We start from the raw sequence: 57,671 nt of genomic DNA, 5'->3' as shown, positions 1-57,671 counted from the left end.
AGGGGTTGATGCTGGACACCGGCCAGTCGGTGCCCATCACCGCCACACCGCCGTGCTCCAGTACGCCCTTGAAGTTGTAGGCGCGCTGCATGCGGTCCTCGCCGAAGACGGCGCGGGCATAGGCGAAGGACGACGGGAACCAGCCCACCGGGGAGAATTCGGCGGTGACGTTCAGTTCGGCGAAGCGCGGCAGGTTGCCATCCAGCAGCGTGGTGCTGTGGGCGCACTGGTGGCGCACGCCGCTGTAGCCGTTGCGACGGCGGGCCTCGGCCACGGCATCGAGGAACAGGTCGGAGGCGCCATCGCCGGTGCAATGGGCGATCACACGGATGCCCCTGCGGTCCATGTCCACCACCATGTCGGTGATGTGCTCGGGAGTCAGGTTGAGGTGACCGCGCCAGCTGGCCTCACCCGGCCAGGCGCTGGACAGGTAGGACGAACGGGATTCGTGGGTTCCGTCGAAGTGGAACTTCACCGCGTTGGCGTTGAGGCGGGCGCTGCGGTAGTAGTGCCGCTCGCCGGCCAGCAGTTCCCAGCGGCGCTTCACCGGGAAGATGTCGTCCTGCCAACTGATGGCGGCTTCCACCCGTACCGAGAGTTCGCCGGCCTGGTCGATGGACTTCAGTGCGTTCAGGCGGTGTTCGCAGACGTGCACGTACTTGGTGCCCACCACGCCGTGGCCGCTCTGGAACCACACGCCCTCGCGGTAGGCGCGCTTCAGCGCGTGCTGCGGGGTCGGCGGCATGGCCGCGTGCATCAGCGCATAGGCGCCGTCCACCAGGATGCCGGTGGGCTCGCCGGTGACGCTGTCGCGTTCGATGTAGCCGTGGCGCGGGTCCATGGTGTCGGCATCGATGCCAGCCAGCTCCAGCGCACGGGAGTTGACCATCATGCAGCCCCAGGAGCGGTCGAGGATGGCCACCGGACGGTCCGGCAGGACGCTGTCCAGCCAGTAGCGGTCCGGTACCAGGCCAGCCTGCTTGAAGGTGTAGCGCACGAAGTACTGGCCGTAGACCCAGCCATCGCCGGGATGGGCGGCGGCATAGTCGAGGATGGCCTGCCGGACCTGCTCCGGCGTCGGGTCTTCCACGCCCACCTCCAGGTAGCCCGCGTAGCCAGGGGCCAGCTTCAGGTCCGGGTGCGTGTGCATGTCGTAGAGGCCCGGCATGGCGAAGCGCCCCTTCAGGTCCAGCACGCGGGTACGGGGACCGATCAGGCCCTCCACTGCTCCGTTGCCACCGACTGCAACAAAGCGCCCGCCGCGAATGGCCACGGCTTCGGCCCAGGGGTTGGCAGCATCCACGGTGTAGATGCGGCCGTTGGTCAGCACCAGGTCGGCGGCGCCGGACGGGCCGGGGACGTTGCTGGAGCGGTAGTCGGTGGAGTTACCCATGGCAGTGACACCTTCTTCGAATTGATCGCGGGCTTGCCGCCCGTCTTGGCAGAGTCAGTCGTGAATCGCTGGAAAGGTTGGGAAAGCGGGCCGGGCAGCCCGCCTCGGGCTCATTCGTCGTCGCGAGCCGGAATCCACCATTCCTCACCGCGCACGGTGCGGATGTACTCCGGCCAGCGGTAGCGATGAGGTGCCTGGAAGTCCTTCGGCAGCAGCGGCGCCTGCCAGAGGCTGCCACCGATGCCGCCGCCGGTGCGCTCGACGAACTCGGCGCGGGCGGCAGCCAGCAGGTCGGGACGGGTCAGCAGGTCCACCAGGGTCGCGGCGATGGTCTTGGCCGCCACCTGGATCATCGGATCGATGGCTTGGCGAATGCCGCCCAGGGCGTTGGCGACCCAGTCCGGATAGGTGTAGCCAGCCGGCGCCGAGAGCATCGGCCGCGCCACCAGCAGGCGCACGGTCGGGCAGTGCCAGGTGTATTCCGGGTAGTCGTCGGAGGTCAGGTGCTTCTGCCAGGCCGGCATCTGCAGGCGCATCTGGCGTTCGCACTCCTGCGGCTCGATCAGTTCTTCGGTGGCCGGCAGGAAGGGTTTCTCCATCGGCTCCAGGCCCAGGTTGGCCTGGATTTCCTGGGCGATTTCGATGGCCTCAAAGCCCCAGCGCGGCGCGCCGACCAGGGCCAGGTTGTCGTAGGTAGCCTGCGCCATCACGTGGTTGGGCAAGCCACCACGGGACTTGCACACCCAGGTCTTCTTCCATTGGCAGCCGGTGGCCAGGGCGGCGGCCGCGGCGTTGTTGTCCATCACCTGGGCGATGGTCTCGGCCTGCTCGATGGAATCGCAGCGCAACAGGTACTGGATCTGCGAAATGTGCGGCGGCAGGTTGTCGGCAGTCGCCTGGCCGGCAGTGAGGATGGCCTCGTTATAGCTCCACAGGCCGGTGAACGGCAGTGTGGAGCGGCGCAGGCTTTCGTTCAGGGTGTAGAAATGCACCAGCGCATCGTTGGCCCCCGGCGCGCGGGCAGCCAGGTGGTTCTGCGGGATCGGGCTGTATTTGTCCGAGGCGATCCAGTTCTGCGGTTCATCGCAGGTGAAGGTGTAGATGTAGGCGTAGGCGATACCGCAGTGGGTATCCCAGGTGGTGGTGTTGTTCAGCGGCAGCATGTAGGTGGGGTGGAAGCTGATGGCCGCATCGAGGTCGTCGTAATACCCCTTGGCCGCGTGCACCGGCTTGGAGGCGCGCAGCTTCTCCGCCGGCTCGCCGAAGAATTTCAGGGTGCCCTGGATACCGTGTTCGAGCATCGCTGCCTTGGCCGCCAGCAAACCACCGAGGGCGCTGATGCCCAGTGCCGAATGCGGGTCGGTATGACCGGGAGCGAAGCGCGAAAGGCCTTCACGCGGCATCTTGCGGGTCGCCGCCGCCTGGCAGTTGCCGGGCACCGCGTCGTATTCGCCGTAGGTGGCCACGACCGGACCTTCGCCATTCTTGAAAGTGGCGCAGAAGGCCGTGGGCATGCCACCGCTGCCCTCCTCCACGTCGAACCCTTCCTTGCGCAGCAGCTCCACGTACCAGGCACAGGACTTGTACTCACGGAACGCGGGTTCGGCGTAATGCCAGATCACCTGGTGCCAGTCCGACAGGTTCTTGTGCTGCTGCTCCACCCAGTCCAGGGCGAATTGCTTGGGCTCGTGCATGAAAGGGATTCCTTGATGGGGTGACAAGGCCCGTCCGCGCAGGTCGGCCAGCGGCGGGCTGGCCTTAGTATTGTTGAGTGGAGCAATACAACAATCGATTTATTTCGCCACTAATGTTTAGATATTTTCACCTCATACTCGCCGGAGCCCTCCATGCGCTTCCCCTCGATGACCGCGCTGCGCGCCCTGGACGCCGTCGCCCGCCTGGGCAGCGTGTCCGCCGCCGCCCATGAGCTCAACCTGACCCGCAGCGCCATCAGCCACCAGATCAGCAGCCTGGAGGAAAGCCTCGGATTCCCACTGACCGAGCGCATCGGGCGGGGCATCGGCCTCACCTATCGGGGCGAGCGCTATGCCCGCGAAGTGCACCGCATCCTTTCCAACCTGGAAGAAGCTAGCCGGCGCCTGGATGACCAGGAAATCTCCGGACGCCTGAGCGTGAGCTGCAACCCCGGCTTCGCCACCTATTGGTTGTGCCACCACATCGGCGGTTTCCTGCGCGAATACCCGCAGGTGCAACTGCAGCTGATCTCGCCGCGCACGCCGGATGATGTCAGCAACGCCAACGTCGACCTCTTCGTCGCCTATGGCATCGGCGACTGGCCCAACATGGCGGTGGAGCAGATCGTCGCCCTGCGCTTCTTCCCGGTGTGCAGCCCGCGTCTGATCAACGCCATGGGCGGCCTCAAAAACCCGCAGGAATTGGCCGGATTCCCGCTGCTGCACATGAGCGACTACAGCGACTGGCGGGTCTGGCTTGCCGCCGCCGGCGCGTCAGGCGTGGACGCCGGCACCGGCATCATCTTCTCCGATGCCCACTGCGCGCAGTCCGCCTGTATTGCCGCCCAGGGCGTCGGCATGGGCGATAACCTGATCAGTGGCGACGCCCTGGCCCGTGGCCTGCTGGTCCGCCCGTTCGAGATCGCCATAGATTCCCATCGCGGCTACTACCTGGTGGCCGACCCACAGAAGGCCGACCGTCCGGCTGTACAAGCCTTCAGCAACTGGGTGAAGACGCAGCTGCAAGCCTCGACGCAGATCTGGCACGAACACCGCTGAGCCGGTACCTGCGTGGGCTGAAGCCCACCCTACGGGTCACCGGTCACCCCAGCATGCACCTGTGGGAGCGAATTTATTCGCGATTGAAATCGCTCCCACACGACCACCTTGGAACTCGATCTGGCCCTAGGGTGCGCCGCGCGCACCGCCGCTGGGCCACCGGCCAAATCGCGCCCCATTTTCGTCCTGGGAATGTCCAAAAAAACTAAACATTAATGCTCAAATAATTCCATTGATGTAGCGCTCCCTTTGACAATAATGGCCAAAACGCCCAATCCGGGACCCATCCGCGAGTCCCAGCACAACAAGGGGAGTAACCAGCGTGCCCAGCAGTCAGGCCATCCAGCTCAGCGCCCAGGGGATCAGGAAGCAATACGGACATTTCACCGCCCTGGACGGCATCGACCTGGACATCCGCCAGGGTGAGTTCCTCACCCTCCTCGGCCCGTCGGGTTCAGGCAAGACCACCCTCCTGATGATCCTCGCCGGCTTCCTCGAGGCCACCGCCGGCACGCTGATGGAGAACGGCGTCGACATCAGCCGCCGACCAGCGGAAAAGCGCAACTTCGGCATGGTGTTCCAGGGCTACGCCCTGTTCCCCCACATGTCGGTGGAAGACAACGTCGCCTACCCGCTGCGCATCCGCGGCGTAAAGGCCGAGGAACGCCAACGCCGCGTCAAACACATCCTCGAAGTGGTGGGCCTGGGCGCCCACATGAAGAAGAAACCGGCCGAGCTTTCCGGTGGCCAGCAACAACGCGTCGCCATCGCCCGCGCCCTGGTCTTCGAGCCGGACCTGCTGCTGCTCGACGAACCCCTCTCGGCGCTGGACAAGAACCTGCGCGAACAACTCCAGGCCGAGCTGCAACGCATCCACCGCCAGGTCGGTACCAGCTTCGTCTTCGTCACCCATGACCAGGGCGAAGCGCTGGCCCTGTCCACCCGCATCGCCATCTTCAACCAGGGACGCCTGGCCCAGGTCGACAGCCCGGAAGACATCTACGACCGGCCCAACAGCCGCTTCGTCGCCGAATTCCTCGGCAAGATGAACCTCTTCCCCCTGGCCAACGTGACCCGCAACGGCAGCAACGCCAGCGGCCACTGCGGTGACAACCATCTGCATGCCGCCGCACCACAGGCGCTGGGCGACCAGCCGAAGCTGCTGGCGGTTCGCCCCGAGCACATGGACCTGCACATCGAACGCCCTGACCTCTCCGGCCATAACATCGTCGCCGCACACCTCACCGAAAAGGTCTACCAGGGCGCCAGCACTCACCTTGCCCTGAAGCTGGGCCAGGACGCCCCGGCCATCAACCTGGCGGTACCCGGTAACCACCCCGGCGCCCAGTTGGCCAGCGGTACACCGGTATGGCTGAGCTGGCCGGTACAGCGCAGCTTCCTGCTGGATGCCTGAACGCGCGAAACCCATTAATTCGACTGCCTCCCTACAACAACAATCGGCCGCGCCCCATTGGGCGGGCCACGCGAGGAATTGCCCATGAGCCAGGAACATCAGCGCGACTGCATCGAAGTCCTCATCGAGAAAGCCCGTAACGGCCAGATCAACCGCCGTACCTTCATGCAGGCCATGGGCCTGCTGGCGGCCGCACCGCTGGCGATGCGCAGCGGCATCAGCTGGGCGGCCGACAGCAAGCCGCTGGTGGTGGTGAACTGGGGCGGCGACGCCCTCGACGCCTTCCGCCGCGCCTGGACCGACAGTTTCAGCAAGGCCACCGGCATCCAGGTGCGCATCGACGGCGCCGGCCCCACAGAAGGCGCCATCCGCTCGCAGCTGGCCAGCGGCAAGCCGAGCTGGGACGTAGTGGACGTCGACAGCTACAGCGCCATGACCCTCGGCCGCGACAAGATCCTCCAGCCGCTGGACTACAGCGTCATCCAGCGTGGCCAGGTCGCCCCCGGATTGGCCCACGACCACGGCATCGCCGGCTATCTGTTCAGCTACGTCATGGCCTGGGACAGCGAGCAATTCGGCGACCAGGGCCCGACCAGCTGGGCCGATTTCTGGAACGTGGAGAAATTCCCCGGCAAGCGCACCCTCTACAAGTGGATGAACGGCATGCTGGAAGCCGCGCTGCTGGCCGATGGCGTGACCGCCGACCAGCTCTACCCGCTGGACGTGCCGCGCGCCCTGCGCAAGATCGACGAGCTCAAACCCCACGTCCTGTCGTTCTGGAGTTCCGGTGCGGAAAGCCAGCAGTTGATGATCGAAGGCGAAGTCTCGATGGGCGCCATCTGGAGCACCCGCGCCAAGCTGCTCGCCGAAGACAGCGAAGGCCGCATCCGCTGGGGCTACGACAACGCCCTCCTCAACGCCAGCAGCTGGGCAGTGCTCCAGGGCAACCCGGGCGGCAGCCAGGAAGCCATGCGCTTCATCCAGCATGCCCTGCAACCGGAAGGCCAGCTCAAGCTGTTCGAACTGCTGGGCAACGGTCCGTCCAACGGTGCCACCCAGAAGCTGATGACGGCGGAGCAACGCGAGGCGGATTGCGCGTCCGAGGAGAACTTCAAGAAGCAGATCTTCCTCAACGTGGAGTGGTATGCAGATAACTACGCCACCACCCTGGAACAGTACCTGACCCACCTTTCCAAGTGAGCCGCCGCGCATGAGCACAACCCACTCCGCCAACCTGGAGCGCAGCCTGCTGCTGATCCCTCTGCCCCTGTTGCTGGTGGTCTTCTACCTGCTGCCGTTCCTCGGCGTGGTGGGCTGGAGCTTCACCCTGCCGGAGCCCGGCATCGAGCAGTACCAGCGCATCGCCACCGATCCCGCGATCCACGACATGCTCTGGCGCACCCTGCGCCTGTGCCTGACGGTCAGCACCCTGGCGCTGGTCATCGGCTACCTGCTGGCCTACTGCTGGGTGTTCAGCCCGCCGTTCTGGCAACGCATGGTGGAGATCTGCATCTTCATCCCGTTCTGGATCTCGGTGCTGGTACGGGCCTTCGGCTGGCTGATCGCCCTGCGCAGCAATGGTGTGCTGAACGGTGGATTGATGGGCCTCGGTCTCATCGATTCGCCGCTGCAGCTGACCCGCAACGAGACAGGCGTGGTCATCGGCATGCTCCACTTCATGGTGCCGTACGCCCTGTTCCCGCTGCTTTCCAGCATGCGCCAGCTCGACCAGCGCGTGCTGCTGGCCTCCCGCGGGCTCGGCGCCGGCGCAATGCGTACCTTCTGGCAGGTATTGCTGCCGCAGACCGTACCGGGCCTGCTGGGCGCCTTCATCATGGTTTTCGTGTTCTGCCTGGGCTTCTTCATCACGCCGGTGCTGCTGGGCGGCGGCCAGACCGTAATGATCGCCGAGTACGTCTTCCTGCAGATGTTCCAGACCAGCAACTGGGGTCTGGGGGCCGCACTCAGTGTGGTGCTGCTGGCCCTGGTCAGCGCCCTGATCTGGCTGCTGCTGCGCATAACCCGTGTCAACCGACTGGTGGGCTGATCGAACATGAATACTCATAAAACGGGCCTTTCCACTCGCCTGCTGGCCACCGTGGCCATGGCCTTCATGCTGTTCCCGCTGCTGACGGTCATTCCGGTTTCATTCACCAGCAAGCGCTACCTGTCGATGCCCAACGGCAACTGGTCGCTGCGCCACTACGAAGCCCTGCTGGGCAACCCGGAGTGGATGGCGAGCATCATGCAGAGCCTGGGTATCGCCTTCGCCACCAGCATCATCGCCACCGCCCTGGCGGTGAGCTTCAGCCTCGGCATCTGGTACCTGCGCTCGCGCCTGGCCACTGTGCTGATCGGCCTGGTACTACTGCCCATGGCGATTCCGCCGGTGATTTCGGCGCTGGTCCTGTACTTCATGGAAACCAACCTCGGCCGCATCGCCCCCGGTTTCGGCTACGACACCATTCCTGGCGTGATCATCGCCCACGTGGTGATGGTGGTGCCCTACGGTGTGGTGACCATGCTGGTCGCCCTGAGCCAGATCGACCGCCGCATCGAACTGGCCTCGCGCAACCTCGGCGCCAGCCTGATGCAGACCACCTTCCTGGTGGTGATGCCGAACCTCAAGCTCGGCATCGCTTCGACCGCCCTGCTGAGCTTCGCGCTGTCCTGGGAGGAAGTGGCGGTGACCCTGTTCATCACCAGCGTCGACGTCAACACCCTGCCCCGCCGCATCTGGGGCGGACTGCGGGACAACGTCGACCCGAGCGTGGCGGCCATCTCCGTGCTGCTGATCGGGGTGACGCTGCTGGTGCTCTGCGCGCGGTTGCTGTTGCAGTACCTGGCAGAACGCAGGGCCAGGGAGGCCACGACCAGGGCGGCGAGCGCGCCGGCCTGATACGAAAAAGCCCGGACCAATGTCCGGGCTTTTTTGTTGGGGATGAAAGGTTGTAAGTCTGTAGGAACGGATTTGGAAGTCGGCGCCGGCCTGCCGGCCCCCTCACCCCCGGCCCCTCTCCCTGAAGAGGAGAGGGGTGACTCGCGCCGGCGACAGCATGCCACCCTGTGAGGCCGAACCCTGTAGGGGCGATTTCAATCGCCAAGCGAACCGCAGGTTTGCCCTTCACCCCCCGATGGGGCAGCTTCGCCGCCCTTGGCGAATGAATTCGCCCCTACAAGGAATCCAACCGTAGGAGCGAGCTTGCTCGCGAAACTGGCCTGCATCCGAGGGTCGGAGCCGGCCGGCCAGCTTCCTCACCCCCAGCCCCTCTCCTAAAGGGAGAGGGGTGACTCGCGCCGGAAACGCCATGCCATCCGGCGAACTCGAAACCCTGTGGGAGCAAAACCAGCCCTCAGCTGCGGAACGACGAATCAAGCCGATCCAGCCTACGCAACTCCGCCTGCCAGACCAGATCAACGCTCTCCAGGTGATAGCGTTCGTTGTTCAACTGGCGCGCGGTGTATTCGCAGGCATCGTGGTCCGGCACGATCAGCGGCCGGCCCGCTTTCATCGCGTCCAGTTGAATCTCGCAAGCCTGGTTCAGGTAGTACATGAGGAAGTAGGCCTCGGCCACGCTGCGGCCGACGGTGAGCAGGCCGTGGTTGCGCAGGATCATCGCCTTGCTGTCGCCCAGGGCAGCGACGATGCGGGCGCGGACTTCCAGGTCCAGCGGCACGCCTTCGTAGTCGTAGTAGGCCAGCCGGTTATAGAAGGTCATGTTGGTCTGGTTCAGCGGCAGCAACCCTTCCTCCAGCGCCGCCACGGCCATACCGGCCATGGTGTGTGTATGCATCACGCACACCGCGTCGTGGCGATTCATGTGGACGGCACTATGGATGGTGAAACCGGCCGGGTTCACGTCTGGCGAACCGGCTTCGAGCTTGTTGCCGTCGACGTCGATGGCCACCAGGTTGGAGGCGCTGACTTCTTCAGGACGCAGGCCGTACTGATTGATCAGGAAGGCCGGCTCATCCCCCGGCAGACGCACGGAAATGTGGGTGAAGACCTGATCGCTCCAGCCGTTGAGGTCCAGCAGCCGGTACGCAGCGGCAAGGTCTGTGCGCAGTTGTTGTTCTGTCGTGTTCATCGGTTCTCCCGCAGGCAAATGGCGTGGTCGAAAGCAGTCAGCCTATGGCCGCTTGCTGGTCACGGGATATCGATTTATCTTCCGCAAATTCATTCCAAAACGTAATGAACTCCCATGCGCCGACAGCTACCCAGCATGATCTCCCTCACCTGCTTCGCCGCCTTCGCCCGGCACATGAGCGTCACCCGCGCGGCAGAAGAACTGAGCCTCACCCAGGGTGCCGTGAGCCGACAGATCAAGAACCTGGAAGACCTGCTGGGACGCCCCCTGGTGGAGAAGGTGCGCCAGCGCCTGCTGTTGACCGAATACGGCCGTCGCTACGTCGAGGAAATCAGCCCGCTGCTGGACCAGTTGGAAGCCGCCACCCAGCGCATCAGCACCACCAACGCGGGACGTCTGCGGATAGGCGCCGAACCCTCCCTCACCACTCGCTGGCTATTGCCGAAACTGAAGGCCTACGGTCAGTTGCACCCGGAGATCGAGTTGCAGGTGATGAACGACCTGCATCGCCTCTACGGGCTATTGGAAGGCTTCGACCTCGCCATCCTGTTCGGCGACGGCCACTGGCCGGGATTCCAGGCCAGGCGCCTGATGGGCGGCGAGATGGTAGCCGTCTGCACGGCGGAACTGCTCCAGCGTCACGGCCCGGTGATCGAGCGCCGGGACATCCTGCGCTACCCCCTGCTCCACCACAGCGCCCTGGCCGACCAGGGCAAGTCCTCCACCCAGATATGGCTGCAGAGCGCCGGCCTGTCGCCCAGGGAAATCGATGCCCTGCCCGGCCAGCGTCTGGAGCATTTCCAGTTCGTCCTCGACGCCGCCCTGCACGGCCTCGGCATCACCGTACTGCCGCGCTACTTCGTGGCGCCTGAGGTGGAGGCCGGACGGCTGGTGATCGCAAGCCAGGAGCCGCTGGAGTGTGGCGCCTACTACCTGGTGGTGCCGGAGGGATGTCGGGATGCCAAGGTCAGGGCGTTTGCGCAGTGGTTGCTGGCGGAGGACTGACCAGGCTTTTTTGTGGGAGCGAATTTATTCGCGAAAAGGCTCCACAATGGCCACTGACAGGTCTTCGACCTGCTTCGCGATTGAAATCGCTCCCACAGATGGGGACATCAGACCCGCAGCGCTGTCGACTCCCGCGCCACCAGTTCGCTGCCCACGTCCACCAGGGCATCCCATTCGCCTTCGCCGCGAATGCGCTGGCAGAGCAACTCCACGGTGGCATTGGCCACGCGTTCGGCGGGAATCCGCACGCTGGTGAGTGACGGCGTGGCTACGCGGGCGATGGGCAGGTCACCGAAGCCGCAGATGCCGAGTTCGTCCGGAACCCGGATGCCGAGGCGCTGGCAGGTGAAGATCGCGCCGATCGCCGGCATGTCGTTGGTGAAGAAGGCTCCGTCGCAGTCAACTTCGCCACGGGCGAAACGCTGGATCACGTCCACACCGTCATCGATATGCGGCACGGGCGAGGTGTTGAGACGCAGGGGTTCGATGCCCAGGCCATCGACAACGGCCTGGCGGAATCCGGCGAAGCGCAGGTTCTCCCGCTCGTCATCGAAGCCGAAGAACGCCGGCTTGCGATAACCGCATTCCACCAGGTGGCGACCGGCCGCGGCACCCGCTGCCCAGTTGGAGAAGCCCACGACCTGCCCCACGGGCGTGCGCGGCACGTCACCTTCCGGCAGGTCCCAGAGTTCGATCAGCGGAATATCCGTCGATTGCAGCAGCTCCAGGGTTTCCGGGGCGTGGTAGCCATAGGCGAGGATCAGCCCGTCCAGCTGGCGCCCGAGAAAAGCACGCAGCAGCTTGCCTTCCTCTTCCTGGGAGAAGCGGGTTTCACCGATCAGCAGGTGGTAACCGGCTCGTGCCAGTCCTTGCTGGAGGATCTCGATGGTGGCCGCGAGGATGGGGTTGGTGATGGTGGTGATCAGCGCACCGATGATGCCGCTACGTCGCGTGACCAGTTGGCTGGCCGCCAGGTTGGGGACGTAGCCCAGTTCGCGCACCGCCTGCTCGACCTTCTGCCGGGTCCGCTCGGAAACCATGTCCGGCTTGCTCAGCGCCCGCGATACGGTCATGCCGGAAACCCCGGCCAATTGGGCGACGTCGTGCAGGGTGGCGGGTTTGTTCCTGGTCGACATCCTGGCCTCTGGCGCCGTTTTGGGGAGGCGCATTATCCCTGAACAGTCAGTGTGGGAGCGATTTCAATCGCGAGCAGGTCGAAGACCTGCCCTTTCCATGCATGAAGCGGCTGAGCCGCCCTTTCGCGAATGAATTCGCTCCCACAAAGAGCCCCACAAAACCGTGAGGCCCCCTGGGTCAGGCCAGGAACTCTGCGTGCTCCCACACCTCGATCACCGTCGGACGGTCGGCTTTAGCGGCGGTCTTCAGCAGCTCGGCCAGGTGTTCCAGGCTCTCGGCCTTCTCGGCGTTGCAGCCGAAGGCGCGGGCCAGGCCCTGGAAGTCCGGGGTGTAGATGTCCACACCGATGGTGGGGATGTCGCGGTTCTTCATGTAGCGCTTGATCTCGCCGTAACCGCTGTTGTTCCACAGCAGCACGATGATCGGTGCGCCCGCTTCCACCGCCGAAGCCAGTTCCGGCAGGGTGAACTGGATGCCGCCATCGCCGATCAGCGCGATCACTGGACGATCCGGCGCAGCCAGCTTGGCGCCGACAGCGGCCGGCAGGCCGTAGCCGAGGGTGCCGTAGCCGGTGGCGGAGTTGAACCAGCTGCGGGTGCGGGTCGCTTCGAACAGGTGGTTGCCGGAGTACACCGGCTGGGTGGAATCGCCTGCGACGATCAGGTCCGGCAGGGTCTGCTGCAGGGTCTCCAGGACCTTGCGCTGGCCGTTCCAGGTCTCCGGCCACTGGGCATCCAGCTCGGCACGCACGGCGGCGGCGCGCTGCGAGCCCACGCTGTCGGCATTGAAGGCCGCGGTCGCGCCCAGCGCATCAGCCAGGGCAGCCATGGCCTTGCGGGAGTCGCTGAGGATGGCGATGTCCGCCGGGTAGTTACGGTTCAGCTGCTCGGCGTCGATGTCGATGCGGATCAGTTGGCTCTCGATACGGAAGTTGCCGTCGAACACCACGTCGTAGTCGGTCTCGCCCAGTTCGGTGCCGATGGCCAGCACCACGTCCGACTCCAGCACCATCTGGCGCACCGGCACCCAGGCCTGGTTGCAGCCCAGCGCCAACGGGTGACCCTTGGGCAGCACGCCCTTGGCGTTGATGGTGTAGGCGGTGGGCGCGTCCAGGGCTTCCACCAGACGCTGGGCCTCGGCGCCGGCATCGGCACAGCCGCCACCCAGCAGTACCAGCGGACGCTTGGCGCCCTTGAGCATTTCGGCGGCACGCGCGATGGCGTCCGAGCAAGGACCGGGGCGGCTCGGCAACGCGCCCAGCTTGCGGCGTACGTGATCGGCCGGCGCGGTGATCACGTCGATCGGGATCTCGATGTGCACCGGGCGCGGACGGGCGCCGTTGAATACAGCGAAGGCGCGGGTCAGCACATCCGGCAGTTCATCCGGACGCATCAGGGTGTGGCTGAAGGCGGCGACGCCGGACACCAGGTTGCGTTGGGACGGCAGCTCGTGCAGGCGGCCGCCGCCCATGCCCAGTTGTTCGGTGTTGTTGACGCTGGAGATCACCAGCATGGGGATGGAGTCGGCGTAGGCCTGGCCCATGGCGGTGGTGATGTTGGTCATGCCCGGGCCGGTGATGATGAAGCACACGCCCGGCTTGCCGGAAACGCGGGCATAGCCGTCGGCCATGAAGCCCGCGCCCTGCTCGTGGCGCGGCGTTACGTGACGGATAGCGGTATTGGGCAGGCCGCGATACAGCTCTACCGTGTGCACGCCAGGGATACCGAACACGGTATCCACGCCAAAGCCTTCCAGCAGCTCAACCAGCAGTTCTCCGCAGGTCAACATGGGCAGTCCTCCAAAGGATTGATCAACGAATGGAGCGCACTCTAACACCAGATTGTTAGCGTTAACATCGCTTTTGTCGGAATTGTCTGACGGCAACCTATCCTTGGTGGGATTTCACCTGTGGGAGCGATTTCAATCGCGATGGGTTGTGCAGCGGGGCCTCAAAAATGGGGCGGGCCTAAGGCCCGCTTTCGCGAATGAATTCGCTCCCACAACATCCCCTCGACCCGGAGGAAGATCAGCCCAGGAACAGCTTGCAGGCCGGGTTGTCGCTTTCTTCCCAGTACGGATAACCGATCTCGTCCAGTGCCTCGAAGATCAGGTTGTTCTCATCCTCAGGCACTTGCAGCCCGGCCAGTACGCGACCGTCAGCGGCGCCGTGGTTGCGGTAGTGGAACAGGGTGATGTTCCAGCGCCCGCCCAGTTTGTTGAGGAAGTTGAACAGCGCCCCCGGACGCTCGGGGAACTCGAAGCGGAACAGCCGCTCCTCGCCAATGTACGCAGCGCGACCACCTACCATGTGGCGGATATGCACCTTGGCCAGCTCGTTCTCGGTCAGGTCGAGCACCGGGAAACCCTGTTCTTGCAGGTTCTGCACCAGCGCCGCGCGCGGGTCGGTGAGCGGATGGGTCTGCACGCCAACGAAGATGTGCGCTTCGTCCCCGGAGTTGTAGCGGTAGTTGAACTCGGTGATCTGCCGCCGTCCGAGGGCCTCGCAGAAGGCCTTGAAGGCACCCGGACGCTCCGGCAGGGTCACGGCGATGATCGCCTCGCGCTTCTCCCCCAGCTCGGCGCGCTCGGCCACGTGGCGCAGGCGATCGAAGTTGATATTGGCGCCGGAGTCGATGGCCACCAGGGTCTGGCCGCTGGCGCCATCCCGCTCGACGTACTTCTTGATCCCGGCCACGGCCAGCGCACCGGCAGGCTCGGTGATGGAGCGGGTGTCGTCGTAGATATCCTTGATCGCCGCGCAGATTTCGTCGGCGCTCACCGTCAGCACTTCATCGACGAAATGCCGGCAGACCTCGAAGTTGTGCGCGCCGATCTGCGCCACCGCCACGCCATCGGCGAACAGCCCGACCTGCCCCAGCACCACGCGCTCACCAGCGGCCATTGCGGCCTGCAGGCAGTTGGAGTCTTCCGGTTCGACACCGATCACCTTCACTTCGGGTCGCAGGTATTTCACATAGGCGGCGATACCCGCGATCAGGCTGCCACCGCCCACGGGCACGAAGATGGCGTCGAGGCGGCCGGCGTGCTGGCGGAGGATTTCCATCGCCACGGTACCCTGGCCGGCGATCACGTCCGGATCGTCGTAGGGCGGCACGAAGGTCAGGCCCTGCTCCGCCGCCAGCGTCAGGGCATGGGCCAGGGCGTCGGGGAAGGCATCGCCATGCAGCACCACCTTGCCGCCGCGGGAACGCACGCCGTGGACCTTGAGCTCCGGGGTGGTACGCGGCATCACGATGGTCGCTTCAATGCCCAGCTCCCGCGCCGCCAGTGCCAGACCCTGGGCATGGTTGCCGGCCGAAGCGGCAATCACGCCCCGCGCACGCTCTTCCGCGCTCAACTGCACCACGCGGTTGTACGCGCCACGGATCTTGAAGGAGTAGACCGGCTGCAGGTCCTCGCGCTTGAGCAGCACCTGGTTGCCCAGGCGTTCGCTGAGCTGGCGAGCCGGCTGCAAGGGCGTCTCGATGGCCACGTCGTACACCGGCGCCGCGAGGATCTTGCGCACGTAGTGCTTGAGCAGCGACTCGCGCTCATCCAGCGGGCGCTCGGTGAGGTGTCCGGTTTGGGTGGTGAAGGTGGTCATGCAGGGCTCCTGGTCTTGATTTCGGCGCCCAGGAGACAGAAGGAAAAAACCCGCCTCGAGGGCGGGTTTCTGTTTGGTCGTCGGCTAACCCGCCACTGCTGGAATGGCGGTAATAATCGCGGGGCCGGACAACCAAGGGGAATTAGTCATGGCCGGCAATCTAGAGGGCCTTTAGCCTTCAGGTCAAGCAGCAATTTCATTCAACACAAATGGAAGAATCGCGCTGGACTGCGCTCAGGCGACGTGATCGCGAACCACACGCAGCTCGGCGGCATCCTGGTTCATGCGCTGGATCACGTTGAACAGCTGTTCTTTCAGCGCGGCGTCACCGATTCGGTCAGCCGCGCGCATCACCGCCAGGGCGGCAGCCTCGTTGTTCATGGCCACGGCGTCCAGGGTCTTGCGGAAGTTTCTAATGTTACGAGTCACACCAAAGGCCTCTGTCAAAGCTGGGAGCACCTTATTGAATGAATATTTCCTTTTGATTTCAGTGGCTTGGATCAATGAAACCGTCGGGCAAATTTGACGTTGCGCACACCATTCACCAAGCTACCGACCTCGATTCGTCCCATCAGGAACCGCAAGACGTGATTGCCCCCCTTTTCCGCCGGGGCCGGCTGGCGCTGTGCGTCGCCGCCCTGCTCTCCCTGATCGCCGGTTGCGACAAGGAGCCCACCAAGCCCGAGCCGCCCAAGGTCGATACCTACACCCGTGCGAGCTGGGAAGAACTCCCCGCCAGCAGCGACGCCGATGTGATCGCCGGCTTCACGGCCTGGCGCTCCGCCTGCGCACGCCTGGCCAAGGACCCGATCTGGTCCGCCACCTGCACCAGCGCGGCGCAGGTACAGGAAGATCCGGCCGCCATTCGCGCCTGGCTCAAGGCGCAACTGGAGGTCTACAGCCTGCGCAATGCACGCAACAGTCCCCAGGGCCTGATCACTGGTTACTACGAGCCGGTGTACGCCGGCAGCCTGGAGCAGAGCGAGCAGACACCGGTGCCGGTCTACGGCGTGCCCGAAGACATGATCGTGGTCGCCCTGGACGGCCTCTACCCGGAACTCAAGGGCAAGCGCCTGCGCGGCCGCCTGGAAGGTCGCGTGCTCAAGCCCTATGACGATGCCGCCACCATTCGCAGCCAGGGCGTCAAGGCGCCGGTGCTGGCCTGGCTCACCAACCCGATGGACCTGCAGTTCCTGCAGATCCAGGGTTCCGGCCGCATCCAGCTGGACAGCGGCCGCCAGCTGCGTATCGGCTACGCCGACCAGAATGGCCACCCATATCGGCCGGTAGGCCGTTGGCTGGTGGAACAGGGCCAGCTCAAGCAGGAAGAAGTCAGCATGGGCAAGATTCGCGACTGGGCCAGCGCCAACCCGCAGCGAGTACCGGAACTGCTGGCGAGCAACCCGAGCTTCGTCTTCTTCGGCCTGAATCCCGACAGCAACGAAGGTCCGCGAGGCTCCCTCAACGTACCGCTCACCGCCGGCTACAGCGTGGCCATCGACCGCAAGGTGATCCCGCTGGGCAGTCTGCTCTGGCTCTCCACCAGCCGCCCCGACGGCAGCCCGGTAATCCGCCCGGTCGCGGCCCAGGACACCGGCGGCGCCATCGCCGGCGAAGTGCGCGCCGACCTGTTCTGGGGCACGGGCGCGGAAGCCGGCGAGCTGGCCGGCAACATGAAGCAGCAGGGGCAGATCTGGCTGCTCTGGCCCAAGGGCATCCCCTTGCCCGCCGTGGCCGAACCGGCTCAGGCCCAGGGCAGCAAGTCCTGAGTCCGGGCCTCTTCTTCCCGCAACGGACGACGCGAGCCATCACCTGGCTCGCGAAGCCACTGCCTGAAACCCGATCCGATTAGGTATAAGGAGGTTTCGCGCAACGGACGGCGCCAACCGATTCGGCCAGTACGGGGGCTCCATGAAAGACGACGCAGAAACCACCCAGGAGGTCTACAAGGCCCTGCTGGAATCCACCCGGGCGATCCCATGGAAGATCGACTGGAAGACCATGACCTTCGCCTACATCGGCCCGCAGATCGAAGAATTGCTGGGCTGGAGCCAGTCCAGCTGGGTAAGCGTGAATGACTGGGCCGAGCGCATGCACCCGGATGACCGCGACGCGGTCGTCGCCTTCTGCGTCTCCCAGTCCCAGGCCGGTACCGACCACGAGGCGGACTACCGGGCCCTGACCACGACCGGCGACTACGTGTGGATCCGCGACGTGGTGCACGTGATGCGCAACCCCGATGGCGAGGTGGAAGCGCTGATCGGCTTCATGTTCGACATCAGCGAGCGGAAGAAGGCCGAGCAGCAGCTGATCGACCTGCAGAAGCAGCTGGAGGAGTACTCCTACAAGGACGGGCTGACCGGCGTGGCCAACCGGCGCATGTTCGACTCGGTGCTGGACGTGGAATGGGCCAATGCCCAGCGCACCGGCGAGCCGTTATCGTTGATCCTCCTCGATATCGACTACTTCAAGCAGTACAACGACCACTACGGCCACATCCAGGGCGACGACTGCCTGAAGAACGTGGGCCGTGCGCTGATCAACGCCGCCATCCGCCCCCGCGATTTCGTCGCCCGCTTTGGCGGCGAAGAATTCGTGCTGATCCTTCCCGCCACCGATGAGGCCGCCGCCTGCCAGGTGGCCGAACGCTGCCGCAAGCTGATCCGCGAACAATGCATCCCCCACGAAAAATCCGGCGTTGCCTCGCTGCTCACCATCAGCCTGGGCGTCGGCACTGTGGTGCCCCGGCACGGGGACCAGTCCCTGCCCTTCATCCAGGCCGTCGACCGGCTTCTCTACCGCGCCAAGCAGAAAGGCCGCAACCGCCTGGAGTCGGCGCGCTTCGACAGCACCTGCAGAGTGGAGGAACAGGGCGAAGGTCGCTGATCGGCCCGCCCGTCTCACAACCCTGGCTGGACCGGCGCCCTCGGAATCCAGGTGCCGCGTTCAGCCCCTACGGTCGAATGTTCGGCCCTAGTGGCACACCGCCAGATGCGAAAAAGATGCATTTTAATAGCGCTGAACTTATCGAGCTTGACCGTCACGGCATGAAGTGCCGAATTGCGCCTTGGCACCGTGGCGGTCCTTTTTGCGCTCGATTCGCAAGAGGCGGTGCGGCAACTCAGTGGAAATGTGGCCAGTGCCAATGGTGATGTTCGAACCAGTCCTTGATGAACGGGCGGTTGGTCCAGAACACCATGCCGATGCAGCCGAGGAACAGGCAGGCCATCACGGTCAGCCCGATTGCGTTGACGCTCATCGCAAACCTCCGCACTTGTGGACCGGGTACATCATTCAGCTTACAAGGCGTCTGGCGAACTGGTAGCGACGGGCGCCAGCCGGTCGTTTCCGTCACTTTTTACGCATTCTTTACGCCAGGCCCCACGGCCAGAACGGATACTTGGCGCCCTTCCGTGGCAGCACCTCGTATTCCCCGCCGAATGCCGTGTCTCCAACACCATCCGCACCGCGCCCCGTCCCCCGGAGTGATTCGATGAGTTCCAGCACCCTGGAGCCACAGGCCCATTCTCGCGCCCATTCGTCCTCGTTCGGCCTGCTCGTAGCGGCAGCCGGCGTGGTCTACGGCGATATCGGTACCAGCCCGCTGTACACCCTCAAGGAGGTCTTTGCCGGCCACTACGGTGTGCAGGTCAACGCCGAAGGCGTGCTCGGCATCCTCTCGCTGGTGCTCTGGTCCCTGCTCTGGGTGGTGTCGCTCAAGTACGTGCTGTTCATGCTGCGTGCCGACAACGACGGCGAAGGCGGCGTCATGGCCCTGACCGCGCTGGCGCGCCGTGCCACCGCGGCCTACCCGAGGCTGAGCGGACTGCTGGTGTTGCTGGGCCTGTTCGGCACGGCGCTGTTCTACGGCGACAGCATGATCACCCCGGCCATTTCCGTGCTCTCGGCGGTGGAAGGCCTGGACGTCGCCCTGCCTGGCCTCGGCCACTGGGTCGTGCCGGTCACCGTGGTGCTGCTGATAGGCCTGTTCCTGATCCAGAAACACGGCACGGCGCGCATCGGCATTCTCTTCGGCCCGGTGATGGTGATCTGGTTCGTGGTGCTGGGCATTCTCGGTATCCACGGCATCGTCCAGCGCCCCGAAGTGCTCCAGGCGGTGAATCCCTGGTGGGCGTTCAACTTCTTCCTGGCCCATCCCGGCATCGGCGTCACCATCCTCGGCGCCGTGGTACTGGCGCTGACCGGTGCAGAAGCGCTCTACGCCGACATGGGCCACTTCGGCCGCAAACCTATCGCCCACGCCTGGTTCAGCCTGGTCCTCCCGGGCCTGGTACTGAACTACTTCGGCCAGGGCGCACTGCTGCTGTCCAACCCGGCGGCCGCGCGCAACCCCTTCTACCTGCTGGCGCCGGAATGGGCGTTGATCCCCATGATCGGCCTGGCCACCCTGGCCACCATCATCGCCTCCCAGGCGGTGATCTCCGGGGCCTTCTCCCTGAGCCAGCAGGCCATCCAGCTCGGCTACATCCCGCGCATGCAGATCCAGCACACCTCCAGCGCCGCCCAGGGCCAAATCTACGTCGGCGTGGTGAACTGGGCCCTGATGACCTGCGTGGTCCTGCTGGTGATCGGCTTCGGCTCCTCCGGCGCCCTGGCTGCCGCATACGGCGTGGCGGTGACTACCACCATGCTGATCGACACCTTGCTGGTCTCGTCGGTGATGCTCCTGCTCTGGCGAGTACCACGCTGGCTGGCGGTACCGCTGTTGCTCGGGTTCCTCTTCGTGGACTCGCTGTTCTTCACCGCCAACGTGCCGAAAATCTTCCAGGGCGGTGCCTTCCCGGTGATTGCCGGGGTGATCCTGTTCGTGCTGATGACCACCTGGAAGAGCGGCAAGCGCATCCTCATCGATCGCCTGGACGAAACCGCCCTGCCCCTGCGCGGCTTCGTCGACAGCATCTGCCTGCAGCCGCCGCACCGCGTCGAGGGCACCGCCATCTTCCTCAGCGCAAGTCCCGATGCCGTCCCCCACGCGCTGCTGCACAACCTGCTGCACAACCAGGTGCTGCACCAGCAGGTGGTGCTGCTGACCGTGGTGACCCGCGACACGCCGCGCATCGACGATCACCAGCGCTTCGAAGTCAGCCGCTACGACGGCGGCTTCTATCGCGTCCTGCTGCATTTCGGCTTCATGGAAGAGCCCAACGTGCCGGAAGCCCTGCAAAGCTGCCGCGTCGAGGGGCTGGATTTCACCCCCATGCGCACCACCTACTTCCTCAGCCGCGAAACGGTGATTCCAACCCGTGGCCTGGGCATGTCGCTCTGGCGCGAAGGGCTGTTCGCCTTCCTGCACAAGAACGCCAACAGCAGCATGCGCTATTTCCAGCTGCCGGTTAACCGGGTGATCGAGCTGGGTACGCAGGTCGAGATCTGAAACCGGCCTGGCGCAGCGCTACTGCTGACGCCCTGGTTTCCTCCAATCCCGATGGCTCGGCCCGCAACAGGCCGAGCCTTACCCCACTGAAGTCACCGGCCTGCCCGCTCCCGACGGCACACGTCAGCCGGCATCTTTCGGATCAGGCAATCACCCCACCACAGTCCGCGTCCCAGTGCGCCGCAAGGGCGAAATGAGTCCTTGGGTTTAAATAACCCGATGGAATTACAAAATATTAATTAAGTATTTATTGACCTAAGAACACAAAGGCTAGTCTAGCTCCGTCACCCCTCAGGACTCCCGCAGGAGCTGCATCATGGACCGTACCGACAACGTCATTGACCTCGCCCGCTATCGCACGCGCCGTCAGGCACGCCGCATGGCCGAGCTGATGTGGACGATGTACGCCTGCCGGGCGGGATTCGGGGCTTTCCAGCTCACCCAGCAGCAGCGGAACACTGGCATTCGTGAGGCGTGAATCATGGGCCAGTCACTACCTCTGGACGCCCATGAGCAGGTGTTGCTGCCGGCAACCGGCGTAGACGACCCGATCAGCCAGCGCGTTGCCAGCAATCTGTTGCGCCTGCGCAGCAAGCGCAACCTGTCACTGGACGGCCTTGCCCGCGCTTCCGGCGTGAGTCGCGCCATGCTGGCGCAGATCGAGTCCGGGCGCAGTGTTCCCTCCATCAAGGTGCTGTGCAAGATTGCCCAGGGCCTCAAGGTCTCGGTGGCGGCCTTTCTTGATGACCGTGCCTTCGACGGTGTCGCGGTATTGCCGGCGCGCCAGAGCAAGCGCCTGGTGAACAGCGACGGCAGTTTCGTCAGCCGCGCGCTGTTCCCCTTCGATTGCTCGCGCCAGGTGGAATTCTATGAACTGCGCCTGGCGGGACTGGCCACCGAGGACTCTCCCGGACATGCTCCGGGCACCCAGGAAAACCTGGTTGTCGCCCAGGGCGTGCTGGAAATCAGCGTGAACGAGGAACGCTTCCTGCTCGCCACCGGCGATTCGATCCTGTTCTACGCCGATCAGCCGCACACCTACCGCAATCCCTCCAACAGCGAAGCGGTGGCGTATCTGGTCACCACCTACGCCGAGCGGCTCGACTGATCGCCGGTGGAGGTGAACAGGCTTCACCGGTCCACCAGCAGTAGTTAATGGCGGATGTAGGAGCCAGCTTGCTGGCGAACCTCCTGAGCGAACCTTTCGCGAGCACGCACGCTCCTACACCAAGGCCGTGCGTAGGGTGAATCACGCTTCATCGATCCACTGTCAGTGCCCACCCAAGCCGAGAGTGTGACCCGGGCGCCGTGCCAGAACTTTCGAGCACAAAAAAGCCCGGCGGGTTTCCCTGCCGGGCTTTTTCACGTCCTGCCGATCAGCAGGTGCAGCACATCATCGGCATGCCGTTGCAGCTCATCATCATCGGCATGCCGCACTCCATCATTTTCATCATCAGGGCGCAGCAGTTCTTGAACATCTCCATGTTCATGCCCTGCATCGGCATCATCTTGCACATCATGGCGTCGCCCTGCATGGAGCACTCCATCATGCACTTCATGGACGGCATGGGCATGCCCATACCCATCATCGGCATCATGTTCATCATCGGCATCATCGCCATGCCGGCCTGGGACATGCACATCATCGACATGTTGCCGCAGTGCATCATCATCGGCATGCCGCAGTTCATCATCATCGCCATCATGTCCGCACTGTTGCGGAACATCGCCATGTCCATGCCCATGGCCGGCATCATCTTGCACATCATGCCGTCGTCCTGCATGTCGCACTGCATGGTGGCCATCATCATGGGCATGCCCATCATCGGCATCATGGTATTGGCGGACATCGGCATCTGCATCTGCATGGCATTCATCATGGTGGAGCTCCCTCAAAGGATGGAATGAGTAACCGGATGGGGGCCGATTCTAGGAGCGCGAATCCGGCGAACAAGATGGCGAGACAGCGTCGGCCAGTTACGTTCTGCCTGCGATTTCCTCATCCATGACAGCGCCTCCGTTCGTGATAGCTGCGGGCTTCGCGCTATCGCGAACAGGAAGGCATCGACAACGTCCTTATTGGCGCAATGGATATTCGAATCAGGAATTAGCAAATAACCCTAGTGAATATTCAATCTAACGGCCGGGCAGTTTTTTCGTTTCAGCCGCTCGTCCATACGAAGCCGGAAGAGCCCGAGCTTGAGCGCCCCGCCCCTGCTCTGCATCAGTTGCCGCCAACCCCCGCACACGCAGTCGAGGCAACAGGTGGTTTGCGCGAGGCTACGCCGTGAGGGGATCCGGCAACTGATCTCCGCCCCGACGACAGCCCGTCGCCGCCCGCGCACCAGCAGTCGCGCCCACTCAATAATGGCCAATCCATGGCTATGCTTTGAGTGTCGCCATACCGAACGGAAAACGATCTCCGGCACCTGACCCGAGGGAGTTCCGGCACAGACGTTGAGAGAACGGGACATCTGGCGTTTGTAGCGTCGCTTATCAAGCCCGAACATAAGGACGATGGCTGGAGATCGTGAAATGGACTCTTTCGAAGGTGAAAGCGCCGCAAATCAAGCAATCTCCGCCCAATCGAACACCCCACGTACGACCCGCTGGCATCGCATGTACTTCTTCCTCGCCGGCTTCGATGTACTGGTCGTCGTGCTGAGCGTGCTGCTGAACCACCTGATCGTCGACACCTACCACCGCTCCATCAAGGCCAACCAGTCCTGGGTCCTGCAACTGTCGTCGTACTCGACCCTGGGCAGCCTGGCATCGGACGTCAACGCCCCCGGCAACAACGTGTTCGATACCCATGACGTCGAGTCCGAATCGCGGAACATGACCGCTGCGCTGGACACCTTCAACCATCACCTGGCGATGGCCAAGCAGCAGCTGGAGGCCCGGATCGCCAACCAGGCCGATCACAGCGTCGACATCCAGGCCTACACCATCGCGCTGAAGGACGAAGTCGCCGAAGTGGACGCCGCGATGGTGGAGATGGTGAAGGAAGCCTCGCTGATATTCTCGTTCTTCCGGCAAGGCAAATCGGACGACGCCGGCAAGCGCATGGCGACCATGGACAGGAAGTACGCCATGCTGCTCGCCTCCCTCGCCACGGTGCGCGAGCGTGTCGGACAGATCCAGAGCCGGCTGCTTGAAGAAGAACTGGAGTCGGTGGAAGAGCTCCGCCGGATCGAGTACGCGATCATGGTGTTCGTGCTGATGATGGTCAGCGCAGCGGTGTTCTATGGCCGGCGAATCAAGCGGGAAATGGAGGGCCACGCCGCCGAACGCGATGGCTACCTCGCCGTCCTTCGCGCCAGCGAGCGGCAGTTCCGCCAGCAGGCATCGCTGCTGGACAAGGCCCAGGACGCCATCGTCGTCCACGACATGGAGCACCGTATCCTCTATTGGAACAAGAGCGCCGAGCGCCTCTACGGGATGACCCGAGAGGAAGCCCTAGGCCAGTCGGCCGCAGAACTGATCTACCAGGATCACGCCGCCATCGATGCGGCCACCCAGAGTCTGATCGAGACGGGAGACTGGTCGGGCGAAGTGACCTTGCGGCGCCGGGATGGCACCACCATCACCTTCGAAAGCCACCGCACCCTGGTGCGCGACGAAAACGCCGAGCCGCAGTCGGTGCTGTCGATCAATACCGACATCAGCCATCGCAAGGCGGCCGAACGGGAGGTCAATCGCCTGGCCTTCTACGACCAGCTGACGGGTCTGGCCAATCGCCGCCTCATGCTGGACCGCCTGCAGCACGTGCTCGCCGGCGGCATGCGCAACCCGCACACCAGTGCGGTGATCCTGATCGACCTGGACAACTTCAAGGCGCTAAACGACACGCTGGGCCATGACCGTGGCGACCTGCTGCTGCAACAAGTGGCCCAGCGCCTCTCCACCTGCATTCGCGAAAGCGACACCGTGGCGCGCCTGGGCGGTGACGAATTCGTGGTGCTGCTGGAGGGGCTCAGCGAGAACCCGCCGGACGCCGCCATCCAGGCCAAGGCCATCTGCGAGAAGATCCTGAGCTCGCTGAACATCTCCTACCACCTGGACGGCTACGAGCACCACAGCACGCCCAGCCTCGGCATCGCCCTGTTCCAGGGACAGCTGAACACGGTGGACGACATCATGAAGCGCGCCGACCTGGCGATGTATCGCGCCAAGGCGGCGGGCCGCAACACCATGCGCTTCTTCGATCCGGAAATGCAGGCGGTCGCCACCGCGAGGGCGCGGCTCGAAGCCGACCTGCGCCAGGGCCTGCAGGACAAAGACCTGCTGCTGCATTTCCAGCCGCAGGTGAACAGCTCCGGGCGCATCATCGGCGCGGAGGCGCTCATGCGCTGGCAGCACCCTGAACGGGGCATTGTGTTCCCGGCCGAATTCATTCCCCTGGCCGAGGAAACCGGCCTGATCCTGCCGCTGGGCCGCTGGGCCCTCCAGGCCGCCTGCGCCCAACTGGTGGCCTGGGCCAGGCACCCGGATACCGCCCGGCTGGTCATGGCGGTGAATGTCAGCGCGCGCCAGTTCCACCACCCCGACTTCGTGGAAGAGGTGCTGACCGTGCTGCGGTACACCGGCGCCGACCCGAAGAAACTCAAGCTGGAACTGACTGAAGGCATGCTGGTGGAGGACATGGAAGGCACGGTCGCCAAGATGGTCGAGCTGAAGGAAATCGGCATCGGCCTGTCGCTGGACGACTTCGGCACCGGCTACTCGTCGCTCTCCTATCTGAAGAGCCTGCCGCTGGACCAGCTCAAGATCGACCAGTCCTTCATCCGCGACGTGTTGATCGACCCCAACGACGCCGCCATCGCCTGCGCGATCGTGAGCCTGAGCCATATCCTTGGCCTATCGGTCATGGCCGAAGGCGTGGAAACCGAAGCCCAGCGCAGTTTCCTCGTCAGCCACGGCTGTCAGGCATTCCAGGGCTACCTGTTCTCCCGCCCGCTGGCACCCGAGCAGTTCCGGCAGTACGTGCATGAACGGGTGATGGCCGAGAACTAGCGCGGGCCGGCCGCCTTCCGCTCGCGGCAGCGCTATTCCGTCGCGTCGAAGGCCTCGTGGTAGCTCACGCTGCCCGTCGGGAATTCGCCATCGAACGAGAGCGCCTGGAAGTATTCGGGTGGCACGCCAGGCAGCACCAGGCCAGGCCTCACCTCGAAACCGAAGCGCCCGTAGTAGCCGGGATCCCCCAGCAACACGCAGCCGGTGCCGCCCAGGCGATGTAGTTCCGCAAGCGCCGCCCGCATCAAGGTCGAACCGATGCCCTGGCCATGGCGTTCCGGCCATACGGAGATCGGCCCGAGGCCGTACCAGCCCGTCGCACCGGACGACAGAGTCACCGGCGATATCGCAACGTGGCCGACAATGGCATCACCCTCTTCCGCCACCAGGGAAATCGTCAGGCGCCCGGCACGCCGCAGCGCGTTGACGATGAACTGCTCGGTGTGGCTCGAGTGCGCTTCGTGCCGGAAGGCAGCTTCGGTGAGTCGGGAAATGGTCTCGATGTCTTCGACGCGTTCATTGCGAACACTGATGTTCATGCAGATTTTCTCTTTGGTGTCCGGGCCGACTGTGCCCCACGGCGTCCGAACAGGGGTGGAAGGTTGGGGGCGAAGGGCGCCACCTTCCAGCAATGCGGCACGGCTTACAAGGCCTGGCGCAAGGTGTCGACCCGGCGCGCGCAGCGTCGCAGCTCCTGCGGCGTGCGTCCGACGACCCGCAGGAAGCTCTGGCACATGCGACCAGCGTCGATGAAGCCGTTCAGGCGGGCGATTTCCTCGAAGGTCTGCCGGCCATCCTCCACCTGCGGTCGGGCCGCTTCCACCCGCAGGCGCTCCACCGCCCGGGCCGGTGTGGTGCCGGTGGACGATGCGAAGGCCCGCCCGAACTGCCTGACGCTGAGGTTCGCCACCCCGGCGAGGCGCTCGACCGACAGCTTGTCGCCCAGGTGTTCGCGCGCGAAGCTGAGCGTCGCGCGAATGCGATCGGAGCCTGGATCGAAATCCAGCAGCGAGGAGAACTGGTACTGGCCACCCGGTCGCCGGAAGTAAACGACCAGCATCCGCGCGACCGCCAAAGCGGTTTCCTTGCCCAGATCCTGCTCGATCATCGCCAGGGTCATGTCGATGCCGGCGGACATGCCGGCTGACGTCCATATGTCACCGTCTTCGCTCCACATCCGGTCGCCATCGACCCGCAGTGCGGGGTAGCGCGCCTGCAGCTGCGCCGCGTAGTACCAGTGGGTGGTGGCGACCCGGCCGTCGAGCAGGCCGCTGGCGGCCAGCAGGAAGGCACCCGTGCAGACGCTGGCGGTCCGGCGCGAACGCCTGGCGACCTGGCCAATGGCCGCCGCCACGTCGGCCACCCAGTCGCCCTCCGGCGGTTCAGGGGCACCCACCACCATGAAGGTGTCGAAGGCAATCGGCCACAAGGGTTCGGTGAACACGGGAAGCCCGCAGGCGCTGCGCACCATCCCGCCGTTCATGGAGACGACCGTCAGCGCGTAGTCGGCAGATGCGAGCTGGTTGGCGTTGGAAAAGGCTTCGAGCGGCCCGCTCAGATCCAGCAGTACGAAGCCCGGATAGACCAGAATGCCGACGCGACGGTTCATGGCTGAAATCCCACGATCAATGTCCTAGGCGGATACCGGCTGCGGTCCTAACGTGGTCATCAATGCGAATAACTGTCGATTGGGCGGTGCCCGAAGCGCCACCCTACGACCCTGAAGGTTCCCGCCAGCCAACCAATCGCGAGTGTAGCCCCACCGCGAAGCGCGCTCGCCCCGTGCCGACAAGTGCACCTACCGGTGCCCGAACACCTGGAGGCATCCGCATGAAAATCGTCGTTATCGGAGGAACAGGCCTTATCGGAACCCAACTCTGCAGCCTGCTTCGCCAGCGGGGGCATGATGTTCTGCCGGCCTCCCCCAGAACCGGCGTCAACGCCATGACCGGCGAAGGCTTGCAGGTAGCGCTGCAGGGGGCCGAGGTGGTGGTCGACGTCGCCAACTCGCCGTCGTTCGAAGACGCCGCCGTACTGGAGTTCTTTGAAAAATCCGGCCGCAATCTTTCCGCCGCGGAAAAGGCCGCCGGCGTGAAACACCATGTCGCCCTTTCCGTTGTGGGCACGGAGCGCATGCTCGCCAGCGGTTACTTCCGCGCCAAGATGGCCCAGGAGAAGCTGATCGAGGAAGCGGACGTGCCCTACTCCATCCTCCGCGCCACCCAGTTCTTCGAGTTCATCGGCGCCATCGCCCACTCCGGCACCGAGGGCAATGTCATCCGCCTGCCAGCAGCCGAATTCCAGCCGATCGCCTCGGTCGACGTCGTCGCGGCGCTGGCCAATGTCGCCGAGCAGGCGCCCAGCAATCGGATGACAGAGGTCGCCGGGCCAGACCGCTTGCCGATGGTCGCCTTCATCAAGGCCTACCTCCAGCACAACGAGGACCCACGGGAGGCCATCGCCGACGACAAGGCCACCTACTTCGGCGCGCCGATCGACGACCGCTCGCTGACGCCTGGCGATAACCCTCTCGTCGGCAGCGTCCACTTCACTGACTGGCTCAAGAACGCCTCGGCACCTCGCTAGCGGGCGGGCCAACGCCATTGCCGGCGGCGGGTAGCCACCTCTCCGCCCACCGCCGTCCCGTGGCGTACCCGGCGTGTCCAGGAACTCCGGATGAGGAATCCCCCATGCAGATCCAGCCTCTCTCCGCCCTGCTCTTGCTGTGCTGCAGCGCAGCCGTACTGGCCGAGGACAAGGTCGCCCCTGCTCCACCTCCAATCGTCGAACAGGTGATGCTAAAGGAGCTTCCCGACTACCCCGGCAAGGAAGTGCTGATGCTCACGGTGGAATATCCGCCCGGCGGCGCCGATCCGGTCCACCGCCACGACGCCCATGGTTTCATCTACGTGCTCGAAGGCTCCGTGGTCATGGGCGTGGCGGGCGGCAAGGAAGTCAAGCTGACGCCAGGTCAGAGCTTCCATGAAGGGCCCGAGGACCTGCACACGGTTGGCCGTAACGCGAGCAAGGAGAAGCCCGCCAAGTTCCTGGTCTTCCTCCTGAAGGACATCGGCAAGCCGCCGGTGATACCGGTCAACTGAGCGGTTTCTCCAGCGCCACGTCGGCCTGTACGGCTATCACCGGCCGCTGCCAGAGGAACACCAGGATGGCAGCGGCGCCGACCAGGCCCGGCAGTGCAAAGGCAAGGAAGCTCGCCTGGATCGGCACCTGCGCGGCATGCAGCGCGCCGCCCAGCAGCGGGCCGATGATGGCGCCGATGCGGCCAATGCCCATGGCCCAGCCCAGGCCGGTGGAACGGATATGCGCCGGGTAGAACTGCACGGTGCAGGCGTTGGCCAGAATCTGCGTACCGATGGTGCAGGCGCCGGCAATGCCGATCAGCAGGTACAGCACCGGCAGCGGGGACTTCAGCGCCAGCAGGCTGAGGGACAACGCGCCCAGGGTGAAGAAGGCGAACAGCACGCGGCCGAGGCCGATGCGGTCCCCGAGCCAGCCACCGCCAATGGCCCCGAAGATGGCGCCGAAGTTCAGCACCAGCAGGAACGCCAGGCTGGAATTGAGCCCATATCCCGCGGCATTCATCAGTTTTGGCAACCAGGAGCTCAGGGCGTAGACCATCAGCAGGCAACAGAAGAACGCCACCCAGAGCATCAGGGTGTTCAGTGCACGGCCGTAGTGGAAGAGCTGGGAAATGGCGACCTTGCCCGCCTGTCCGCCCGCCAGCTGCAACCGATCGCCCGCATCTGGTCGATAGTCGGGGATGGCTTTCGCCAGCAGTTCCCGCGCGCGCTCGACCTCACCCTGACGCACCAGGAAGTTGATCGACTCGGGCAACTGGCGCACCAGCAGCGGCAGTACCAACAGCGGCACCACGGCCACGAAGAACACCGACTGCCAGCCCCAGGCGGGCATCAGTGCCATGCCCAGCCCGGCGGACAGCATGCCGCCCACGGAATAGCCACTGAACATGACCGCCACCAGGGTGCTGCGGATCTTCTTCGGCGCGTATTCGTTCATCAGCGCCACGACGTTGGGCATGACGCCACCGATGCCAAGCCCGGCGATGAAGCGGCAGACTGCGAACTCCTCGGGCGTGCGCGCAAACCCATTGATCACGGTGAAGCCGCTGAACAACATCACGCAGGTCATGATGGTCTTGCGCCGTCCGATGCGGTCCGACAGCGGGCCGAAGAACAGCGCGCCGAGCATCATCCCCACCAGCGCGCAGCTGCCGAGCAGGCCGGCCTGCAATGCGGTGAGGTTCCAGGTCTGCATCAGCTCGGGCAGCACCACGCCGTAGATGACCAGGTCATAGCCGTCGAAAATGATGATCAGCGCGCACCAGAACAGCACGCGCGCGTGGAAGGCATTGAAACGGGCCCCGTCGAGCAGGGCGGAAACATCGATGGTACGCATGGCATGGCTCTTCTTGTCATTGTTATAGAGCCGGGGCGGCCGTCTGGGTCCACCCCGGTGAAAGGGCGCGGAATCAGGCGCAGTGGATGAGGGCCTGCCAGCCCAGGCGCGCGCGGGCCTCGCCCACGTCGGCCTCCAGGTCATGGTTCCACAGCCAGTCGAAACGGCTGGCCAGGGTCGCGCCCAAGGCCTGTTCGTCATCACCCACGGCAGGGTCGCGCAGTTCGTAGAGTTCGCCCGCCTCTCGGGAGGTGCGCTGCACGCGACAGGCCCTGGGGCGGCGCAGTGCATCGTAGGCCGCCAGCAGCTCACCGAGGTTGTCCTGACCCACTTGCGGGTCGCCCAGCAGGCGGGCCAGGAAGTACGCGTCCTCCAGCCCCTGCCCCGCCCCGGCGCCCTGGTGCGGCAGCATGGCGTGAGCGGCATCGCCGATCAGGGCCACGCGGCCATGGACGTAGCCGGGCAGTTCGGCCAGGTCGTGCAGCGCCCAGTAGGTCGGCTTCGGGATGCACTCCAGGAGGATGCGCGCGGCGTCGCCCCAACCCGTGAAGGCGCGAAGCATCTCCTCCTGGCTCGCCTCGCGCACCCAGGGTGCGTCCTGGGGCCATTGGGGATCGGGCTGGCTGCGGTCTGAGACGAAGGCCACCACGTTGATGATGCGACCCTGCTTCACCGGGAAGGTGAGGATATGGGCGTCGAGGCCCAGATACATCTGTGGCACGTCCACCAGATGCTCGTCGACGCCGGCAGCGCGATAGGCCTCCCGCAGGTGCTGGCTGTCGATCAGGCCACGGTAGGCGCAGGTACCGCTGAAGCGGGGTGCGGCCGGCGCGGCGCCGATTCCTTCCAGCACATGGCCGCGAATGGCGGACTTGATGCCATCAGCGGCGATCAGCAGGTCACCCACGTAGTCGCTGCCGTCGGTGAACCGCACGCGAACCTCATCACCCTGCTGCTCCACGCCCACGGCGCGCTTGTTGAAGCGGGCCACGCCTTCGGGCAGACGGCTGGCCAGCACGTCGAGGAAGTCCGCGCGGTGCACCGAAGACTGCCCCACGCCAGGGGCCACGCTGGCGCCGATGTAGCCGGCATCGTCGCTGCGGCGCCATTCGAACCAGACGTCCTGCCAGGGCTCCGGCGTGCGGTCGGCGGCGAGCCCGTAAGGCTCCGCCAGGCCGAGGCCGGCGATGGCGCGGACCGCATTGGCGCCGAAGGAAACGCCTGCCCCCACTTCACCGAAGGCCGCTGCAGATTCGAAGAGCTGGACATCGAGATGGGAGTGGCGGCACAGGTCCAGTGCCAGGGCGACGCCGGAAATTCCGCCGCCGATGATGCCGATGCGCAAGGCAGGCTTCTTGCTCATGTTCGTACCCATGATGGTGTTGTTGTTGGAGTGGAACCATCATGGCCAAGCCAGAAATATTGATAAATGCACCAACTCGCATACAGACTATTTCAAGCATGAATATTCCTCTCACCCCACTCCCATGAGAGACGCCCATGGACTTGCGCGACCTGGACCTGAATCTGCTGGTGGTGTTCAACCAATTGCTCGTCGACCGGCGCGTCTCCACGGCCGCCGACAACCTGGGACTGACCCAGCCCGCCGTCAGCAACGCCCTCAAGCGCCTGCGCACCACCCTGCAGGACGACCTTTTCGTGCGCACTTACCAAGGGATGGAGCCCACGCCCTACGCCGAGCAACTGGCTGAACCCGTCTCGCTGGCGATTCACACCCTGCGCGACGCCCTGAGCCGGCAGGACAGCTTCGACCCGCTCACCAGCGAGCGCACCTTCACCATCGCCATGACCGACATCGGCGAGATCTACTTCACCCCGCGCCTGATGGACGCCCTCACCCACCTGGCGCCCAGGTGCCGCATCAGCACCGTGCGCAACAACGCGGTGACGCTGACCGAGGCCCTGCAGAACGGCACCGTCGATCTCGCCGTGGGCTTGCTCCCGAACCTGCAGGCAGGCTTCTACAAACGCCACCTGTTCAACCATCGCTACGTCTGCATGTGCCGCAAGGGCCACCCGGCCACCGCCGAGCCGCTGACCCTGGAGCGCTTCTGCGCCTACGGCCACGTGCGGGTGGTTGCCGCGACCACCGGCCACGGCGAGGTCGACGCGCACATGGCGCGCCTGGGCATCGAGCGCGATATCCGCCTGGACGTGCCGCACTTCGTCGCGGTGGGCCACATTCTCCAGCGCACCGAACTGCTGGCCACCGTGCCGGAGCGCTTCGCCGCGTCCTGCGTCGAACCCTTCGGCCTGGTTGCCCTGCCCCACCCGGTCCAGTTGCCGGAGATCGACATCAACCTGTTCTGGCACGCCAAGTACCATCGGGACCCCGCCACGCGCTGGCTCAGGCAGTTGATGTTCGAACTCTTCGCGGATTGACGCGCAATGTCGCGGCGGCCGACCGCTGCTAAAGTCCCGGGTTGGCGCCACCCGGCCCAAGCGAGCACAGACAGAAAAGGAATCGAATCATGAACTGGATGGAACACCGCATACCGCCACCCCTGGTTGCCGTACTGTTCGGCGTCCTGATGTGGCTGCTCGCCCGCTGGGTGCCCGGCATCGACGCGGCCGCCGGCTGGCGCATCGCCCTTGCGCTGCTGGTGCTCGCAGCCGGCGTTGCGGTCTGCCTGAGCGGCGTCCTGTCGTTTCGCCACGCCGGAACCACGGTCAACCCGCTACAGCCGGAAACCGCGTCCTCCCTGGTCAGCTCCGGCATCTACCGCCACACCCGCAACCCGATGTACCTCGGCTTCGCCATCGCCCTGGTCGCCTGGTCGATCTACCTCGCGTCCCCCGTCGCGCTGCTGGGCGTGGCCGGGTTCGTGCTCTACATGAACCGCTTCCAGATCGGCCCCGAAGAGCAGGCGCTGGCGACCCTGTTCGGGGAGTCCTTCAGCGCCTACCGGGGCCGCGTGCGTAGGTGGCTCTAGCTATCACGGACCTCAGAACTCCAGAGTGGCCATGACCTGAAGGCGGGTCAGGCTGCGGGCCTGCGGCTGGCCCCATTCCACCCCGAGAGCAGTCTTGAAGAATGCGAGTGCTTCCAATTACTTGCATACCACTCGCCGTCTACGACTCTTCGCGCACCTGAGTTGAGCGGCAGGCGCCCTTTCCTTTGCGCAACGCACTGGCATCCGCCATGCGACCAACTACGCTTCTGCTGTCGCCGCCCTCCGGCCGGAAAAGGGCGAGACAGACAGCATTTGGTACTACCCCGGAAGTTCCCCCATACAAGCCATTACTGGTAAGGCGAAATCATGCGACTCAACCCTCTCGTCGTATCGTTCAGCGCAATCCTGACCCTTGGCGGCTGCTCCAGCACCATGGTCGAACCCAGCCACTATTCGGGATTCCTTCCGAACTACAGCGTCCTCCAGGAACAGGAGACCGCCAGCGGTGCCAAGGTGGCGCGCTGGGTCGATCCATCCCTGGACCTGTCGCGCTACAGCAGCCTGTATATCGAGCCCAGCCAGTTCCACCCAAAACCTCAGCCGAGCCAGCAGATCTCCCAGGCGACCCTCGATGAGATCACGCGTTACTACGACACCGCGCTTCGCCGCGAGATGGGCTCGGTAGTCAAGATCACCGACTCCCCGACGGCAGACAGCCTGGTCCTGCGTCCGGCGATTACCGCCGTGTCCGCTTCGACCGAAGGCCTCAAGCCCTACGAAGTAATTCCCATCGCCCTGGTGGTCGCCGCCACCACCACCGCAATTGGTACGCGCGACCAGGAAGTGGAGATCGCCACCGAAGCCATGGTGCTCGACGGCAGTACGTCCAAGGTCGTTGCAGAGGTCGTGCGCAAGGGCACCGGCACCAGTCTGGAGAACAAGGAAACCGCGCTGACGGTCCAGAACATCAAGCCGGTGATCGACGGCTGGGCGAAAGACATGCGCCTCAGCTACGAGCAGATCAAGAACAAGCGCTGACCCCTACCCCGCCATCACGACAACTGCCCTCCGCCGGAGGGCAGTAACCACTCCTCAGATAACGCCAGTCATATCCCGGACGACTTCAGCCCTCGATGCTGACTGACGCAGCCGGAATCACCTGCGCCCGCACGCCGAAGCTGGATATGCTGCCGAGCACCGCATTGTGGTGGGCGATGATCTGTGGCGCGGAGATAGCGGCGTTGTCCAGCGTCGAGTGCGCATCCTCCGGCAGCACCACGTGGTAACCCAGCGCCAGGGCTCGGCGCACCGTGGTATCGACGCAGTAGTCAGTCTGCAGGCCGCAGACGATCAGGCGCTGGATATCGCGCGACTGCAGCACATCCTGCAGGTTGGTGCGGTGGAAGGAATCCGGCGTGGACTTGCGCACCCGGATGTCGCTCTCGGCCACGGCCAGATCATCCGCCAACTGCCAGCTCTCGGTGTCGTACTCGAACTCGCCGTTGGGCTCTTCATGCTGGACCAGCACAACGGCAATGCCAGCGGCTCGCGCCCTGCTGCTGAGGCCGTTGATGGTGGCGATCACCCGGTCGATTTCGAACGCGGCGTACTCGCCAACGCTGATCGCTCGCTGGACATCGATGATCAGGAGTGCGGTATTCATGGCGAATCATCCTTGAGGAGGGAAAGCAGGCAGATTAAGACGCCTCCTCCGCCGACGCCAGCGCACGCTGCACCGTTACGAATGCGGCATTTTCTGGCAGCCTTGGCAGCATTTCCCAACCTGGAGCACGCCGTGCCTAGCCCCAGCCACCACACACAGGACCTGCGGATCGACAGCCTCCATGGCCGGCTGTTCGTCCGCATCTGGAGCCCCGCCCACCTCAGCCCGTCGTTCGACGAAGCCCCCATCATCCTGTTCCACGACTCCCTTGGATGCGTGGAGCTGTGGCGCGAGTTTCCTGCCAAGCTGGCCGCGATCACCGGCAAGACGGTGGTCGCCTATGACCGCCTCGGCTTCGGTCGCTCGGATGCGCACCCCGGCCAACTGTCGGTCGGCTTCGTCGGTGATGAGGCCGAATACGATTTCGCCACCGTGAAGGACCGTCTGGGCATTACCGAATTCATCGCCTTCGGCCACAGCGTCGGCGGCGGCATGGCCACCCATTGCGCAGCGCGCCACCGCGAGCACTGCCTGGCGCTGATCACCGAATCGGCCCAGGCCTTCGTCGAAGACCGCACGCGGCAAGGCATCCGTGAAGCCAAGCTGGGATTCCAGCAAGTCGGCCAGCTCGACCGGCTCGCCAAGTACCACGGCGACAAGGCTCGCTGGGTGCTCGACGCCTGGACCGAAACCTGGCTCTCCCCCGACTTCACCGACTGGAGCCTGGAAGCCGGAATCGAACGGCTGGACTGCCCCGTGCTGGCCATCCACGGCGATCAGGACGAGTTCGGCTCCGAACTGCACCCGCAGCAGATCGCGCGGCTCACTGACGGGCCTTCGCAGGTGCTGCTGATCGAAGCCTGCGGCCATGTTCCCCATAAGGAACAGCCGGACGTTGTGCTTCAGGCGGTGGCGCGGTTTCTGGGCTGAGGGAGTCGCACCGACACAGCTGAATCAGAAGTCATGACGTTGTCTGTAACGATGGACAAAACGCCAGTTCAGGGCTGAGCCCCCGAACTGGCGTCCACTGGAAGGCAGGTCGGAAAGCGGTCCTTGGTGTTACCAGGATCCGTAGGGAATGCCGTGTTGCTCGATGTAACGCCGCGCGACCTCAGTGGGAGGTCGGTAATACTCGCCATCAGACTGCCCCTGATACGGCCCGCGCTTGTCGACCTTGCCCACAAAGCGACCAATTTCCTTTTGCTCAAGGCAAGGCCCTCCCACCCAGACCTTGGCGATGCCGCCGGGGGCCATACCGATGGAAATGTCATGAGCAAAGCGTGTTTCCCAGGACTTACGCCCAATGCAATAGGCCCGCTGCGGCTTGACCATCTCATCCCGTACCCATTGCGGGATGTCGATGCGCACGTTGTAGGTCTGTGGCTCCACCAACGATTGCCAGCGCACGAAGATGATCTCTGGCAGATCGACATTGCCAATGGGCATCATCTTTCCACCACCTTTGTGCCACCCCTCGGGTTTTCGCGTGTAACCGACCACTCCGCCGTGGACGTTCTCGAATGCCAGTCCCCGTTGGTCGATTACATCCACACTTTCCACCCACACCTCCATGTAGCGCGGCGCGGCAATGCCGATGTACCAGGCGTCATACGGCAGCTTGGGGCGGCCATAACCGCTGGCACAGCCGACTAAAGCCAGGGCCAGCAGACCGATTAAAAGGCGTTTCATTCCGGGTAGCCCTCCTGTGGCTTGTTGAGCGCCGGGGCTACCACGAGCCATAGGGGATGCCGTGCTGCTCGATGTAGGCTTTCGATTCAGGCTCCAGTGACGGCCACGCATATCGCCCACCGGATTGCCCTTGGTCAGGGCCACGCTTGTCGACCTTGCCCACAAAGCGGCCAATTTCCTTGTTCTCCAGACAAGGCCCGCCTATCCAGGCCTTAGCGATACCACCAGGGGCCATGCCGATGGAAATGTTCTGGCGGTAATCTGTCTTCCATTTTTGGCTCCATGGACAAAAAGCCCGCTGCGGCTTGACCATCTCATCCCGCACCCACTGCGGGATATCGATGCGCACGTTGTAGGTCTGCGGCTCCACCAGCGACTGCCATCGCACGAAAATGATCTCTGGCAGGTCGACATTGCCAATGGGTTTCATTTTTCCACCCCCGTTGTGCCAACCCTCGGGTTTTCGCGTGTACCCCACCACACCACCGTGCACCCGCTCGAAGGCCAGCCCGCGCTGGTCGATCACGTCCACGCTTTCCACCCAGACTTCCATGTAGCGCGGCGCGGCAATGCCGATGTACCAGGCGTCATACGGCAGCTTGGGGCGGCCATAACCGCTGGCACAGCCGGCCAAGGCCAGGCTGAGCAACGCGATTAAAAGGCGTTTCATTCGGGGTAGCCCTCCTGTGGCTTGTTATTGAAGGCCAGGCGCCGATTCGGCACCGGTTTGCTGATCAACAGTCCTTTGCTGGGTGTCCAGTGGGCGGACAAATGGATATAGCGGCTGTGCAGCAACTGGTTGTCTGAGTGCGTAAGGCTGTTCGATGCGCCCCTGGCATAGGCGAGGATCTTGTCGGCGATGGGTTGAAGGTCTTCAGGAATGGCCAACTGTGCTGTGTCCGGAATTTCCCTGAACGGAACATCATGCTGAAGCGCCAATTCATGCATCGCCCGCAGGGTGACCTTCGACAGGTCGCCGTAGACACTGCGCTGGATGGCCACGGCAACCAGCATATGGTCGGCCGGCTGGCCGACGTTATCCTGCGGCGTTGGTGCTACCTTCCAGGCAACAGGCTGCAGTGTTCCCTTGCCGGGCAGGCCCTTCTCTTCCAGTTGCGCCACCAGATGTTCCGCCCGTTGCCAGGCCGAGGTCTGGCGCAGGGGGCGTTGCTGGGTAATGACGGTGTACTCGGGCTTGCTCAGCAGCAGTTTTTCCTCAGCTTTCGGCAGGTAGCCACCCCCGATATCGGAGTGAACGCCCGGCAGTTCGATTTCCTGGTGATGCGGGGCAACACTGTTGAGGGCAAACTGCCAACGCCGCTCATCGCGGGCGGTCAACTGCAGTACCTTGCGCGCGCAACCGGGTGGCAGGTAGAGATTGACGCCGGGGTTATAGTCATTGGGGGTGAGGTCGAACCGCAACGGGTCGTTGATGGCCGCTACGGTGTCGAATAGGCCAATGAAGTTGATCTGTACATCAGCGGACCAGTCGAATCGCTCAGAGAGGCCAGCCTGCCCCGCACTTAGCACCTGCTCCAATTCGCCGCCCTTTGGCTTGAGCACTTCATTGGCAAAATGCCGGGCAGCAGCAGCCCCCCGACTGAAACCAAAGATATCGAACTCAACTTGGCTGACTTTGGCTCCGGGGTTCATCAAGAGAAATTCGTTAAGTCGCTTCTCAATGATTTCCGGACTCTGTTTCACCCGTCTCACCACCCCGGTCTCCCCCTGACCGGTACCTTGACCGAGCAGTGAATCCTTCCCCTCGCTGGTGGTACCGATGCCCTCGATATAAATCGGCACGTAACCGATCAATGCATCGTCTGCCATCGCATCGGTTGCGTTGTCCTCATATAGATCCGCCAGCAACGCCACATTACTCGGCGCATTGCCGTAGCTGTTATCGGGCGTGGTGCTGAACACCCCATCAACATTCAGGTCCTTGAAGCCGTAGCGAGCGCAATGCTCGATGATCTGCTGCAACGTTTCATCGTCGTACAGCTCGCGGTCATCGCGGCGGCATTGCGCAGTGACGGCGGCGTTGGCTTGGTTGTTGCCGGTGCCATCGAAGAACATGCCGATGCGCAGGGTAATACCGGGCTCCTCGGCAACCTCCTCCAGTTCCTCCTCTTCTTCCTCTTCCTCCAGTGGTTCTACCTGTTCCAATTTCAGGGCCAGGGGCGACGGCTGGGCGCGGAGCAGCAGGTGGCCGGCCAATGCCGTGGCGGCTGCGGCGGGCAACCAGGGACCGAGCAGCTTCAACCCGGTGCCCTTGCCGGGTAAACCGCCGCTATTGAGCTTGACGCTGGCACCGCTGATAGCGACGCCGCCGGGGTCAAGCTTGATCCAGCTGCCGCCTCCCTGGACGGTCAGTTCACTGCCGGCGCCTATCACCACCTTGTCGCCGGCGTAGTAGTGGATTTCGTCACCGGCCTCGATGAACTGCCCGGTGCCCAGCTTCACATGCTGGTTGTTGGTGACCGTCAGGTGGTCGTCGGCACGCACTTCGGTCTTGCGATCACCGTGGGTGGTGCGGTGTTCTTCGGCGTGGAATTCGCTGTAGGCAGTCGCTTCCACGGTGTCGTGACGTTCGTGGCCGACGCGGATGCGCTGGTCGTGTTCGATGTTCTCGTCCCAGTCGCGCTCGGCGTGGAGGAAGATCTGCTCGGCACCTTTCTTGTCCTCGATGCGCAGCTCGTTATAGCCGCCGCCACCGGGCGAGCTGTCGGTCTTCAGCCAGGTGCGTGTCTTGTGCTCCGGCAAGGTGTAGGACGGCAGGTTCTCGGCGTGGTAGAGGCAGCCGGTCACCAGCGGCTGGTCGGGATCGCCTTCGAGAAAGGTCACCAGCACTTCCATGCCGACGCGTGGGATAGCCAAGGCGCCGTAGGCGTTACCAGCCCAGCTGCTGGCGACGCGCAGCCAGCAGCTGGTGTGCTCGTCGGACTGCCCCTCGCGATCCCAGTGGAACTGGACCTTGATCCGCCCGTAGGCGTCGCAGTGGATTTCCTCGCCCTTGGGGCCTGTTACCACAGCGGTCTGGCTACCCAGAACACGGGGCTTGGGGTGGTTCAGCGGAGGGCGGTACGGCACGTCCCACGGGGTGGCGAGGAAGTGGTTGCGGTAGCCCTGGTGAAAGGCTTCGCCGCTGATTGAAGCACCCTCACCCCAGCCCTCTCCCAGAGGGAGAGGGGGTTGTCCGTGTCCATCGGGGGCTGAGGTGATGGACTCTTCCAGCACCTGGGGTTGCCTGCCCTCGTGATGAAGTTCGGTGAGCAGCCAGAGTCCGTTCCAGTCGTGGTGAGGATGTTCGGAGAGTTCGAGAAAGTGGCCCGTGCGCAAGACGGGCTGGTCGCTACGCCCCTCGGCAAGGCGGTAGTCGGCGCGGTGGCGCTCCAGGGCACGCTGGCTGAGCTGGCGGCCGCGCTCGCGGTCGGTGAAGCGGCCGGGGTAGTCGTAGTCCTCCAGGTCCGGCAAAGAATCGCTGCCCCACTGACTTTCCATCAGCAGCCGGGGTTTCTCGAAGTTGTAGTCGCGGCGGGTGGTCCGGCTGGTGCGGGTTTCCACGCGCATCCCGAAGCGTTTGATCACCGGCTCGTCGGCCACCAGGCCGGTGTCGGGTACGTAGGCGGTGGGACACGCGAGGCGCGGGAAGGCGGTGGCGTCGTCGCCAACCACCAGGACATGGCCGTCGGGGCGATGCTGGAAGTGATAGTGCAGGCCCTCTTCCTCGCACAGCCGGTTCAAGAAATGCAGGTCGCTCTCGTCGTACTGGGTGCAGTAGTCGCGGGGCGGGTAAACCGTGGGGCCAAGCTGGAAGCGATAGGCGTCGGCGAGAATGCCGTGCTCTTCGAGCACCTTGCCGATGATCTGGGGTACCGACAGGTGCTGGAAGATGCGTTGGTTGTGACGAAGGGCCAGGTAAGCCAGGCGCGGCACCAGGCTCACCTGATAGTGGGTCAGACGTGCACCGGAATCGCCCTGGGCAACCTGGAAGAGCTGACCGTGGATGCCGCTACCATCCGGGGCGAAGCTGAGAAAGGCCGACTGGTGCAGCAGGCATTCCAGGTCGAGATCGGGGCGCTCACTGACCAGCTCGATGTCGAAGCGATAAGGCTGATTGAGGGCCTCGCGGCCTTCGAAGGCCAGCACCTGCACATCGTGCTCGGCACCCTCGATGGCGAGGGTGAAATGAGGCTGGTTGGCGGGCTTGAACATAGCGACTCCCTCCGCAAGAAATGAAGGGAGCAGCCTGGGGATTGGCCTCAAAGCCTGTCGATCAGACCTGTCTTAAAGTGCCGGGTGAAATGGTGTCTTGCGCGGTAGCCGCACGAATCATTCGCTGTAGTCCTTCCTGCAAGTCAGGCCGACGCAAATGCATAGGCAAGGCCCGCCCCGCTGGCTATGCTCCAAGCCCATGACGCCCACTCTCCCCACCCGCCAACCCTGCCCGCCCGGCGCCTGCAACTGCGGGCGTGATGAGTTGCTGGAAAAACCCGGCGCTGACGTACGCATCCTCTTGCTGACCCGGCAGGAGGAGAAGCGCCTGCTGGAGCGGCTGGAGAACATCCAGAGCCTTGCTGACCTGGAGCACATGCAACGGCGCATGTTCGAGCAGCTCGGGGTGCGCCTGCATATCGCCCCCGGCTTCAATGAAGTGCGCAGCATGCGTGGCATCGACATCGAAATCGACGAATTGCCGGGCCTTTGCCGCAAGACCCGCCAGTCGATCCCTGCCGCCATCCGCCGGGGTCTGGAGAATCACCCGGAAATCGCCTGGCGACTTCTGGACTCCTACGACCTCCTGCGCGACGCCTGACGCCGCCCGACGGCCTGGCCGCCCTCCCCGGTTGGCGCTATACCGAAAGCGTCCACCCTGGCCCAGGAGTGCTCCGCCATGTCCATCCCGCTGGTGATCCGCAACATGCTCCGCCCCGAGCTGGACGAACTGGTCCACTGGGCCGCGCGCGAGGGCTGGAACCCCGGCCTGCACGACGCTGGGCTGTTCTGGGCCACCGATTCAGAGGCTTACATCGCAGCAGACTTGGACGGCCAGTTGATTGGCGGCGGCGCCATTACCTCCTACAGCGGCGAATTCGGCTTCATGGGCTTTTTCATCATCCGCCCGGAGTTCCGCGGCCGGGGCCTCGGCGACATCCTCTGGAACGCCCGTCGTGATCGCCTGCTGGCGCGCCTGCGGCCGGGCGCCAGCATCGGCATGGACGGCGTGTTCGCCATGCAGGACTACTACGCCAAGGGCGGATTCGTCTTTTCCCACCGCAACCTGCGCTTTCAGGTCGACATTGCCGAACCGCCGGAATGGACATCCGGCGAAGAAATCATTCCCCTCGCCGAATTCCCCTTTGACGAGGTTCAGGCTTACGACCGCACCTGCTTTCCCGCACCGCGCCCCCGCTTTCTCCAGGGTTGGATCAACCAGCCCGACGCACTGGCCCTGGGCTGCCGGCGCAATGGCCAGCTAGCCGGCTTCGGCGTTGCCAGGCGCTGCCTCAAGGGCTGCAAGATCGGCCCGCTGTTCGCCGACGATGCCGAGGTGGCCGAAGCCCTCTTCGCGGACCTGGCCGGGTTCGCCACGGGCGGCCCGTTGTACCTCGACGCCCCGGAGAACAACCCCGACGCCATGGCGCTGGTGCAAAGCCACGGCATGACCGAAGTCTTCGGTTGCGCCCGGATGTACCTCGGCGCAGTCCCCGCCGTCGCCCAGAATCGGGTCTTCGGCGTCACCACTTTCGAGCTCGGCTGATGGCCGAGCGCGACCTCGCCGGCTACGGCGGCAAACCGCCCCACCCACACTGGCCGGGCGATGCGCGGGTGGCGCTGCAGTTCGTGTTGAACGTCGAGGAAGGCGCCGAATCCTGTGTGCTCAATGGCGACCCCCAGTCGGAGGCCTACCTGCATGAACTGCCGGGACGGCCAGCGCGTATCGGCGAACGCGACCTGAGCGTGGAAGGCCTGTACGAATACGGGTCGCGCGCGGGCGTCTGGCGCATCCTCGACCTCTTCGCCGAACGCGGCCTGCCGCTGACCGCCTTTGCCGTGGGACGCGCCCTGGAGCTGACCCCGCAGATCGGCCACGCCCTGCGTGCTGGCGGCCATGAGGTAGCCGGGCACGGCTATCGCTGGCTGGACTACCGGGATGTTCCCGAAGACGAGGAGCGGCGCCACATCCGCCTGACCATCGAACTGATCGAGCGCATCTGCGGCCGCCGCCCGCTGGGCTGGTACACCGGCCGGGTCAGCGCCAACACGCGCCGGCTTCTGCGTGAGGAAGGCGGCTTCCTCTACAGCTCGGATGCCTACAACGACGACCTGCCCTACTGGCTCCCCGGCGCCCCGCCGCATCTGGTGATTCCCTATACGTTGGTCAACAACGATGCGCGCTACCTGATGCCCCACGGCTTCGCGTCGGGAGAGGACTTTTTCCAGCAGCTCAAGGATGCCTTCGACTGTCTCTGGCTGGAGGGCGCACGGCAACCGAAGATGATGAGCGTCGGCCTGCACGGCAGGATCAGCGGCCACCCCGCGCGCGCCACGGCCCTGGTGCGTTTTCTCGACCATGTGCAGCGGCATGAGGGGGTGTGGGTTTGCCGGCGGGAAGAGATCGCCCGCCACTGGGCCGCCGAACAGGGCACGCCTCACGGCCGGTCGGCGTGAAACTATCCCTGTCCGTTACCGGACTATTCACCTGCGCTGTCCCAGGCGCCTTTTTTGCCAGGCGTTACGGCAGCCGCTGCGCCGCCAGCATGCTGCTCTGGCGGCCGGAATCACGGCCTCGCCCGTCCATCGCTCAATTTTATTGACACTACGTCAAACAATTTGCACGCTTCTTGCAGAATTTTTTACGCGCCTACCTCTCTGTCACCCATCTACACGCGGAGTCTCCCGACATGCCGTTGCGCGTAAAACTGGCCATCAGCTTTCTGCTGATCGGCCTGATACCAGTGTTGATCATGGCTTTCACGGTGTATCAGCAGGCCAGCCAGGCCCTGCGCGAGCAGGCGCTTGATGCGCTGGAGGCCGTAGCGAATATCAAACAGCAGCAACTGCAAGACAGTTGGCAGGCACGGCGCAACCAACTCGCTGCCCTGGCGAGCAACCTCGGCACCAGCTACGCCGGGCTGGACGCCACATCCTTGATCACCAGCGCCAACTACGACCGGCCGATCTTCGAGAATTTCGTCGCCACCTTCGGCTATCGCGAACTCAAACTGGTTTCCCCTGAAGGACAGGTGCTGTTCAGCCTGCAGCGCGGTACCGACTACCAGCAGAACCTGGGCGATGCCGCCTGGCGCGACACGTCGCTGGGTCGGGTCGTGCGCAGCGCCTTGGACAGTGGCCAGGTGCAAATCGGGGACCTGGCCGTGAACGCGACGAGCAATGAACCCAGCCAGTTCCTTGCCACGCCGATCCGCGGCGACGAAGAACTCAAGGCACTGCTGGTGCTTGAGCTGCCGCTGTCCGAGTTGAATCGGGTGATGCAGGCTCGCCAGGGCCTGGGCGAAGCCGGCGAAACCTACCTGGCGGGTACCGACGGTCACATGCGCTCCGACTCGGCGCGCTTTGCCGAACACCGGGTTCAGCGCGCCGACGAACAGGCTGTCACCCTGCCCGGCGAGGCGATCGGCCGCGCCCTGGATGGCGAGCAGGGACGCCTGGCAGAAGCCGGTCTCAACGGCCAGCCCGTGCTCAAGGCCTTCGTTCCCCTGCAACTGGACGGCCAGCGCTGGGCACTGATTGCCGAGATGGATCAGGAGCAAGCCTTCGCCCCGGTACGTGTATTGATGTGGCGGGTCCTGCTGCTGGTGGCACTGACCATGGCCGCAGTGGCCGTGGCCACCTGGCTGGTCAGCCGCAGTGTGATGCGCCCGCTGGGTGGTGAGCCACGACGCATGGCCGAGTTGGCCCAACGCCTGGCCGCTGGCGAGCTGCGCCTCGGCACCGATGCCGGCGGGCACAGTGGCCTGATGCAGGCGCTGCACGAGATGGCGCGGGCCTGGCGTCAGGTGGTCGAGCGAATGCACCAGGCCAGCCATGCGGTGGACGCCGCCAGTGGTGACATCCTCGGGGCCGCCGGACACACCAGCAGCAGCCTGGACCAGCAACAGGAGGCTCTTGAGCTGGTGGTCAGCGCCGTCGACCAGATGGCCATCACCGTCCAGGGAATCGCCGACAATGCCAGCCAGAGCGCCGATGGAAGCGCCGCTGCACGCGACGCGTTCGCGACCGTGCAGGGCAGCCTGCAACGCATGATCGGCCAGCAGGACCGGCTGCTCGCCGGCCTGCGCGGCGCTGACCAGGTGGTGCAGGCCCTGGCAACCGACAGCCAGCAGATCGGCTCGGTGCTGGAAGTGATCCGCGCCATCGCCGAGCAGACCAACCTGCTTGCCCTCAATGCGGCCATTGAAGCGGCCCGTGCCGGCGATCAGGGCCGCGGCTTCGCCGTGGTGGCCGACGAGGTACGCAATCTGGCGCAGAAGACCCAACGGGCCACCGAGGAGATAGTCGCGATCGTCGCCGCCCTCGGCGACTCCTCCGGCGAGGCGCAGACGCGCATGGGCGCCTCAAGCGAACAGGCGCGCGCGCTCGAGCTGGAAACCCAGGCCGTGCTCGCCTCGCTCGCTCACTTGGACGACTCGCTGAAGGACGTCCACGCCCTGGCATTCCAGATCGCTGCTGCGGCCGAACAGCAGGCGGCCAGCACCCAGGCGGTCAATCAGCACATGCACAGACTCAGTGACATGACCGTCGAGAACCGGCGCACCGCCGCTCACACCCGCGAATGCGGCGAACACTTGCGCAAGGTGGCCGGAAGCCAGGAGCAATTGGTGGCGCAGTTCCAACTCTAGGTGCGGAGCTGCTCGGCGAGTATCCCCGTCCGCGGAATGCTCGCACCTTTATGGCAACAAGTGTGGCCCGGTCCGAAGCGATGCAGGCCTTGACCGGGCACTCAGCAATGGCGGGTTGACGCGGAAACACCCAGGAAAGGCCGCCATGGCCTACAGCGTTCCATGGCGGCCCCTCACCCGAACCTAGTGGAACGGGAAGATGTAGTTCATCCAGGCTGCCATGCGCAGGAGGATCTTGCGCATGATCGCCACATGGTGGAAGTGCTTGCTGTAGAGCGCCGCCTGGCCATAGGAACCGCCGGGCATCAGGGCCGCGTACTGGGCGTATTCCGGATCGGTGATTTCGATGAACACCGGCACGCGGCCCGGTGGTGGCGACCCGGTGAAGCTGATCAGCGTGCCGGACGGTTGCACTTGGCCTTCGCCGATCACGGGAATCACCTGCTTGACCTCGCCCTTGAAAACGCGGCCGGGAATGCCGTCGAAGGCCACTTCCGCCTCATCGCCAGTGCTCAGCCGCAACTGGCTGTTCTGCCGCATCCAGGCGATGAAGTAGAACCCTTCGTCAGGGATGAAGACCATCGAGGGGCGCAGCGGCAACTTCACCGCACGCACGCCCGGACGCAGGGAAACATGGGAGACGAAGCCCTTGCTCGGCGCGCGCACCACGGTGTTGTCGAGATCGAACTTGGCGATATTGAGTTGCGCCTGCAGGTCATCCACCCGCGCTGTGGTGAGGTCCACGTCGCGACGGTTGCCGACATTGCGTGCGGCCAGTTCACGGGCGCGGGACTGGTCGGCACGGGCCGAGATCAATTGCGCCTGGATGGACTTCAACTTGTTCTCGAACGGCGTCGGATCGATGCGGAACAGCACATCACCCTTTTCCAGGGGCTGGTTGGCCTTGACCGGTACTTCGATCACCTGGCCGGACACCTCGGGCACGATGGGCACCGAGACGAAGTAGGTTCGCGCCACTTCCGAGTAGGGGTGGTTGTAGTTCATCAGGAAGATCAGCGCGCCGATCAGCACGATGCCGCCCAGCACGGCGGTGGGCACGCTCCACTTGTTCAACGGGATCTTGAAGATCTTGAAGATGGCAACGCAGAACGCCGTATAGGTGAGGACTAGTAACAGATCCATGGCTTAATCCTCCTTCTCGCCCGGGGCGGTCGACGTGCGTCCTTCGAGCTGTTCGATGCGCCGGCGCAGCTCCGCCAGTTCCTTTGCCAGGTCAGCGTCCGGTGCTGAGTCACGCTTGCCGTGATCGAAGCCCCAGCCACGGTCCTCGCGGTACAACATCGCCCAGATCCACAGGAAAGGCCAAAGCGCATGGAGGGTGAACAGGCTCACCCAGCCGGCGGCATGGATAGCGTCCTGGTGGGGATGGTTACGGTGTACGGCAATTTCGTAGGGAATGTCGTGGAGGACGATGATGCCGTAGAACAGCACGATCCCCACGAAGAAGAGTACGCCCAGCGCGAAGTAATCAAGCATGTTGTTATGTCCTTGGAGACGGCCCTCACAACATGGGAGCAGGCACGTCGACGAATCCGAAAACGGTATCGCCGCCGACCGCAAAGCGGCCGGCGGCGATCCCCCGCTTTCCAGATTAGTCCAAGTTCCTTCGCTTGCGGGTCAGGGTTGCACGGACTCCATCCGGCTGCTTTGCGCGGCCTCGGTGGTCGAGTTTGCGACCGGTTCATCGGCCGGGGTGACCGGCCGGGTCGCTTCGCCGCGTTCGCGCAGGAGGAAGTACGACAGCGCCGGGATCAGGATCAGCGCGCCGATCATGTTCCAGAGGAACATGAAGGTGAGCAGGATGCCCATGTCGGCCTGGAACTTGATCGGCGACCAGGCCCAGCACACCACGCCGGCGGCCAGGGTGATGCCCACCAGCCCGACGACCCGTCCAGTGAACGACACCGCCTTTTTGTAGGACTCCGCCAGCGAAAGGCCCTGGCGCTGGAACTGCAGCTGCACGCTGAGCAGGTACAACGCATAGTCGACGCCGATGCCCACGCCAAGCGCAATCACCGGCAGGGTGGCGACCTTCACGCCAATACCCATCACCACCATCAGCGCCTCGCAGAGCACCGAAGTGAGCACCAGCGGCAGCAGCGCCACCAGGGTCGCCCGCCAGCTGCGGAAGGTGACCAGGCAGAACAGGGTTACCGCCAGGTAGACGTAGAGCAGCATGGTGCGGTTGGCTTCGCGCACGACGATGTTGGTCGCCGCCTCGATACCGGCGCTGCCCGCCGCCAGCAGGAACTGGCGATCTTCACTGCTGTTTTCAGCGGCAAAGCGGTCGGCGATGGCCACCACCTCGTCCAGGGTCTGGGCCTTGTGATCCTTCAGGAACGCGATCACCGGCATCAGCGAGCAGTCGGTGTTGAACAGCTCGGGGGTGTTCACCGACGCCTGCTGGGCGGCGTAGTTGAGCACGTCCTGGTTACGCTGCAGGCTGAGGAACTTCGGGTTGCCCTCGTAGGTGCCGGCGGTGATCTGCCGAACCGCGTTGGCCAGGGATGTCGTGGCCTGCACGTTCGGGTGCTGTTGCAGGGCCCAGGCCAGACGGTCGGCCTGGATCAGGGTCTGGTAGTTCAGGCAGCCCTCGGGCGCCGTCTTCACCATGACCGCGAACAGGTCGCTGGACAGCGCGTAGTGGCTGGTGATGTAGGCGTTGTCACGGTTGTAGCGGGACTCCGGACGCAGTTCCGGTGCGCCGGCATCCAGGTCGCCGATCTGCAGGTGCAGGCTGACCATGAAGCCCGCCACACCCAGCACCGAGGCCAGGGCGACAGTGGTCAGGGCCCAGCGCTTCTCGGTGAAGCGGTCGAGGAAGTCCCACACATGGCCGAAGCCCTTGTGCGCGGCGGCGTTGGTGTCGATGCGCAGGGCGCGCTCGGCGGCCTTCTTGCCCACGCCAACGTAGGACAGCGCCACCGGCATCATCAGCAGGGTCGTGAGAATCAGTACAGCCACGCCGATGCTGGCGGTGATGGCCAGGTCCTGGATCACCGGGATGTCGATCAGCATCAGCACCGCAAAGCCCACCGCGTCAGCCAGCAGCGCGGTGACGCCGGCCAGGAACAGGCGGCGGAAGGTGTAGCGTGCCGCCACCAGGCGATGGGTACCCAGGGCGATGTCCTGCATGATGCCGTTCATCTTCTGCGCCGCGTGGGACACGCCGATGGCGAAGATCAGGAACGGCACCAGAATGGAATACGGGTCCAGCGCGTAGCCCAGCCAGGCGACGATGCCGAGCTGCCAGACCACCGCCAGCAGCGAGCAGACGATCACCAGCAGGCTGCTGCGCAGGCAGCGGGTGTAGGCCAGGATGATGAAGAAGGCAGTGACCACGGCCAGGCCGAAGAAGGCCATGACGCGCATCAGGCCGTCGATCAGGTCACCCACCAGCTTGGCGAAGCCGATGACGCGGATCTTGATCGCGCCCTGCCCTTCTTCGCCCGAAGCCTGGGCCCTGGTATCGCCGGCGTATTCGAAGCGCAGGCGGAACTTGTCTTCCAGGGTGCGGGAGAACTGGTGGTAGTCCACGCCTTGGCCGCCAGCAGTGGCCTGGTCCAGCAGCGGAACCACCAGCATGGTGGATTTGAAATCGTTGGCCACCAGGCTGCCGACGATGCCGGCGCGGGCGATGTTCTGCCGCAGCTGCTCGATGCTGGCTGGCGAGCCGTCGTAGCCATCAGGCATGACCGGGCCGCCCTGGAAGCCTTCCTCGGTCACTTCGGTCCAGCGCACGCCGGGCGCCCAGAGGGACTTCATCCAGGCGCGGTCGACGCCGGGGGTGAGGAACAGCTCGTCGTGCACCTTTTTCAGGGCATCGAGGTAAGCCGGGTCGAAAATGTCGCCCTGGGTGTTCTCCACCACGACCCGCACGCTGTTGCCCAGCCCGCGCAGGGCCTTGCGGTTGTCCAGGAAGTTCTGGATGTACGGATGCCCCTGGGGAATCATCTTCTCGAAACTGGGCTTGAGCTCCAGGCGGGTAATGGCCATGTAGCCCAGCAGCAGGGTCACCAGGAGGATGCCGGCCACGAACGACAGCCGGTTGTTGAACACCATGCGCTCGAGCAGGTTGCCGCTTCGCGCATCGAAGTCTTTCAGATCCCGGATTACCGGCATCGCGGTTTGTTTAATGCCGCCCATGATGGGGTCGCCTCGCTCTTATTCTTGTTTTCCAGTAGCCACGGTGCGCTGGGCAATGCCCCGCGCGCCCACCAGCAGCAGGCCGTTGTCGGTTGACGCCAGGGCGCCGTAGACCGGTACCGGCTGGCCGATGTCCAGGTGATGGAAGCTGCTGCCCTGATCGGTGCTGGCCAGGGCCTGGCCGGTCTGGCCGAACAGGTAGATCTGGCCGCGCGCATCGCGAGCGGACGCGGTGATGCTGGCGTTAAGCCCGGTCTCGACCTGGCTCCAGCTCGCACCGCCATCGACGCTACGGTAGGCGTGGCCGCGCAGGCCGTATGCCAGGACGACGTCAGGCTGAACGCTGAGCCCGAAGAAGCTGCCCTGGTAGGGCGACGTCAGGGCCTGGAAGCGCTCGCCGCTGTCGTCGAGGCGCAGCAGCAGGCCTTGTTCCCCGGCGATGAATACCTGCTTGCCCTCGCCAGCAATGGCGGCGAGGTGGTAGCCGGAGGGGTTGTCAGTGCGGTCGGCCCAGGGCTGCCAGCTCTGGCCGCCGTCGCGGGTGCGGAAAATCAGGTTGAATGCGCCGACCACGAAGCCGTTTTGCGCATCACTGAACCAGACATCGAGAAAGGGCTTGTCGGCGCCTTCGGTTTCGATGCGCTTGCCTTCGTCGAGCCATTGCGCGGCGTCGGGCTGGGTGGCGTAGTAGTCCTGCATCAGGCGGCCGAGCTGGCGGCCATCGAGCTGTTTCTCCCAGCTGGCGCCGCCGTCACGGCTGTGCAGCACGACGCCGTCGTGCCCTACCGCCCAGCCATCGCTGGCCGTGGGGAACTGCACGGCATTGAGATCGGAGCTGACCGGAACGCTGGCCTGGGTCCAGGTGCCGCCCTGATCGTCGGAATAAAGGATATGGCCGCGCTGGCCTACGGCAACCAGCCGCTGACCGGCCTGGGCCAGGTCCAGCAGGGGGCTGCGTACCGCCAGTTCGCTGCGCTGTGCCGGCAGGTCGAGCACATCGACCAGGGAAGCGGCTTGGGCATTACCCGCCATGAGGGCCATGCCCAGGGCGATGAACTTGAAAGAAAACATCGGGACTGTCCTCTGAAAAAGAAAGCGGTTGCCGCTCCCCCACACTCAAAGGGAGCGGCAACCAACCTGGCTTAGCGAATGCCGGCGCCAGCCAGGGACTCTGCTGCCCACTGAGCCTTGGTCAGCGGGTCGATATAACGGATGCCGCCGTACGGGCCAACGATGCCGTTGATGTTGTAGGAGTTACCCACCAGGTCGTAGATCACGAACGGGGTGGTGTCCGGTACTTGCTTGTCGTAGCTCTGGCTGAGGAAGGCGAAGGAGCCACGGTAGATCTGCCCACGGGCGTCGTACTGGTCGGAAGCCAGGGCGACCCAGCTGTCCTCATCCAGGTAGAAGCGGCGCTTGGCGTAGATGTGACGGGCACCGGCCTTCAGCGTGCCTTCCACAACCCAGACGCGGTGCTTCTCCCAGCGCACGTAGTCAGGTGACAGGTGGTTGGCGGTGGTCAGGGCCTTCGGGTCCTGGGCGTAGGTCAGCTTGTAGGTGTTGTAGGGAACGATGAGCTCCTGCTTGCCAACCAGTTTCCAGTCATAGCGGTCCAGGGCGCCGTTGAAGACGAACACGTCATCGTAGGTGCCGGCACCGGCGGTACCCGGGTTCGGGGTGTCGTAAGCCAGGCTCGGCGCGAGCTTCACGCGGCGTTGGCCGGGCAGGTACTGCCAGGCGCGGCGCGGCTGCTCGACGGCGTTGGCGGCGTCCTTGAGCATGATCGCCTCGCCGGCGCGGCGGGCCGGACCCGAGTAATACAGCTTCATCTGGTAATACACGTCGGTATTGGCGATGGGCTTGTTCAGGTCTTCGTAGATCGGGTAGTTGATGAAGGCCTGGCCAGTGGTGGCCAGGGTAGCCACGCCCGCGGCGTCAACGTTCCAGGAGTCGTACTTGGAGTTGATGGTCACACCCTGGTAACGCAGCAGGTGGTTCCACATGGCTTCGGCGCCCGACTGCGGGATCGGGAACGGTACGCCCGGCAGGACGTTTTCCAGAGCCAGACCATCATTGCCGGTCTTGGCGCCGGTGGCGTTCTTCACTGCGTTGTCCAGCACCGGCTGCGGCATGGCCACGGTACGGTGGGTCGGGTAGACATCAACGCGGAAGTCCGGGTAGCGCTTGGCCAGTTCCACGGTAGTGGCGCTGAGCAGGTTCTTGTACTGGTCGACGTTCTTGCCGTCGATCGACATCACCGGCTTCTCGCTGGCGAAGGGATCGGGGCGCATGCTGTCGCCGGCCTTGAAGCCAGCCGGAGCGGTGGTCAGGCCACCGTCGTAGGCCGGAATCGAACCATCGGCACTGGCCGCTTTTTCGGCCCCTACCAGGGTCAGGTTGTTGCCCAGCTTTGCGGCTTCGGCGGGCGAAACGGCGGCATGGACGGAACCAGCGAAGGCCACCGCGAGGGAAGCCGCCATCAGAGTTTTCACGAATTTCATCTCGTTGTTCTCCTGCTCTATTTTTTGAGCTATGCGGAATGTCAGAAGGTGGTCTTCAAAGTCAGGTACACCGCGCCACGATCTTCCGTGGTAGCCCCGCCGCCGGAGAAGGAGGAGTACCCCCCGGCAAAGCAGGTGTAGCGCTGCGTGGCGTCCAATGCGTTAGGTGTCGAGCCGTCGGTGGCTCCGTTGGTGCACTTCTCGGCATCGCCGAAAGAGTCCACGTACTTCAGGTCCACGAAGTACTGGTTGTAGATGGCCGCGCCGACGCCGACCGAGTAGGTGCCGGTGTCTTCGGCGCCGCCGCCCTGGACCGGGGACACGCCATCCAGGCCGACGTTGACGGACATCGGTGTGGACAGGTCCACGCCCGGGAACACTTGGTACCAGGTGGGGGTGAAGTTCACCGCGACGCCCCAGTTGTCGCGGGTCGGCTTGTCGATGCCGCGGTAGCTGTCCTTGCCCTTGTAGAGCGCCTCGTTCTTGCTATCGAGCTTCAGCAGGTTGCTGTAGTAGAGCTCGCCCAGCAGAGACGCCGAGTCGAACAGCGGCGTGTCACCGATGGTCACCAGGCCGTTGACGGTCCAGTGCAGGGTGTCGCCGGTGGCGCTCATGCTGTCGCCGCTGCTCGGCAGGTCTGTGACCACGCCAGTACCCGGAACGCGGGGCGGCAGCAGGCCGAGACCATTGGCCAGGCCACCGGGGCCGGAGGCGCTGACAATGGCCGGGATGCTCGCCAGGGGCATGTTGTGGCGGACGTTCAGGTCACTGGCCACGCTGACGCCACCGACGTCCTTCGACAGGCTCAGGCCGAAGATGTCGATGTCGTCGCCATAGGCGAACTTGTAGTTGGTGGTGCTGATGGAGTTGCGCACGTTGGCGATGGGACCGCCCGCGCCGCGCGCCGTCAGCCCGGTACCATCGAGCACTGCCTGCGGCAGGATTTCCGCAGTATTGCGGTAGTAGGCGCCAAGGGTGCCGTCCAGCCACTCCGGCGACCACTTCAGCATCAGGCCCCAATCACCGCGCTTGTCCGGGGTGATGTCGTGGCCACGGGCGATGCTGGTGAGGGTGCCGTTCGGACCCGCCAGGCCCGGACCGCCGGTGTGGCCGAGGATGAAGGACTGGGCGCCGGTGCCCACCAGGTCGGAGCTGCCGTAGTAGGTGCCGGCCTCGGGCAGGCGTGCTTCGTCCCAGTCCAGGAAGTATTGGGCGGCAACGGTTAGCTCGGGGTTGATGGTGAAGGACGCGGAAACCTGGTTACGCGGAACGAACAGTTCCTTGGCCTCGGTGCCCGGCGCGGCGGCGAGCTTGGCCAGGTCCAGGCCGGACTGGCCGTAGCTGATGCCATGCACCGGGTTGAGGATGGTCTCGCCCCAGTACACGTTGTGCTGGCCGGCCTTGACGCTGAACATCGACTCTTCGCCAACTTCAGTGCTGTAGAACACGAAGGCGTCGAGGATTTCGCCGGACGGGCCGCTGTAATAGCGCTGGGCGTAGTTGGAAAGGTGCGGGCTGCCCAGAACCGCATTGTTGGTGCCGGGCTGGCCGGCAATGCGGGAGAAGGCCTCGTTGCCGTTGACGAACGGGTTCGAGTTGGAGCCGGTGTTGTCGTAGGCCTTGTCGTACCAGCTGGCGGCACTGACGCGGAAACCCTTGTTGCCCTGGTGGATCACGTCCAGCTCAGTCAGCAGGTCAACGCGGTTGGTGATGTTGGTGCCAGCCTTGCGGAAGTTGTAGTCGCCGTCGTTGTTGTTCGGCGTGGCCAGCATGCGCTTGTCCGCGCTCTCGGTGCGAACGCCGTAGTTGTACTTCACGGTATTGTCGAAGCGAACCGACCAGTCCGGATTCCCGGTATTGACCTCGAAGGCCTGCACCACGGCCGGCACGCCCAATCCGGCAGCAATGGCCGAGGCGAGCAGGCACCTGCGCAAGTTGAGGTTGTGATTGTTCTTGTTGTTCATGCGTTGGCTCCGCTTCTTGTTGTAGTGGCTACCGCAACCGTTTCCGTGCTCCTTGCTTTTCAGCGCGCAGCCGGTTGCTTGGCTGCGCGCCATCTCGCCGGACTCCCCGGCGGACTTCGATTGATTTGTGCTTCAGCGATCCAGCATCTGGATCAATTCATGAGCGTAGGGCCATTCGCCGTAACCCGATGCCGGGTTGAGGTGCCCTACTTTGCCCAGTTCGACGAGACTGCTTTCCCAGTCGCTGGCCATGCGGCGTACCGCTTCCAGACTGGCGAGGTGGTCGTCGTCGCTGGCGCAAACGAGGGTGGGGAACGGCAACGGCTCGCGCGGCAACGGGGTCCAGCCATTGGCATGCAGGGACGCCGGGCTCGGATAGTTCTCGGGCCAGGTGGCGTCGAGATCCGGCGGGGTCGCCAGCAGCGCGCCTTTGATCGGCCGGCTGTAGCGGGCTGCCCAGTGCACCACCATGAGTGCGCCGGCGCTGTGGGCCACCAGGATCACCGGGCCGTCGATCTGCTCCAGCTCACGCTGGATGGCCTCGACCCGTGCCGGCAGGCTCAGCTTGTCCTGCTCCAGCGGCGGAACGCTGCGGACCTTGGGCAGTTGTTCTGCCAGCAGGGTCTGCCAGTGCTCCGGCACATGGTCCCGAAGGCCCGGGACGATGAGGATGGTTGTGCTGTTCTTGTCGTTGTCGTTCACGTCATTAACCTGTTGCGTCTGATGGGATCGCCATCGCGGCGGAAGGAACTTCGTGATGCAAACAGTAGAGATGCAAGGGGGTAGCCGCTTTGCATAGAACGTCAGGTGCTTCGCATTTCATGACAGCGCAATTTTGCCCCGCCTGACGGTTCGTTCGAGGGCCATGCCCGCCGTCCGTGGCCTGGGCCAAATTCCAGGGATTAGCTTTACTTCCATCTGGCCGGAACAGGGAAAAATGCCGGCGTTGTCATGAAAGACAAATTCAAAGACTATCCGCGACGACAGACTCACTTCGCTTTATCTGACAAGAACAATCGGCGCATGCCTACAGGCAGGCTCCGGTACAACGACAGCGTGGCGATCGACATGACCCCAATGGTTCGCGCGGCGGCCCTTACCAACTACATGGAAGTGGCCCAACACCTCGGTCTCAACCCGCAACAGATGCTGCGCCAGGCTGGCCTCAGCCAGGCACTGATAGAAAACCCCGACCAACGCCTGCCCACCTCGGCGGCCGCTACTCTCCTGGAAGACTCCGCCCGCATCAGTGGGTGCCTCACCTTCGGCCTGCGCATGGCCGAGTCCCGCCAGCTTTCGGACTTCGGTGCCATCAGCCTGCTGCTGTCGCACCAGCCGACACTGCGCGACGCGCTGGAGACAATCGTCCAGTACCGTCACCTGCTCAACGAATCCCTTGCGCTGTTCGTGGACGAGGTGGGCAAGACGGTGGTGCTGCGGGAAGAGATCATCACCGACCCGCCGGTGGCCGTGCGCCAGGGCATCGAGCTGGCCATCGGCGTGCTGTTCCGCATGTGCAGCGCCCTCCTCGGCTCGGGCTGGCGTCCGCTGGCAGTGAACTTCTCCCACGACGCGCCGCCCGACCTGCAACTGCATCGGCGGGTGTTCGGCTGCAAGGTGGAATTCGGTAGCGAGTTCAATGGCATCGTTTGCCAGGCCGCTGACCTGGACAAGGCCAACCCCCTGGCCGACCCGGCCATGGCCCGGCATGCGCGGCGCCTGGTGGAGTCCCTGCCCGGCGCTGCCCAGCAGTCGACCCTGAACGACGTGCGCAAGGCCATCTACCTGCTGCTGCCCATGGGCCGCGCCACCATCGAGCAGATCGCCCAATCCCTCGGGATGAACGTGCGCACCCTGCAGCGGCGCCTGGAAGAAAGCGAAATGACCTTCTCCGACCTGATCAACGAGGTGCGCCGCGACCTGGTCCTGCGCTACATGGAGAATCCCCGCTATTCCCTCTCCCGCATCGCCGACCTGCTGGGCTATTCGGTACCCAGCTCCTTCACCCGCTGGTTCACCACCCAGTTCGGCACCGCTCCGGCGGCCTGGCGTCGCGATCATCAGGTGAAGGCGGAGGAGTAAGGGACACGATTGGCACAGTCCTGTGGGGGCGATTTCAATCGCCAAGCAGGACGCAGTCCTGCCCTGGGGGGGCGAATTTATTCGCGAAATGGCAAGGCACCGTGCCAACCATTTGCAACCCTCATCCGAACGCGGCCCGCCCCGGCCCCTCTCCCAGAGGGCGAGGGGTGACTCCCGGATCACCTTTGGCACAGTCCTGTGGGGGCGATTTCAATCGCCAAGCAGGACGCAGTCCTGCCTTGGGGGGAGCGAATTTATTCGCGAGGTGGCGGGGCACCGTGCAAGCCTTTAACTGCCCTCACTGTAGAGCCAGACATCCTTTACATATTGAACCGGGGACATCCTTTACACCGATAGGCGTTGGACCTGGGAGGAGCCAGGTCCAAGCCGGCCTAAGGGATACTGGCCGAAGCGCAGCTCCCACACATCCGTCTCGACTTCGCGTAGCGCGACCCACTCGTCGATCAGGGCCTCGGACAGAAACACCGAGCGCCCTTGCCACTTGATGCAACCGTTGCTGTGCACCCGCCGGAGTTGCAGCCCTGTCGGGTACTCGATCGCCGGTAGACGGGCCGGATAGGGGCGCGGCGAGGGCCCATAGCGCTCGGCCGGGACCGCCATCCCGAGTCCTTCATGCGGCCGTATGGTGTTGAACTCCTGGCGGAACCGTTCAAACGCCATCTGCTGCTGGGCCAGATTGGGAGCGGGGGGCTTCAGGACGGCCGCTTTCAGGCTGCGGTGCATCCGCTCGTGTCGGCCATTCTGATCGGGACGGCCCGGCGCGATGCGCTCCGGGTGAATACCCAGGTGAATCCACCACACCGCCAAGCGCGAGAGACCGCCCACGCCCACCGAGGCGAACGGGCTGCCGTTGTCCGTGCGGATAGCCTCCGGCAGGCCGTATTCGCGGAAGGCCCACTCGAACCAGGGTCGACTCAGCCCGCCGCCGGGACGCGGCAAGCCCCGGCAGCACAGCAGATACCGGCTGGCCTGATCGGTCAGGGTCAAGGGATAGCACCAGCGACCATCCCCGGTCCGAAACTGCCCCTTGAAATCAGCACACCAGACGTGGTTAGGCTGCAGGCCGGCGCGCAAGGGCGTGACGGACGCCGGGGTGCTCCGCGGACGTCGGCGCGACTGCACCAACCCTGCCCGTTTCAACCATTCTCCCGCTGTGCTAGGGGCTGGCCAGGGCAATTCCGGATCCTGCTTGCGCAGACGCACCAGCAGCTTCTTCGGCCCCCAATCCAGATGCCGCAGCTTCTCTTCGATCAACCGCTCAATCAGCGCCGTCGCGGTCTGTTGCGGGCTGCTGAGCGGTCGCCGGGACTGCTCCAGAAGGCCAGCCTCACCGTGTTCCGCATAGCGCTGCAGCCACTTGTCGAGCGTCGGCCGGCTGATGCCATAGCTGCGCGCCAGCTCGCTCTTGCTGTAGTCACCGCTGCTCCAGGCGTGGATCAGCTCGATACGTTGGTCCATGGGCGACACTCTTTTCCAGGGCATGGCAGCTACCTCCTGCCATGCGAATTACCTGTAAAGGATGTGTCCGGTCCAACCTGTAAAGGATCTATCCGGTCTGTACCC

At 64.4% G+C, this 57,671-nt stretch carries 48 protein-coding genes and 1 pseudogene (1 of these 49 running past the window's edge); 23 read left to right on the top strand and 26 right to left on the bottom strand.

Translation table 11 applies throughout. The annotated features are described in order from the left end of the window. Both E8E91_RS22040 and E8E91_RS22035 read right to left on the bottom strand, forming a co-directional pair. Window positions 1-1,393, bottom strand: partial view of an amidohydrolase gene (locus tag E8E91_RS22040; RefSeq protein WP_280378814.1) — the 5' portion only. It extends 344 nt beyond the left edge of the window; the window shows 1,393 of its 1,737 coding nt (coding positions 1-1,393); it begins with the start codon at window positions 1,391-1,393; its stop codon lies off the left edge, out of view. Between the two features lie 110 nt (window positions 1,394-1,503). Continuing rightward, window positions 1,504-3,087 (bottom strand): amidohydrolase, encoded by a 1,584-nt coding sequence (locus tag E8E91_RS22035; protein WP_280378812.1) that lies wholly within the window; start codon window positions 3,085-3,087, stop codon window positions 1,504-1,506. Between the two features lie 153 nt (window positions 3,088-3,240). Here E8E91_RS22035 and E8E91_RS22030 point away from each other — a divergent pair, with 153 nt between their 5' ends. The 5 genes from E8E91_RS22030 (at window position 3,241) to E8E91_RS22010 (ending at window position 8,459) form a co-directional block, all read left to right on the top strand. Then, the gene (locus tag E8E91_RS22030) at window positions 3,241-4,146 is read left to right on the top strand and encodes a LysR substrate-binding domain-containing protein (RefSeq protein ID WP_280378810.1); all 906 of its coding nucleotides are present in this window, start codon (window positions 3,241-3,243) and stop codon (window positions 4,144-4,146) included. A gap of 322 nt (window positions 4,147-4,468) precedes the next feature. Beyond that, complete coding sequence (locus E8E91_RS22025) at window positions 4,469-5,560, top strand: ABC transporter ATP-binding protein (protein WP_280378809.1); 1,092 nt, start codon at window positions 4,469-4,471, stop codon at window positions 5,558-5,560. A gap of 84 nt (window positions 5,561-5,644) precedes the next feature. Continuing rightward, window positions 5,645-6,760, top strand: coding sequence for an ABC transporter substrate-binding protein (locus tag E8E91_RS22020; protein WP_280378807.1), 1,116 nt, complete (start codon window positions 5,645-5,647; stop codon window positions 6,758-6,760). A gap of 10 nt (window positions 6,761-6,770) precedes the next feature. Beyond that, on the top strand, window positions 6,771-7,607 hold the full coding sequence (locus E8E91_RS22015; protein ID WP_280378805.1) for an ABC transporter permease: 837 nt from the start codon (window positions 6,771-6,773) through the stop codon (window positions 7,605-7,607). 6 nt (window positions 7,608-7,613) lie between these two features. Next, window positions 7,614-8,459 carry an ABC transporter permease gene (locus tag E8E91_RS22010; RefSeq protein ID WP_280378804.1) on the top strand — a complete coding sequence of 282 codons (846 nt, stop codon included), beginning with the start codon at window positions 7,614-7,616 and terminating at the stop codon, window positions 8,457-8,459. 454 nt (window positions 8,460-8,913) lie between these two features. Here the strand turns inward: E8E91_RS22010 and E8E91_RS22005 are convergent, their stop codons facing one another. Beyond that, window positions 8,914-9,648: a class II aldolase/adducin family protein gene (locus E8E91_RS22005; RefSeq protein ID WP_280378802.1), complete on the bottom strand. Its 735-nt coding sequence runs from the start codon at window positions 9,646-9,648 to the stop codon at window positions 8,914-8,916. A 114-nt stretch (window positions 9,649-9,762) separates the two neighbouring features. Between E8E91_RS22005 and E8E91_RS22000 the strand changes: the two genes are divergently transcribed. Continuing rightward, a complete protein-coding gene (locus tag E8E91_RS22000) occupies window positions 9,763-10,653 on the top strand; it encodes a LysR substrate-binding domain-containing protein (RefSeq protein ID WP_280378800.1) in 891 nt (296 codons plus the stop codon). Window positions 10,654-10,760: 107 nt separating this feature from the next. Here E8E91_RS22000 and E8E91_RS21995 read toward each other — a convergent pair whose 3' ends face one another. From E8E91_RS21995 to E8E91_RS21980, 4 genes are all read right to left on the bottom strand, one after another. Then, window positions 10,761-11,789: a LacI family DNA-binding transcriptional regulator gene (locus tag E8E91_RS21995; protein ID WP_280378798.1), complete on the bottom strand. Its 1,029-nt coding sequence runs from the start codon at window positions 11,787-11,789 to the stop codon at window positions 10,761-10,763. A 178-nt stretch (window positions 11,790-11,967) separates the two neighbouring features. Continuing rightward, entirely contained in the window at window positions 11,968-13,578 is a 1,611-nt protein-coding gene (locus E8E91_RS21990) for a 5-guanidino-2-oxopentanoate decarboxylase (RefSeq protein WP_280378796.1), read from the bottom strand. Window positions 13,579-13,816: 238 nt separating this feature from the next. After that, window positions 13,817-15,394 carry a threonine ammonia-lyase, biosynthetic gene (gene ilvA / locus E8E91_RS21985; protein ID WP_280378794.1) on the bottom strand — a complete coding sequence of 526 codons (1,578 nt, stop codon included), beginning with the start codon at window positions 15,392-15,394 and terminating at the stop codon, window positions 13,817-13,819. Between the two features lie 234 nt (window positions 15,395-15,628). Continuing rightward, a complete protein-coding gene (locus tag E8E91_RS21980) occupies window positions 15,629-15,823 on the bottom strand; it encodes a hypothetical protein (RefSeq protein WP_280371316.1) in 195 nt (64 codons plus the stop codon). Window positions 15,824-15,981: 158 nt separating this feature from the next. Between E8E91_RS21980 and E8E91_RS21975 the strand changes: the two genes are divergently transcribed. Next, entirely contained in the window at window positions 15,982-17,163 is a 1,182-nt protein-coding gene (locus E8E91_RS21975) for an MltA domain-containing protein (protein ID WP_280378792.1), read from the top strand. Between the two features lie 142 nt (window positions 17,164-17,305). After that, window positions 17,306-18,280, top strand: a complete 975-nt coding sequence (locus tag E8E91_RS21970; protein ID WP_280378790.1) for a sensor domain-containing diguanylate cyclase — start codon at window positions 17,306-17,308, stop codon at window positions 18,278-18,280. 235 nt (window positions 18,281-18,515) lie between these two features. Here E8E91_RS21970 and E8E91_RS21965 read toward each other — a convergent pair whose 3' ends face one another. Beyond that, window positions 18,516-18,653 (bottom strand): hypothetical protein, encoded by a 138-nt coding sequence (locus E8E91_RS21965; RefSeq protein WP_190834010.1) that lies wholly within the window; start codon window positions 18,651-18,653, stop codon window positions 18,516-18,518. Window positions 18,654-18,887: 234 nt separating this feature from the next. On the opposite strand from E8E91_RS21965, the gene E8E91_RS21960 reads away from it, so the two are divergent. The 3 genes from E8E91_RS21960 to E8E91_RS21950 all read left to right on the top strand — a co-directional run bounded on the left by E8E91_RS21960 (window position 18,888) and on the right by E8E91_RS21950 (window position 21,897). Next, the gene (locus E8E91_RS21960; RefSeq protein ID WP_280378788.1) at window positions 18,888-20,789 is read left to right on the top strand and encodes a potassium transporter Kup; all 1,902 of its coding nucleotides are present in this window, start codon (window positions 18,888-18,890) and stop codon (window positions 20,787-20,789) included. A gap of 316 nt (window positions 20,790-21,105) precedes the next feature. Beyond that, window positions 21,106-21,267, top strand: coding sequence for a hypothetical protein (locus E8E91_RS21955; RefSeq protein ID WP_190834006.1), 162 nt, complete (start codon window positions 21,106-21,108; stop codon window positions 21,265-21,267). A gap of 3 nt (window positions 21,268-21,270) precedes the next feature. After that, window positions 21,271-21,897 (top strand): XRE family transcriptional regulator, encoded by a 627-nt coding sequence (locus E8E91_RS21950; protein WP_280378786.1) that lies wholly within the window; start codon window positions 21,271-21,273, stop codon window positions 21,895-21,897. Window positions 21,898-22,165: 268 nt separating this feature from the next. Here E8E91_RS21950 and E8E91_RS21945 read toward each other — a convergent pair whose 3' ends face one another. Further along, complete coding sequence (locus E8E91_RS21945) at window positions 22,166-22,669, bottom strand: hypothetical protein (protein WP_280378784.1); 504 nt, start codon at window positions 22,667-22,669, stop codon at window positions 22,166-22,168. A gap of 655 nt (window positions 22,670-23,324) precedes the next feature. Between E8E91_RS21945 and E8E91_RS21940 the strand changes: the two genes are divergently transcribed. Beyond that, window positions 23,325-25,805 carry an EAL domain-containing protein gene (locus E8E91_RS21940; RefSeq protein ID WP_280378782.1) on the top strand — a complete coding sequence of 827 codons (2,481 nt, stop codon included), beginning with the start codon at window positions 23,325-23,327 and terminating at the stop codon, window positions 25,803-25,805. A gap of 32 nt (window positions 25,806-25,837) precedes the next feature. On the opposite strand, the gene E8E91_RS21935 is transcribed toward E8E91_RS21940, so the two are convergent. Next, window positions 25,838-26,344: an N-acetyltransferase gene (locus tag E8E91_RS21935; RefSeq protein WP_280378781.1), complete on the bottom strand. Its 507-nt coding sequence runs from the start codon at window positions 26,342-26,344 to the stop codon at window positions 25,838-25,840. A 104-nt stretch (window positions 26,345-26,448) separates the two neighbouring features. Further along, window positions 26,449-27,414 (bottom strand): GlxA family transcriptional regulator, encoded by a 966-nt coding sequence (locus E8E91_RS21930; RefSeq protein ID WP_280378780.1) that lies wholly within the window; start codon window positions 27,412-27,414, stop codon window positions 26,449-26,451. Window positions 27,415-27,635: 221 nt separating this feature from the next. On the opposite strand from E8E91_RS21930, the gene E8E91_RS21925 reads away from it, so the two are divergent. After that, window positions 27,636-28,391, top strand: coding sequence for an SDR family oxidoreductase (locus tag E8E91_RS21925; protein WP_280378778.1), 756 nt, complete (start codon window positions 27,636-27,638; stop codon window positions 28,389-28,391). Between the two features lie 104 nt (window positions 28,392-28,495). Next, window positions 28,496-28,906, top strand: coding sequence for a cupin domain-containing protein (locus E8E91_RS21920; RefSeq protein WP_280378776.1), 411 nt, complete (start codon window positions 28,496-28,498; stop codon window positions 28,904-28,906). On the opposite strand, the gene E8E91_RS21915 is transcribed toward E8E91_RS21920, so the two are convergent. Continuing rightward, window positions 28,899-30,242, bottom strand: coding sequence for an aromatic acid/H+ symport family MFS transporter (locus E8E91_RS21915; protein WP_280378774.1), 1,344 nt, complete (start codon window positions 30,240-30,242; stop codon window positions 28,899-28,901). The genes E8E91_RS21920 and E8E91_RS21915 overlap by 8 nt on opposite strands. Before the next feature lie 73 nt (window positions 30,243-30,315). Beyond that, window positions 30,316-31,605, bottom strand: coding sequence for a salicylate 1-monooxygenase (salA, locus tag E8E91_RS21910; RefSeq protein WP_280378772.1), 1,290 nt, complete (start codon window positions 31,603-31,605; stop codon window positions 30,316-30,318). A 137-nt stretch (window positions 31,606-31,742) separates the two neighbouring features. Here salA and E8E91_RS21905 point away from each other — a divergent pair, with 137 nt between their 5' ends. The 3 genes from E8E91_RS21905 (at window position 31,743) to E8E91_RS21895 (ending at window position 34,195) form a co-directional block, all read left to right on the top strand. Next, the gene (locus tag E8E91_RS21905) at window positions 31,743-32,645 is read left to right on the top strand and encodes a LysR family transcriptional regulator (protein WP_280378770.1); all 903 of its coding nucleotides are present in this window, start codon (window positions 31,743-31,745) and stop codon (window positions 32,643-32,645) included. 89 nt (window positions 32,646-32,734) lie between these two features. Then, entirely contained in the window at window positions 32,735-33,196 is a 462-nt protein-coding gene (locus tag E8E91_RS21900; protein ID WP_280378768.1) for an isoprenylcysteine carboxylmethyltransferase family protein, read from the top strand. A 327-nt stretch (window positions 33,197-33,523) separates the two neighbouring features. After that, entirely contained in the window at window positions 33,524-34,195 is a 672-nt protein-coding gene (locus tag E8E91_RS21895; protein ID WP_280378766.1) for a DUF3313 domain-containing protein, read from the top strand. Window positions 34,196-34,280: 85 nt separating this feature from the next. Here E8E91_RS21895 and E8E91_RS21890 read toward each other — a convergent pair whose 3' ends face one another. Further along, on the bottom strand, window positions 34,281-34,820 hold the full coding sequence (locus E8E91_RS21890) for a cysteine hydrolase family protein (RefSeq protein ID WP_280378763.1): 540 nt from the start codon (window positions 34,818-34,820) through the stop codon (window positions 34,281-34,283). A gap of 132 nt (window positions 34,821-34,952) precedes the next feature. On the opposite strand from E8E91_RS21890, the gene E8E91_RS21885 reads away from it, so the two are divergent. Further along, a complete protein-coding gene (locus tag E8E91_RS21885; RefSeq protein ID WP_280378761.1) occupies window positions 34,953-35,750 on the top strand; it encodes an alpha/beta hydrolase in 798 nt (265 codons plus the stop codon). Window positions 35,751-35,879: 129 nt separating this feature from the next. Here the strand turns inward: E8E91_RS21885 and E8E91_RS21880 are convergent, their stop codons facing one another. The 4 genes and pseudogenes from E8E91_RS21880 to E8E91_RS29070 all read right to left on the bottom strand — a co-directional run. Further along, the gene (locus tag E8E91_RS21880; RefSeq protein ID WP_280378759.1) at window positions 35,880-36,509 is read right to left on the bottom strand and encodes a DUF2931 family protein; all 630 of its coding nucleotides are present in this window, start codon (window positions 36,507-36,509) and stop codon (window positions 35,880-35,882) included. Window positions 36,510-36,546: 37 nt separating this feature from the next. Next, window positions 36,547-37,179: a DUF2931 family protein gene (locus tag E8E91_RS21875; protein WP_280378757.1), complete on the bottom strand. Its 633-nt coding sequence runs from the start codon at window positions 37,177-37,179 to the stop codon at window positions 36,547-36,549. After that, window positions 37,176-38,162 (bottom strand): DUF2235 domain-containing protein, encoded by a 987-nt coding sequence (locus tag E8E91_RS29075; protein ID WP_348532225.1) that lies wholly within the window; start codon window positions 38,160-38,162, stop codon window positions 37,176-37,178. The genes E8E91_RS21875 and E8E91_RS29075 overlap by 4 nt, the downstream gene beginning before the upstream one ends. Window positions 38,163-38,705: 543 nt before the next feature. Continuing rightward, window positions 38,706-40,724: pseudogene (locus tag E8E91_RS29070) on the bottom strand (type VI secretion system tip protein VgrG); the annotation flags it as partial. Between the two features lie 199 nt (window positions 40,725-40,923). On the opposite strand from E8E91_RS29070, the gene E8E91_RS21865 reads away from it, so the two are divergent. From E8E91_RS21865 to E8E91_RS21850, 4 genes are all read left to right on the top strand, one after another. Beyond that, the gene (locus tag E8E91_RS21865; protein ID WP_280378753.1) at window positions 40,924-41,325 is read left to right on the top strand and encodes a hypothetical protein; all 402 of its coding nucleotides are present in this window, start codon (window positions 40,924-40,926) and stop codon (window positions 41,323-41,325) included. 78 nt (window positions 41,326-41,403) lie between these two features. Next, the gene (locus E8E91_RS21860) at window positions 41,404-42,270 is read left to right on the top strand and encodes a GNAT family N-acetyltransferase (RefSeq protein ID WP_280378751.1); all 867 of its coding nucleotides are present in this window, start codon (window positions 41,404-41,406) and stop codon (window positions 42,268-42,270) included. Then, window positions 42,270-43,181, top strand: a complete 912-nt coding sequence (gene puuE, locus E8E91_RS21855; RefSeq protein ID WP_280378749.1) for an allantoinase PuuE — start codon at window positions 42,270-42,272, stop codon at window positions 43,179-43,181. The genes E8E91_RS21860 and puuE overlap by 1 nt, the downstream gene beginning before the upstream one ends. Before the next feature lie 233 nt (window positions 43,182-43,414). Continuing rightward, on the top strand, window positions 43,415-45,373 hold the full coding sequence (locus E8E91_RS21850) for a methyl-accepting chemotaxis protein (RefSeq protein WP_280378746.1): 1,959 nt from the start codon (window positions 43,415-43,417) through the stop codon (window positions 45,371-45,373). 183 nt (window positions 45,374-45,556) lie between these two features. Here E8E91_RS21850 and E8E91_RS21845 read toward each other — a convergent pair whose 3' ends face one another. The 7 genes from E8E91_RS21845 to E8E91_RS21815 form a co-directional block, all read right to left on the bottom strand. Then, window positions 45,557-46,516 (bottom strand): HlyD family secretion protein, encoded by a 960-nt coding sequence (locus E8E91_RS21845; protein ID WP_280371273.1) that lies wholly within the window; start codon window positions 46,514-46,516, stop codon window positions 45,557-45,559. 3 nt (window positions 46,517-46,519) lie between these two features. Further along, complete coding sequence (locus E8E91_RS21840; protein WP_280378744.1) at window positions 46,520-46,870, bottom strand: DUF3302 domain-containing protein; 351 nt, start codon at window positions 46,868-46,870, stop codon at window positions 46,520-46,522. Window positions 46,871-47,011: 141 nt separating this feature from the next. Beyond that, a complete protein-coding gene (locus tag E8E91_RS21835; protein WP_280378743.1) occupies window positions 47,012-49,540 on the bottom strand; it encodes an MMPL family transporter in 2,529 nt (842 codons plus the stop codon). 18 nt (window positions 49,541-49,558) lie between these two features. Next, window positions 49,559-50,611 carry a YCF48-related protein gene (locus E8E91_RS21830; protein ID WP_280378741.1) on the bottom strand — a complete coding sequence of 351 codons (1,053 nt, stop codon included), beginning with the start codon at window positions 50,609-50,611 and terminating at the stop codon, window positions 49,559-49,561. A gap of 71 nt (window positions 50,612-50,682) precedes the next feature. Beyond that, the gene (locus E8E91_RS21825; RefSeq protein WP_280378738.1) at window positions 50,683-52,041 is read right to left on the bottom strand and encodes a DUF1329 domain-containing protein; all 1,359 of its coding nucleotides are present in this window, start codon (window positions 52,039-52,041) and stop codon (window positions 50,683-50,685) included. Window positions 52,042-52,082: 41 nt separating this feature from the next. Next, complete coding sequence (locus tag E8E91_RS21820) at window positions 52,083-54,005, bottom strand: DUF1302 domain-containing protein (protein WP_280378736.1); 1,923 nt, start codon at window positions 54,003-54,005, stop codon at window positions 52,083-52,085. Window positions 54,006-54,137: 132 nt separating this feature from the next. Continuing rightward, entirely contained in the window at window positions 54,138-54,707 is a 570-nt protein-coding gene (locus E8E91_RS21815) for an alpha/beta hydrolase (RefSeq protein ID WP_190833957.1), read from the bottom strand. 375 nt (window positions 54,708-55,082) lie between these two features. On the opposite strand from E8E91_RS21815, the gene E8E91_RS21810 reads away from it, so the two are divergent. After that, complete coding sequence (locus tag E8E91_RS21810) at window positions 55,083-56,087, top strand: AraC family transcriptional regulator (protein ID WP_280378827.1); 1,005 nt, start codon at window positions 55,083-55,085, stop codon at window positions 56,085-56,087. A 345-nt stretch (window positions 56,088-56,432) separates the two neighbouring features. Here E8E91_RS21810 and E8E91_RS21805 read toward each other — a convergent pair whose 3' ends face one another. Further along, a complete protein-coding gene (locus tag E8E91_RS21805; RefSeq protein WP_280375419.1) occupies window positions 56,433-57,566 on the bottom strand; it encodes an IS481 family transposase in 1,134 nt (377 codons plus the stop codon). Window positions 57,567-57,671: the final 105 nt, after the last annotated feature.

Origin of the sequence: Pseudomonas sp. BN515, assembly GCF_029873155.1 — a bacterium.
GTDB lineage: Bacteria > Pseudomonadota > Gammaproteobacteria > Pseudomonadales > Pseudomonadaceae > Metapseudomonas.
This window is presented reverse-complemented; position numbering and strand designations above follow the sequence as displayed.

Bases quoted from the DNA above. Each gene is read 5' to 3' on its own strand.
- E8E91_RS22030 (WP_280378810.1), top strand. From the start codon at position 3,241: ATGCGCTTCCCCTCGATGACCGCGCTGCGCGCCCTGGACGCCGTCGCC.
- E8E91_RS22000 (WP_280378800.1), top strand. From the start codon at position 9,763: ATGCGCCGACAGCTACCCAGCATGATCTCCCTCACCTGCTTCGCCGCC.
- E8E91_RS21915 (WP_280378774.1), bottom strand. From the start codon at position 30,242: ATGCGTACCATCGATGTTTCCGCCCTGCTCGACGGGGCCCGTTTCAAT.
- E8E91_RS21890 (WP_280378763.1), bottom strand. From the start codon at position 34,820: ATGAATACCGCACTCCTGATCATCGATGTCCAGCGAGCGATCAGCGTT.
- E8E91_RS21945 (WP_280378784.1), bottom strand. From the start codon at position 22,669: ATGATGAATGCCATGCAGATGCAGATGCCGATGTCCGCCAATACCATG.
- E8E91_RS21990 (WP_280378796.1), bottom strand. From the start codon at position 13,578: ATGTTGACCTGCGGAGAACTGCTGGTTGAGCTGCTGGAAGGCTTTGGC.
- ilvA (WP_280378794.1), bottom strand. From the start codon at position 15,394: ATGACCACCTTCACCACCCAAACCGGACACCTCACCGAGCGCCCGCTG.
- E8E91_RS22015 (WP_280378805.1), top strand. From the start codon at position 6,771: ATGAGCACAACCCACTCCGCCAACCTGGAGCGCAGCCTGCTGCTGATC.
- E8E91_RS21955 (WP_190834006.1), top strand. From the start codon at position 21,106: ATGGACCGTACCGACAACGTCATTGACCTCGCCCGCTATCGCACGCGC.
- E8E91_RS22005 (WP_280378802.1), bottom strand. From the start codon at position 9,648: ATGAACACGACAGAACAACAACTGCGCACAGACCTTGCCGCTGCGTAC.
- E8E91_RS21830 (WP_280378741.1), bottom strand. From the start codon at position 50,611: ATGTTTTCTTTCAAGTTCATCGCCCTGGGCATGGCCCTCATGGCGGGT.
- E8E91_RS21825 (WP_280378738.1), bottom strand. From the start codon at position 52,041: ATGAAATTCGTGAAAACTCTGATGGCGGCTTCCCTCGCGGTGGCCTTC.
- E8E91_RS29075 (WP_348532225.1), bottom strand. From the start codon at position 38,162: ATGAACCCCGGAGCCAAAGTCAGCCAAGTTGAGTTCGATATCTTTGGT.
- E8E91_RS21850 (WP_280378746.1), top strand. From the start codon at position 43,415: ATGCCGTTGCGCGTAAAACTGGCCATCAGCTTTCTGCTGATCGGCCTG.
- E8E91_RS22010 (WP_280378804.1), top strand. From the start codon at position 7,614: ATGAATACTCATAAAACGGGCCTTTCCACTCGCCTGCTGGCCACCGTG.
- E8E91_RS21905 (WP_280378770.1), top strand. From the start codon at position 31,743: ATGGACTTGCGCGACCTGGACCTGAATCTGCTGGTGGTGTTCAACCAA.
- E8E91_RS21920 (WP_280378776.1), top strand. From the start codon at position 28,496: ATGCAGATCCAGCCTCTCTCCGCCCTGCTCTTGCTGTGCTGCAGCGCA.
- E8E91_RS21875 (WP_280378757.1), bottom strand. From the start codon at position 37,179: ATGAAACGCCTTTTAATCGCGTTGCTCAGCCTGGCCTTGGCCGGCTGT.
- E8E91_RS21895 (WP_280378766.1), top strand. From the start codon at position 33,524: ATGCGACTCAACCCTCTCGTCGTATCGTTCAGCGCAATCCTGACCCTT.
- E8E91_RS21845 (WP_280371273.1), bottom strand. From the start codon at position 46,516: ATGGATCTGTTACTAGTCCTCACCTATACGGCGTTCTGCGTTGCCATC.
- E8E91_RS21860 (WP_280378751.1), top strand. From the start codon at position 41,404: ATGTCCATCCCGCTGGTGATCCGCAACATGCTCCGCCCCGAGCTGGAC.
- E8E91_RS21995 (WP_280378798.1), bottom strand. From the start codon at position 11,789: ATGTCGACCAGGAACAAACCCGCCACCCTGCACGACGTCGCCCAATTG.
- E8E91_RS22035 (WP_280378812.1), bottom strand. From the start codon at position 3,087: ATGCACGAGCCCAAGCAATTCGCCCTGGACTGGGTGGAGCAGCAGCAC.
- E8E91_RS21805 (WP_280375419.1), bottom strand. From the start codon at position 57,566: ATGGACCAACGTATCGAGCTGATCCACGCCTGGAGCAGCGGTGACTAC.
- E8E91_RS21835 (WP_280378743.1), bottom strand. From the start codon at position 49,540: ATGGGCGGCATTAAACAAACCGCGATGCCGGTAATCCGGGATCTGAAA.
- E8E91_RS21840 (WP_280378744.1), bottom strand. From the start codon at position 46,870: ATGCTTGATTACTTCGCGCTGGGCGTACTCTTCTTCGTGGGGATCGTG.
- E8E91_RS21820 (WP_280378736.1), bottom strand. From the start codon at position 54,005: ATGAACAACAAGAACAATCACAACCTCAACTTGCGCAGGTGCCTGCTC.
- E8E91_RS21960 (WP_280378788.1), top strand. From the start codon at position 18,888: ATGAGTTCCAGCACCCTGGAGCCACAGGCCCATTCTCGCGCCCATTCG.
- E8E91_RS22020 (WP_280378807.1), top strand. From the start codon at position 5,645: ATGAGCCAGGAACATCAGCGCGACTGCATCGAAGTCCTCATCGAGAAA.
- E8E91_RS21880 (WP_280378759.1), bottom strand. From the start codon at position 36,509: ATGAAACGCCTTTTAATCGGTCTGCTGGCCCTGGCTTTAGTCGGCTGT.
- E8E91_RS21940 (WP_280378782.1), top strand. From the start codon at position 23,325: ATGGACTCTTTCGAAGGTGAAAGCGCCGCAAATCAAGCAATCTCCGCC.
- salA (WP_280378772.1), bottom strand. From the start codon at position 31,605: ATGAGCAAGAAGCCTGCCTTGCGCATCGGCATCATCGGCGGCGGAATT.
- E8E91_RS21930 (WP_280378780.1), bottom strand. From the start codon at position 27,414: ATGAACCGTCGCGTCGGCATTCTGGTCTATCCGGGCTTCGTACTGCTG.
- E8E91_RS21810 (WP_280378827.1), top strand. From the start codon at position 55,083: ATGGTTCGCGCGGCGGCCCTTACCAACTACATGGAAGTGGCCCAACAC.
- E8E91_RS21935 (WP_280378781.1), bottom strand. From the start codon at position 26,344: ATGAACATCAGTGTTCGCAATGAACGCGTCGAAGACATCGAGACCATT.
- E8E91_RS21965 (WP_190834010.1), bottom strand. From the start codon at position 18,653: ATGAGCGTCAACGCAATCGGGCTGACCGTGATGGCCTGCCTGTTCCTC.
- E8E91_RS21900 (WP_280378768.1), top strand. From the start codon at position 32,735: ATGAACTGGATGGAACACCGCATACCGCCACCCCTGGTTGCCGTACTG.
- E8E91_RS21970 (WP_280378790.1), top strand. From the start codon at position 17,306: ATGAAAGACGACGCAGAAACCACCCAGGAGGTCTACAAGGCCCTGCTG.
- E8E91_RS21865 (WP_280378753.1), top strand. From the start codon at position 40,924: ATGACGCCCACTCTCCCCACCCGCCAACCCTGCCCGCCCGGCGCCTGC.
- E8E91_RS21950 (WP_280378786.1), top strand. From the start codon at position 21,271: ATGGGCCAGTCACTACCTCTGGACGCCCATGAGCAGGTGTTGCTGCCG.
- puuE (WP_280378749.1), top strand. From the start codon at position 42,270: ATGGCCGAGCGCGACCTCGCCGGCTACGGCGGCAAACCGCCCCACCCA.
- E8E91_RS21925 (WP_280378778.1), top strand. From the start codon at position 27,636: ATGAAAATCGTCGTTATCGGAGGAACAGGCCTTATCGGAACCCAACTC.